Annotated in this window: 54 protein-coding genes; 24 read left to right on the plus strand and 30 right to left on the minus strand. The window is 71.2% G+C overall.

Annotated features, from left to right (window positions below; translation table 11 throughout):
• Positions 1 to 195 precede the first annotated feature (195 nt).
• The 3 genes from xseA to EST92_RS09915 all read left to right on the plus strand — a co-directional run bounded on the left by xseA (position 196) and on the right by EST92_RS09915 (position 2558).
• Positions 196 to 1431: an exodeoxyribonuclease VII large subunit gene (gene xseA / locus EST92_RS09905; protein ID WP_174243972.1), complete on the plus strand. Its 1236-nt coding sequence runs from the start codon at positions 196 to 198 to the stop codon at positions 1429 to 1431.
• Positions 1432 to 1470: 39 nt separating this feature from the next.
• Positions 1471 to 1767: an exodeoxyribonuclease VII small subunit gene (locus tag EST92_RS09910; protein ID WP_129280572.1), complete on the plus strand. Its 297-nt coding sequence runs from the start codon at positions 1471 to 1473 to the stop codon at positions 1765 to 1767.
• Positions 1768 to 1964: 197 nt separating this feature from the next.
• On the plus strand, positions 1965 to 2558 hold the full coding sequence (locus tag EST92_RS09915) for a malonic semialdehyde reductase (protein WP_129280573.1): 594 nt from the start codon (positions 1965 to 1967) through the stop codon (positions 2556 to 2558).
• A gap of 265 nt (positions 2559 to 2823) precedes the next feature.
• Here the strand turns inward: EST92_RS09915 and EST92_RS09920 are convergent, their stop codons facing one another.
• Positions 2824 to 3360 (minus strand): DUF4245 domain-containing protein, encoded by a 537-nt coding sequence (locus EST92_RS09920; RefSeq protein WP_129280609.1) that lies wholly within the window; start codon positions 3358 to 3360, stop codon positions 2824 to 2826.
• Between the two features lie 255 nt (positions 3361 to 3615).
• On the opposite strand from EST92_RS09920, the gene glpX reads away from it, so the two are divergent.
• Positions 3616 to 4647: a class II fructose-bisphosphatase gene (gene glpX / locus EST92_RS09925; RefSeq protein WP_129280574.1), complete on the plus strand. Its 1032-nt coding sequence runs from the start codon at positions 3616 to 3618 to the stop codon at positions 4645 to 4647.
• Positions 4648 to 4772: 125 nt separating this feature from the next.
• Here glpX and EST92_RS09930 read toward each other — a convergent pair whose 3' ends face one another.
• The gene (locus EST92_RS09930) at positions 4773 to 5132 is read right to left on the minus strand and encodes a WhiB family transcriptional regulator (RefSeq protein WP_040898418.1); all 360 of its coding nucleotides are present in this window, start codon (positions 5130 to 5132) and stop codon (positions 4773 to 4775) included.
• Between the two features lie 237 nt (positions 5133 to 5369).
• The gene (locus tag EST92_RS09935) at positions 5370 to 6281 is read right to left on the minus strand and encodes a DUF1707 domain-containing protein (protein ID WP_343283784.1); all 912 of its coding nucleotides are present in this window, start codon (positions 6279 to 6281) and stop codon (positions 5370 to 5372) included.
• Between the two features lie 165 nt (positions 6282 to 6446).
• Between EST92_RS09935 and EST92_RS09940 the strand changes: the two genes are divergently transcribed.
• A complete protein-coding gene (locus tag EST92_RS09940) occupies positions 6447 to 8120 on the plus strand; it encodes a fumarate hydratase (protein ID WP_129280575.1) in 1674 nt (557 codons plus the stop codon).
• An 80-nt stretch (positions 8121 to 8200) separates the two neighbouring features.
• On the opposite strand, the gene EST92_RS31580 is transcribed toward EST92_RS09940, so the two are convergent.
• Together EST92_RS31580 and EST92_RS09950 are read right to left on the minus strand one after the other, a co-directional pair.
• A complete protein-coding gene (locus EST92_RS31580; protein ID WP_129280576.1) occupies positions 8201 to 8392 on the minus strand; it encodes a hypothetical protein in 192 nt (63 codons plus the stop codon).
• Positions 8389 to 8664, minus strand: a complete 276-nt coding sequence (locus EST92_RS09950) for a hypothetical protein (RefSeq protein WP_129280577.1) — start codon at positions 8662 to 8664, stop codon at positions 8389 to 8391. Before EST92_RS09950 ends, EST92_RS31580 begins: the two co-directional genes overlap by 4 nt.
• 160 nt (positions 8665 to 8824) lie before the next feature.
• Here EST92_RS09950 and EST92_RS09955 point away from each other — a divergent pair, with 160 nt between their 5' ends.
• The 7 genes from EST92_RS09955 (at position 8825) to EST92_RS09985 (ending at position 17364) form a co-directional block, all read left to right on the plus strand.
• Positions 8825 to 9676, plus strand: coding sequence for a helix-turn-helix transcriptional regulator (locus EST92_RS09955; RefSeq protein WP_129280578.1), 852 nt, complete (start codon positions 8825 to 8827; stop codon positions 9674 to 9676).
• On the plus strand, positions 9655 to 9870 hold the full coding sequence (locus EST92_RS09960) for a DUF397 domain-containing protein (RefSeq protein ID WP_129280579.1): 216 nt from the start codon (positions 9655 to 9657) through the stop codon (positions 9868 to 9870). The genes EST92_RS09955 and EST92_RS09960 overlap by 22 nt, the downstream gene beginning before the upstream one ends.
• A gap of 52 nt (positions 9871 to 9922) precedes the next feature.
• Complete coding sequence (locus EST92_RS09965; protein WP_129280580.1) at positions 9923 to 11344, plus strand: class II fumarate hydratase; 1422 nt, start codon at positions 9923 to 9925, stop codon at positions 11342 to 11344.
• A 79-nt stretch (positions 11345 to 11423) separates the two neighbouring features.
• On the plus strand, positions 11424 to 12167 hold the full coding sequence (locus EST92_RS09970) for a DUF402 domain-containing protein (RefSeq protein WP_129280581.1): 744 nt from the start codon (positions 11424 to 11426) through the stop codon (positions 12165 to 12167).
• Between the two features lie 210 nt (positions 12168 to 12377).
• Positions 12378 to 13061: a class I SAM-dependent methyltransferase gene (locus EST92_RS09975; RefSeq protein WP_129280582.1), complete on the plus strand. Its 684-nt coding sequence runs from the start codon at positions 12378 to 12380 to the stop codon at positions 13059 to 13061.
• Between the two features lie 525 nt (positions 13062 to 13586).
• Positions 13587 to 15719: a SpoIIE family protein phosphatase gene (locus EST92_RS09980; RefSeq protein ID WP_254068739.1), complete on the plus strand. Its 2133-nt coding sequence runs from the start codon at positions 13587 to 13589 to the stop codon at positions 15717 to 15719.
• Between the two features lie 184 nt (positions 15720 to 15903).
• Positions 15904 to 17364, plus strand: a complete 1461-nt coding sequence (locus EST92_RS09985) for a catalase (RefSeq protein WP_129280584.1) — start codon at positions 15904 to 15906, stop codon at positions 17362 to 17364.
• Positions 17365 to 17431: 67 nt separating this feature from the next.
• Here EST92_RS09985 and EST92_RS09990 read toward each other — a convergent pair whose 3' ends face one another.
• Entirely contained in the window at positions 17432 to 18424 is a 993-nt protein-coding gene (locus EST92_RS09990) for a GntR family transcriptional regulator (protein ID WP_129280585.1), read from the minus strand.
• A 187-nt stretch (positions 18425 to 18611) separates the two neighbouring features.
• On the opposite strand from EST92_RS09990, the gene EST92_RS09995 reads away from it, so the two are divergent.
• Entirely contained in the window at positions 18612 to 19721 is a 1110-nt protein-coding gene (locus EST92_RS09995) for an FAD-dependent monooxygenase (protein ID WP_129280586.1), read from the plus strand.
• Between the two features lie 79 nt (positions 19722 to 19800).
• Here the strand turns inward: EST92_RS09995 and EST92_RS10000 are convergent, their stop codons facing one another.
• The 7 genes from EST92_RS10000 to EST92_RS10030 all read right to left on the minus strand — a co-directional run bounded on the left by EST92_RS10000 (position 19801) and on the right by EST92_RS10030 (position 28471).
• Positions 19801 to 20604 carry a class I SAM-dependent methyltransferase gene (locus EST92_RS10000; RefSeq protein WP_129280587.1) on the minus strand — a complete coding sequence of 268 codons (804 nt, stop codon included), beginning with the start codon at positions 20602 to 20604 and terminating at the stop codon, positions 19801 to 19803.
• Positions 20561 to 22210: an AMP-binding protein gene (locus EST92_RS10005; RefSeq protein ID WP_254068727.1), complete on the minus strand. Its 1650-nt coding sequence runs from the start codon at positions 22208 to 22210 to the stop codon at positions 20561 to 20563. The genes EST92_RS10000 and EST92_RS10005 overlap by 44 nt, the downstream gene beginning before the upstream one ends.
• 23 nt (positions 22211 to 22233) lie before the next feature.
• Entirely contained in the window at positions 22234 to 22494 is a 261-nt protein-coding gene (locus EST92_RS10010) for an acyl carrier protein (protein WP_254068729.1), read from the minus strand.
• A 49-nt stretch (positions 22495 to 22543) separates the two neighbouring features.
• Complete coding sequence (locus EST92_RS10015; protein WP_254068731.1) at positions 22544 to 23746, minus strand: ferritin-like domain-containing protein; 1203 nt, start codon at positions 23744 to 23746, stop codon at positions 22544 to 22546.
• Positions 23747 to 23830: 84 nt separating this feature from the next.
• Complete coding sequence (locus EST92_RS10020; protein WP_129280589.1) at positions 23831 to 25108, minus strand: cytochrome P450; 1278 nt, start codon at positions 25106 to 25108, stop codon at positions 23831 to 23833.
• Positions 25109 to 25131: 23 nt separating this feature from the next.
• On the minus strand, positions 25132 to 25986 hold the full coding sequence (locus EST92_RS10025) for an alpha/beta hydrolase (RefSeq protein WP_129280590.1): 855 nt from the start codon (positions 25984 to 25986) through the stop codon (positions 25132 to 25134).
• 196 nt (positions 25987 to 26182) lie between these two features.
• Positions 26183 to 28471: a transglycosylase domain-containing protein gene (locus EST92_RS10030; RefSeq protein WP_129280591.1), complete on the minus strand. Its 2289-nt coding sequence runs from the start codon at positions 28469 to 28471 to the stop codon at positions 26183 to 26185.
• A 309-nt stretch (positions 28472 to 28780) separates the two neighbouring features.
• On the opposite strand from EST92_RS10030, the gene EST92_RS10035 reads away from it, so the two are divergent.
• The 7 genes from EST92_RS10035 (at position 28781) to EST92_RS10065 (ending at position 36973) form a co-directional block, all read left to right on the plus strand.
• Positions 28781 to 29752, plus strand: coding sequence for an SPFH domain-containing protein (locus tag EST92_RS10035; protein WP_129280592.1), 972 nt, complete (start codon positions 28781 to 28783; stop codon positions 29750 to 29752).
• A gap of 73 nt (positions 29753 to 29825) precedes the next feature.
• The gene (locus tag EST92_RS10040; RefSeq protein ID WP_129280593.1) at positions 29826 to 30089 is read left to right on the plus strand and encodes a hypothetical protein; all 264 of its coding nucleotides are present in this window, start codon (positions 29826 to 29828) and stop codon (positions 30087 to 30089) included.
• Positions 30090 to 30277: 188 nt separating this feature from the next.
• Entirely contained in the window at positions 30278 to 30802 is a 525-nt protein-coding gene (locus EST92_RS10045; protein WP_129280594.1) for a PadR family transcriptional regulator, read from the plus strand.
• The gene (locus EST92_RS10050) at positions 30799 to 31488 is read left to right on the plus strand and encodes an ABC transporter ATP-binding protein (protein ID WP_129280595.1); all 690 of its coding nucleotides are present in this window, start codon (positions 30799 to 30801) and stop codon (positions 31486 to 31488) included. Before EST92_RS10045 ends, EST92_RS10050 begins: the two co-directional genes overlap by 4 nt.
• On the plus strand, positions 31485 to 33902 hold the full coding sequence (locus tag EST92_RS10055) for an FtsX-like permease family protein (protein ID WP_129280596.1): 2418 nt from the start codon (positions 31485 to 31487) through the stop codon (positions 33900 to 33902). The genes EST92_RS10050 and EST92_RS10055 overlap by 4 nt, the downstream gene beginning before the upstream one ends.
• An 8-nt stretch (positions 33903 to 33910) precedes the next feature.
• Positions 33911 to 36316 carry an FtsX-like permease family protein gene (locus EST92_RS10060; RefSeq protein WP_129280597.1) on the plus strand — a complete coding sequence of 802 codons (2406 nt, stop codon included), beginning with the start codon at positions 33911 to 33913 and terminating at the stop codon, positions 36314 to 36316.
• Positions 36317 to 36373: 57 nt separating this feature from the next.
• Positions 36374 to 36973, plus strand: coding sequence for a dihydrofolate reductase family protein (locus tag EST92_RS10065; RefSeq protein WP_129280598.1), 600 nt, complete (start codon positions 36374 to 36376; stop codon positions 36971 to 36973).
• A gap of 10 nt (positions 36974 to 36983) precedes the next feature.
• Here the strand turns inward: EST92_RS10065 and EST92_RS10070 are convergent, their stop codons facing one another.
• Positions 36984 to 37943 (minus strand): hydrogen peroxide-inducible genes activator, encoded by a 960-nt coding sequence (locus EST92_RS10070; protein ID WP_129280599.1) that lies wholly within the window; start codon positions 37941 to 37943, stop codon positions 36984 to 36986.
• Positions 37944 to 38075: 132 nt separating this feature from the next.
• Here EST92_RS10070 and EST92_RS10075 point away from each other — a divergent pair, with 132 nt between their 5' ends.
• Both EST92_RS10075 and EST92_RS10080 read left to right on the plus strand, forming a co-directional pair.
• Entirely contained in the window at positions 38076 to 38630 is a 555-nt protein-coding gene (locus EST92_RS10075) for a peroxiredoxin (protein WP_042148025.1), read from the plus strand.
• A 32-nt stretch (positions 38631 to 38662) separates the two neighbouring features.
• Positions 38663 to 39196, plus strand: coding sequence for an alkyl hydroperoxide reductase (locus EST92_RS10080; protein WP_129244225.1), 534 nt, complete (start codon positions 38663 to 38665; stop codon positions 39194 to 39196).
• A 79-nt stretch (positions 39197 to 39275) separates the two neighbouring features.
• Here EST92_RS10080 and EST92_RS10085 read toward each other — a convergent pair whose 3' ends face one another.
• From EST92_RS10085 to EST92_RS10100, 4 genes are all read right to left on the minus strand, one after another.
• Positions 39276 to 40775 carry an AI-2E family transporter gene (locus tag EST92_RS10085; RefSeq protein WP_129280600.1) on the minus strand — a complete coding sequence of 500 codons (1500 nt, stop codon included), beginning with the start codon at positions 40773 to 40775 and terminating at the stop codon, positions 39276 to 39278.
• Positions 40776 to 40901: 126 nt separating this feature from the next.
• Complete coding sequence (locus tag EST92_RS10090; RefSeq protein WP_129280601.1) at positions 40902 to 41606, minus strand: transglycosylase SLT domain-containing protein; 705 nt, start codon at positions 41604 to 41606, stop codon at positions 40902 to 40904.
• A 404-nt stretch (positions 41607 to 42010) separates the two neighbouring features.
• Positions 42011 to 43333: a PhoH family protein gene (locus EST92_RS10095; protein ID WP_129244221.1), complete on the minus strand. Its 1323-nt coding sequence runs from the start codon at positions 43331 to 43333 to the stop codon at positions 42011 to 42013.
• Between the two features lie 605 nt (positions 43334 to 43938).
• Complete coding sequence (locus EST92_RS10100; protein ID WP_129244364.1) at positions 43939 to 44718, minus strand: isoprenyl transferase; 780 nt, start codon at positions 44716 to 44718, stop codon at positions 43939 to 43941.
• Positions 44719 to 44858: 140 nt separating this feature from the next.
• Here EST92_RS10100 and mgrA point away from each other — a divergent pair, with 140 nt between their 5' ends.
• Positions 44859 to 45890 carry an L-glyceraldehyde 3-phosphate reductase gene (gene mgrA / locus EST92_RS10105; RefSeq protein ID WP_129280602.1) on the plus strand — a complete coding sequence of 344 codons (1032 nt, stop codon included), beginning with the start codon at positions 44859 to 44861 and terminating at the stop codon, positions 45888 to 45890.
• A 251-nt stretch (positions 45891 to 46141) separates the two neighbouring features.
• Here mgrA and EST92_RS10110 read toward each other — a convergent pair whose 3' ends face one another.
• Entirely contained in the window at positions 46142 to 46879 is a 738-nt protein-coding gene (locus EST92_RS10110; protein ID WP_129280603.1) for an A24 family peptidase, read from the minus strand.
• A gap of 98 nt (positions 46880 to 46977) precedes the next feature.
• On the opposite strand from EST92_RS10110, the gene EST92_RS10115 reads away from it, so the two are divergent.
• Positions 46978 to 47331 (plus strand): DUF192 domain-containing protein, encoded by a 354-nt coding sequence (locus tag EST92_RS10115; RefSeq protein WP_129280604.1) that lies wholly within the window; start codon positions 46978 to 46980, stop codon positions 47329 to 47331.
• A 95-nt stretch (positions 47332 to 47426) separates the two neighbouring features.
• Here the strand turns inward: EST92_RS10115 and EST92_RS10120 are convergent, their stop codons facing one another.
• The 11 genes from EST92_RS10120 to cpaB form a co-directional block, all read right to left on the minus strand.
• A complete protein-coding gene (locus EST92_RS10120; RefSeq protein WP_129280605.1) occupies positions 47427 to 48056 on the minus strand; it encodes an OmpA family protein in 630 nt (209 codons plus the stop codon).
• Between the two features lie 10 nt (positions 48057 to 48066).
• Positions 48067 to 48657: a hypothetical protein gene (locus tag EST92_RS10125; RefSeq protein WP_129280606.1), complete on the minus strand. Its 591-nt coding sequence runs from the start codon at positions 48655 to 48657 to the stop codon at positions 48067 to 48069.
• Positions 48658 to 48724: 67 nt separating this feature from the next.
• A complete protein-coding gene (locus tag EST92_RS10130; RefSeq protein ID WP_129280607.1) occupies positions 48725 to 49435 on the minus strand; it encodes a pilus assembly protein TadG-related protein in 711 nt (236 codons plus the stop codon).
• A gap of 20 nt (positions 49436 to 49455) precedes the next feature.
• Positions 49456 to 49620 carry a hypothetical protein gene (locus EST92_RS31585; protein WP_006603411.1) on the minus strand — a complete coding sequence of 55 codons (165 nt, stop codon included), beginning with the start codon at positions 49618 to 49620 and terminating at the stop codon, positions 49456 to 49458.
• A 597-nt stretch (positions 49621 to 50217) separates the two neighbouring features.
• Positions 50218 to 51111 (minus strand): DUF5936 domain-containing protein, encoded by an 894-nt coding sequence (locus tag EST92_RS10135; protein WP_129244208.1) that lies wholly within the window; start codon positions 51109 to 51111, stop codon positions 50218 to 50220.
• An 8-nt stretch (positions 51112 to 51119) separates the two neighbouring features.
• The gene (locus EST92_RS10140; protein ID WP_129280613.1) at positions 51120 to 52058 is read right to left on the minus strand and encodes a type II secretion system F family protein; all 939 of its coding nucleotides are present in this window, start codon (positions 52056 to 52058) and stop codon (positions 51120 to 51122) included.
• Positions 52059 to 52105: 47 nt separating this feature from the next.
• Positions 52106 to 53446: a CpaF family protein gene (locus tag EST92_RS10145; protein WP_129244204.1), complete on the minus strand. Its 1341-nt coding sequence runs from the start codon at positions 53444 to 53446 to the stop codon at positions 52106 to 52108.
• Entirely contained in the window at positions 53443 to 54108 is a 666-nt protein-coding gene (locus EST92_RS10150) for a TadE/TadG family type IV pilus assembly protein (protein WP_343283786.1), read from the minus strand. Before EST92_RS10150 ends, EST92_RS10145 begins: the two co-directional genes overlap by 4 nt.
• Positions 54105 to 54488, minus strand: coding sequence for a TadE/TadG family type IV pilus assembly protein (locus tag EST92_RS32085; protein ID WP_254068733.1), 384 nt, complete (start codon positions 54486 to 54488; stop codon positions 54105 to 54107). Before EST92_RS32085 ends, EST92_RS10150 begins: the two co-directional genes overlap by 4 nt.
• 3 nt (positions 54489 to 54491) lie before the next feature.
• Positions 54492 to 55931: an AAA family ATPase gene (locus EST92_RS10155; RefSeq protein WP_254068735.1), complete on the minus strand. Its 1440-nt coding sequence runs from the start codon at positions 55929 to 55931 to the stop codon at positions 54492 to 54494.
• Between the two features lie 13 nt (positions 55932 to 55944).
• Positions 55945 to 56661: a Flp pilus assembly protein CpaB gene (cpaB, locus tag EST92_RS10160; RefSeq protein WP_129280608.1), complete on the minus strand. Its 717-nt coding sequence runs from the start codon at positions 56659 to 56661 to the stop codon at positions 55945 to 55947.
• Positions 56662 to 56770 lie beyond the last annotated feature (109 nt).

The raw sequence follows: 56770 nt of genomic DNA on the forward strand, positions 1-56770 counted from the left end.
GGGCGGGGGTGAGCGGCGGGGAGGCGAGGCCGGCCACGGCTGAGCGGGCGGGCGCCGGGACGGAGGCGAGGGGCTGCACGGGCACCGGACCTGAGACCGGAGCCGCCGGCCGCCCCCCCCGGCATCCGGTCCGGCGCCCGGCCACGCCCCGCGCGGCCGCCGCCACTGTCAGTGGCCGCCGCTAGTCTCCCTCGTATGGCTGTTTCTACGTCCCCGGAAACGCCGATCCCGGTCGGCGAGGTGTCCCGGCTCATCGGCGGTTGGATCGACCGGCTCGGCGCGGTGTGGGTGGAGGGGCAGATCACCCAGCTCTCGCGGCGGCCCGGCGCGGGCGTGGTCTTCCTGACGCTGCGCGACCCCTCGTACGACATCTCGGTGAGCGTGACGTGCTACCGCCAGGTCTTCGACAAGATCGCCGACGTGGTGAGCGAGGGCGCCCGGGTGGTGGTGCACGCCAAACCGGAGTGGTACGCCCCGCGCGGTCAGCTCTCCCTGCGGGCCGCCGAGATCAAACCGGTCGGAGTGGGTGAACTCCTCGCCCGGCTGGAGCAGTTGAAGAAGTCGCTGGCGGCGGAGGGGCTGTTCGCGGCGGACCGCAAGAAGCCACTGCCGTTCCTTCCGCAGCTGATCGGGCTGGTCTGCGGCCGGGCGAGCGCCGCGGAGCGGGACGTCCTGGAGAACGCCCGGCACCGCTGGCCGGCCGTCCGCTTCGCGGTGCGCAACGTGCCGGTGCAGGGGGTCCGTGCGGTCCCCCAGGTGATCGGCGCGCTCCAGGAGCTGGACGCGCTGCCCGAGGTGGACGTGATCATCGTGGCGCGCGGCGGCGGCAGCGTGGAGGATCTGCTGCCGTTCTCCGACGAGCAGCTCATCCGGGCGGTGGGCGCGGCCGTGACCCCGGTCGTCTCGGCGATCGGGCATGAGCCGGACACCCCACTGCTCGATCTGGTCGCCGATCTGCGCGCCTCGACACCGACGGACGCGGCGAAGAAGGTCGTGCCGGACGTCGGCGAGGAGCTGGCCCGGATCGGGCAGCTGCGGGAGCGGGCCCGGCGCGCGATCGACGGCTTCGTCCAGCGGGAGGAGCGGGGGCTGGCCGCCGCGCTGCAGCGGCCGTGCATACAGCGGCCGCAGCGGATGGTCGAGGACCGCGAGGAGCAGGTCACGGCGCTGCTGGCGCGCGGCCGGCGGACCCTGGGGCATCTGCTGGACCGCGCCGACTCGGAGCTGACGCACACCCTCGCGCGGGTGGTCGCGCTCTCCCCGAAGGCGACGCTGGAACGCGGCTATGCGGTGCTGCAGAAGCCGGACGGGACGGCCGTGCGCAGCCCCGCCGAGGTCGCCGCGGACGAGGAACTGCGGGCCAGGGTGGCCGAGGGCGCATTCCGGGTGCGGGTGGACGGCCCCCCGGACGCCGCCGCACCCCCCGCATAGGACGAAGACGGACTCATACGGACTCTTAGGGTGGGACACATGGCGAAGGCGAAGACGGACGGCGCGGCGGACGCGGAACAGGGCGCGGCGGCCGGCACGGAGACCGGAGTGGAGCCGCTGGACTCCACGCTCGGCTACGAGCAGGCGCGGGACGAACTGATCGAGGTCGTCCGCAGCCTGGAGGCGGGCGGCACGACGCTGGAGGAGTCACTCGCGCTGTGGGAGCGCGGCGAGGCGCTGGCGAAGGTCTGCCGCCGCTGGCTGGACGGCGCCCGGGCCCGCCTGGACGCGGCGCTGGCGGAGTCGTCGGACGAGGCGGAGACGGAACGCGCCTAGGGTCTGCCGTGTGGATCAGACCGGGCTCGCGGGGTCCGGCACGCATGTGAACCAGGTCACAATTACTCAGATTTAGTTGAAACTTAACCTATCTGGATTACGGTAATTTCCGGTAGAACCCTCCAGTGGCCACAGCAACCACACGGTCCGCTGTGTGCCGCTGATCCTTGCCCCCAGCTGACCACGAGGTGCTCTTGATGTCTCTCGCCCTTGACGCCACCGCGCAGGACCTTCTCTTCCGGGAGGCCCAGACCGCCAACACGTTCACGGACGAGCCCGTGACGGACGAGCAGATCCAGGCCATCTACGACCTGGTGAAGTTCGGCCCGACCGCCTTCAACCAGTCGCCGCTGCGGATAACCCTGGTCCGTTCGCAGGAGGCCCGTCAGCGCCTGGTCACGCACGCCATGGGCGCCAACGGCCCGAAGACCCTCAGCGCGCCGCTGACCGCGATCCTCTCCGTGGACCTGGAGTTCCACGAGAAGCTGCCGCAGCTCTTCCCGCACGCCCCGGGCATCAAGGACGCGTTCTTCTCCGAGGCCGCGACCCGCGAGACCGCCGGCACCCAGAACGCCACCCTCCAGGCCGGCTACTTCATCGTGGGCGTCCGCGCCGCCGGCCTGGCCGCCGGCCCGATGACCGGCTTCGACTTCACCGGCATCGACAAGGAGTTCTTCGGTGACGGCAAGCAGAAGTCGTTCCTCGTGATCAACATCGGCAAGCCGGGCACCGACGCCTTCTCCCCGCGCTCGCCGCGGCTCACCTTCGACGAGGCCGTCACCGCCGTCTGAGCCCCGCCACGCCCCCGCAGGGCCCTGCGCAACGAGGAGGCCGCCGCATCCCTTCCGGATGCGGCGGCCTCCTCGTCCACGCGGGCCCACCGGCGGTTTCCCGCCCGTCCGGCCCCTTTTCCAGCCTTTTCGCAGGCGAGCGCCCACGTCGTACGCAGGTCGGCGACTCAGGCCTTTCGCGGACCGGCGCCGGTCAAACCTTTCGCGGACCGGCGCCGTTCAAGCCCTTCGCGGACCGGCGCTCAAGCGGTCCGCAGCCCGGCCCTCAGGTCTTCTTCGCGACCAGCGCGGCGGCCAGATCGGCGAGCCGCCCGTACGGCGCGGTGCCCGTGACGACCGTGGTCACCCCGGGCTCCTGGCGGACCAGCGCCCGGTACTTGTCCCCCTCGTAGCGGTCCCACTTCTTGCTGCCGACGGCCTGCTTGCCCTCGACCTTGGTCGCGCCGAGCGTGACGTCCTTGATGAACTGGCGCGGCGCCGCGTCGCTCTGCTCGATGGACGCGTACTGCTGCTCCGGGTCGAGCATGCCCAGATGCCAGGCGCCGCCGTTGCCGTCCTCGCTCGCCCGGTAGGAAACGGAGGTGGCGCGCCAGGTCTTGGGCAGCCCCTGGGGTGCGGCGACCGGGTACGGCGCCGCCCGCCGGGCGGTGATCAGCTCCACGCGGTAGTCGACGGTCTTGACCGCCGCCTTCTCCGCGTCGGCGCTCTCGTCGTGCGGGATGAAGACGTAGATCACCCCGACGAGAATGCCGATCACTGCCAGTGACAGGACCATGTCCCGCACCGTCTGCCTGCCTCGCATACCTGCCACGCCCCTATCGTCCCCCATCCCCGCGTCGGCTCCGACACACCCCCCGGCAAAGCCCCCCACCTGCGCATTCGCCCCGGATCCCGACTCCCCGGCGGCCGCTCATGCGAAGGGCCCACTGCTCATTTTGGCGCCCGGAAGATACTGTGAGCCTCTGGGGAGACCCCACAGTGCCTCTGGGGAAACCTCCGCACCGCCGCACAGCCACCCTCGTCCTTCACGGCCGTCGCCGTACAGAAAGGTCGCTCGATGACCGAGCATCATCTCCCGTCCCAACTCGAGGTCAGCCCCGAGGCCCCGGACCGCAACCTCGCCCTGGAACTCGTCCGGGTCACCGAGGCCGGTGCCATGGCATCGGGCCGCTGGGTGGGGCGAGGTGACAAGAACGGCGCGGACGGCGCGGCGGTGAAGGCCATGCGCGCCCTGATCCACACCGTGTCGATGAACGGCGTCGTGGTCATCGGGGAGGGCGAGAAGGACAACGCCCCGATGCTCTACAACGGCGAGCGGGTGGGAGACGGGACCGGCCCGGAGTGCGACGTGGCCGTGGACCCGGTGGACGGGACGACGCTGACCGCCAAGGGCATGGCGAACGCCGTGTCCGTGCTGGCGGTGGCCGAGCGCGGCTCGATGTTCGACCCGTCCGCGGTCTTCTACATGGACAAGCTCGCCACGGGCCCGGAGGCCGCCGACTTCGTCGACATCACGGCGCCGGTGGCGGTGAACATCAAGCGGATCGCCAAGGCGAAGAAGTCCGCGGTCGAGGACGTCACCGTGGTCATTCTCGACCGGCCGCGCCACGAGGGCCTGGTCAAGGAGGTCCGGGAGGCCGGGGCCCGGATCAAGTTCATCGCCGACGGCGATGTCGCCGGCGCGATCATGGCGGCCCGCGAGGGCACCGGCGTCGACCTGCTGCTGGGCATCGGCGGTACGCCCGAGGGGATCATCGCGGCCTGTGCGCTGAAGTGTCTGGGCGGCTCCTTCCAGGGCAAGTTGTGGCCCAAGGACGACGAGGAGCGCGAGCGCGCGCTGGCGGCCGGGCACGACCTGGACAAGGTGTTGGAGATCGACGACCTGGTCCGCGGTGACAACGTCTTCTTCGTCGCCACCGGCATCACCGACGGAGAGTTGCTGCGCGGCGTGCGCTACCGCGCCGAGAACGCCTACACCCAGTCCCTGGTGATGCGTTCCAAGTCCGGCACGATCCGGCAGATCGACTCCCAGCACCGGCTGTCCAAGCTGCGTGCGTACAGCTCGGTGGACTTCGAGCGCCCCAGCTGACGGCGCCCCGGCGGCCCTGCCGACCGTCGACCACACACTTCGCCCCCGCCGGAGACTCTCCGGCGGGGGCGAGGTGTCCCATACGCCCTGTGGTGTCTGACGAGCCGAAGCCGATGTCGCGGTGGTCAGCCTGCCGCGGGCAAATGGGCCGCACGCTGGAGTTCGGACTCCCGGCGCCGCCGCCGGGTCAGCACGACCCGGCGCTCGGCCGCGGTCAGCCCGCCCCAGACGCCGTACGGCTCGGGCTGGAGCAGTGCATGCTCCCGGCACTCGACCATCACCGGACACCGGGCGCACACCCGCTTTGCGGCCTCCTCCCTGGCCAGCCGCGCGGCGGTCGGCTCCTTCGACGGAGCGAAGAACAGCCCGGCCTCGTCCCGGCGGCACACCGCCTCCGAATGCCAGGGACCGGCTTCGTCACGATCAGGCACTTGCGGGGGCGGTACGACAGCGGCATCCTGCAGGGTCTGATGCGGTAGCAGCACGGTCCACTCCTGACGACGGCTTCGGCGAGAGAATCACCCTTGCCCGTCTCGCTGCGCACGGCCTTTTTTCGCACCCCGCAGCCGCACGAGAGACGATGCACCAGCCCTACCCGCTGTGCGCACGCTTATGCACACCGTGGCGATCGTGCGACAACAAGAAAACCGCCGCTGACGGCCTGTCCCGCGCGGCCCGTCGACCCATGGCCCGGGGAACGGACTCCGCCCCGGGCCATCCGCTCACTTGCGGAAACGGTCCCGGCGTTCGCGGCGTTCGGAGCGCAGCTGCTCGTGCATGTCCCGGCGCTCCCGGCGCAGGTACTCATGGCGCTCGCGGTGCTCCTCGCGCAGTTGCTCGTGCCGCTCGCGGTGCTCCTCTCGCAGCTGGTGCCGCAGCTCGCGGCGCCCTTCGCGCAGCCGGTCGCGCAGATCGCGTATCCAGGCGCCCCGCTTGGGCCGGGCCTCCACGCTGCCCAGGACGGCATAGCCGTTGACCAGGACCTGCGGGGCGTCGGCGTCCTCCGCGTCGTTGGCCTCGACCTCGAAGCTGCCCAGCACGCCGGAGCCGTTGCTGCGCAGCGTGATGTTCTCCGGCACCCGGATCTCCACACTGCCGAAGATCGACGTGGCATTGATCTGGACCTGCTGCTGCGGGAAGACCGCCTCGGTCAGATCGATCTCGACCGCGCCGAAGAGCGCGAAGGCGTTGATCCGCGCGGGAACCTGCCAGCGGCCCTTGCGGATCGAGGCGCTGAAGATCGCGACGAGGTTCTGGTCCGGGACCGGGGCGCCGCCCCCGTAGGCATCGCCGCCGGGGCCCGGCTGCGGACGGCCGCCGCGCGCCGCGGGCAGATCCCGCAGGACGGGCTCCAGTTCCCCCATGGTCTTGGCGCGGTAGACCGTGTCGATCCGCTCGGCGTGCTCCTCCGGATCCAGCCGGCCCTCCGCGAGGGCCTCGCGGAGGATCTCGGCGACCCGGTCGCGGTCCGCGTCGGACGCGCGGATGTCGCCCTCGGCCACCGCGGCGGGTGCCGGCTTGGTCAGCTTCACCGGCTGCCCGTCCTGCCGCGGGTCCTGCTTCTGAAGCGGTCCGGTCTGAAGCGGTTCGGGCGGGGTGTCAGGGCCCGGTCGTCCCCCGTTGTCTGCATCCACCACCCCAGCGTACCGAAACGCGATAGATCGCGACCAGGGATCTGCCGGAGCTGTGTGTGCCGACTGAGCCTTACCTCACAGCCGTGCCGGGCCGCCAGGGTTCTACGCTGTTCAGGCGCTGCCGTAGACGCCAGCCGGACCTCTCCGAGTAAGGAATGACCTTCGATGCCGGAATTCGCCTACACCGACCTTCTCCCCGTAGGTGAGGACACCACCCCGTACCGCCTCGTCACCTCGGAGGGCGTCAGCACCTTCGAGGCCGACGGCCGGACGTTCCTCAAGGTCGAGCCGGAGGCGCTGCGCAAGCTGGCCGCCGAGGCGATGCACGACATTTCGCACTATCTGCGCCCGGCCCACCTCGCCCAGCTCCGCAAGATCCTGGACGACCCCGAGGCCAGCGCCAACGACCGCTTCGTCGCGCTCGACCTGCTCAAGAACGCCAACATCGCCGCGGCAGGTGTCCTGCCCATGTGCCAGGACACCGGCACCGCGATCGTCATGGGCAAGCGCGGCCAGAACGTGTTGACCGGGGGCGGCGACGAGGCGGCCCTCTCCCGCGGCATCTACGACGCCTACACGCAGTTGAACCTGCGGTACTCGCAGATGGCCCCGCTGACGATGTGGGACGAGAAGAACACCGGCTCCAACCTCCCGGCGCAGATCGAGCTGTACGCGACCGACGGCGGCGCCTACAAGTTCCTCTTCATGGCCAAGGGCGGCGGCAGCGCCAACAAGTCCTTCCTCTTCCAGGAGACCAAGGCGGTCCTCAACGAGGCCTCCATGATGAAGTTCCTGGAGCAGAAGATCCGTTCGCTGGGCACGGCGGCCTGCCCGCCGTACCACCTCGCCATCGTCGTCGGCGGTACGTCGGCCGAGTACGCCCTCAAGACCGCCAAGTACGCCTCCGCGCACTACCTCGACGAGCTGCCCGCCGAGGGCTCCCCCACCGGCCACGGCTTCCGCGACAAGGAGCTGGAGGACAAGGTCTTCGAGCTGACGCAGAAGATCGGCATCGGTGCGCAGTTCGGCGGCAAGTACTTCTGCCACGACGTCCGCGTCGTCCGCCTGCCCCGCCACGGCGCGTCCTGCCCGGTCGCCATCGCGGTGTCCTGCTCCGCGGACCGCCAGGCCGTCGCGAAGATCACCGCTGAGGGCGTCTTCCTGGAGCAGCTGGAGACCGACCCGGCCCGCTTCCTCCCGGAGACGACGGCCGAGGAGCTGACCGAGGGCGCGGGCCCCGACCTCGACGCGGTCGCCATCGACCTCAACCGCCCGATGGACGACGTCCTCGCCGAGCTGACCAAGCACCCGGTCAAGACCCGCCTGTCCCTCACCGGCACCCTGGTCGTCGCCCGCGACATCGCCCACGCGAAGATCAAGGAACGCCTGGACGCCGGCGAGGAGATGCCGGAGTACCTCAAGAACCACCCCGTCTACTACGCCGGCCCGGCCAAGACCCCCGAGGGCTACGCCTCCGGATCCTTCGGCCCGACCACGGCCGGCCGGATGGACGCCTACGTCGAGCAGTTCCAGGCCGCCGGCGGCTCCAAGGTGATGCTGGCCAAGGGCAACCGCTCCCAGCAGGTCACCGACGCCTGCCACGCCCACGGCGGCTTCTACCTCGGCTCCATCGGCGGCCCGGCCGCCCGCCTCGCCCAGGACTGCATCAAGAAGGTCGAGGTCCTGGAGTACGAGGAGCTCGGCATGGAAGCCGTCTGGAAGATCGAGGTCGAGGACTTCCCGGCCTTCATCGTCGTCGACGACAAGGGCAACGACTTCTTCCAGGACCCGGCCCCGGCCCCGACGTTCACCAGCATCCCGGTGCGCTCGGGAAGCTGACGCACCCGCAGGACCCCACAGAGCCCCTGACGTTCCGTCGGGGGCTCTGCTGCCGTTGGCGACCACAGGTCCGCCATGCCTCACCGATGACGAGGACAGGCGCAGGGCGGCCATGCCTGGCTGAGCCCGTACGGGTCGAATCGGTCACCGGCCACCACATGGACCGACACCTGTTCCTCCGTCACCACGCCCTCGCGGGTAGTGCTGTAGACCCGCAGCGTCATCAGCGACTTCCTGGGCGGCGGGCCCGGCGGCGTGGATGCGGCACTCACCAGACCACCTCCGCGGGCTGCGGCCGGCGCTCGTAGGCGGCGTAGTAGGGGCGGACGAGGGGCGTGGCGTCGCCGTCCACCCTTGGTTCGGCGGGCCTGCGGCGGCGTACGCGCCCCGGCAGCGGCGGCGGGTTCCAGGGCCGTACGAGGACCGTACGGACGGCCACCGGGCAGTGGTGCGCCGAGGGGGCGGATGCCCGGTGCCGCCCCGACGCCCGCGGAATGAGTAAAGCCCGCACCCAGGCGAGGCAACGGGCAATAGGCTCCACCATGTTGACGCTCCTTGTGGATCAAGCGTTGGCCATGCCCCGGGGCCGTTGTGGCGGTCGCCGGGGTAATCACCTTCTGTGCCCTCATGGTTGCTCTGTGCTGGCTACGATCGACAGAGGGTTGCTGTCCCAGATCACATTCGGGACAGGGAGGGACAGGCCAATGACCTTCGAAGCGCGAGAACTCACCCCGGACCGCTCCGTACGTGACCTCTTCGGCGCGGAGCTGCGCCGCCACCGAGAGAGGGCAGAGATGTCACTGAGACGTCTTTCAGAGGTGGTGAACTACAGCAAGTCCCAACTCGCCCGCATCGAGGCGGCCGAGTCACTGCCGTACGACGACCTGCCCACGAAGCTGGATGTGTGCTTCGGCACCGGCGAGCTCTTCGCCCGATTGCACACCCTCGCCAAGAAGGAGCCCTTCCCGGGCAAATACCGCCGCGTCATCAGCGAAATCGAGAGCCGGGCCGCGGTCATCGAGGAGTACGCGTGCGCCACCGTCCCGGGCCTTCTCCAGACCCGGGAGCTTGCCGAGGAGTCATTTCGCTTCGGAAACCCCTACGCCCCGGATGCCGAGGTGGAAGACCTGGTGCAGGCCCGAATGGATCGGCAGGCTTTGCTGGAGAGGCCCAAGCCGCCACGCTGCTGGTTCATTCTCGACGAAGCGGTGTTGCGCCGCCCCGTCGGCAAGCGAAAGGTGATGTACCAACAGCTGGCATACCTGATCAAGACGGGGATGAAGCCGCATGTCACCGTCCAGGTACTGCCGTTCGCAGCCGGCGGGCACGCCGAGGCCGGCGGCTCTCTCATGCTCTACACGCTGCCCCACCAGCCTTTGACGGCCTATGAGGAAGGCAGCCACTCCGGCACCATCATCGAAAATCAGAACGACGTGGCAACCCGACGGCAGAACTACGATCTGCTCAGGGCCATGGCCCTCTCGCCCCGCGACTCCGAGGCGATGATCCGAGTGGCAATGGAGGACTGGACGCCATGCGAGCCGCCCCTGACCTGAGTAGTGCCGTCTGGCGCAAGAGCAGCTACAGCAACAACGACGGAGGAGTTTGCGTCGAGGTAGCCGACCACATCCCCGGCCTCGTCCCCGTCCGTGACAGCAAGAATCCGCACGGGCCCGCCCTGCTCGTCCCCGACCAGGCCTGGAGCGCCTTCATAGCGGGCCTGAAGGGCGGCTGCCCCGCAGGCAGGTGACATCGGTCCGGTGCCCGGGAACAGATCGCGGTTCCCGGGCACTGACATAGGTATGAGCGACAACAGCGACGCCGGTGGTGCCGGCGGCTTCAGGACCGAGCACGACTCGATGGGCGAGGTGCGGGTGCCCGCGCACGCCAAGTGGCGGGCGCAGACGCAGCGGGCGGTGGAGAACTTCCCGCTGTCCGGACAGCGGCTGGAGCGGGCGCACATCGAGGCGCTGGCCCGGATCAAGGGCGCGGCCGCCCTGGTCAACGGCGAGCTGGGCGTACTGGACAAGGACATCGCGGCGGCGATCCAGGAGGCGGCGGCGGCCGTCGCCGAGGGGCAGTGGGACGACCACTTCCCCGTCGACGTGTTCCAGACCGGGTCCGGGACGTCGTCGAACATGAACGCCAACGAGGTCATCGCGACGCTGGCGAGCGAGCGGCTGGGCCGGGAGGTGCACCCGAACGACCACGTCAACGCGAGCCAGTCGTCCAACGACGTCTTCCCGTCCTCGATCCACATCGCGGCGACGTCCGCCGTCCTCAACGATCTGATCCCGGCGCTGGAGCATCTGGCGGAGGCGCTGGAGCGCAAGGCGGAGGAGTTCGCCGAGGTCGTGAAGTCGGGACGGACGCATCTGATGGACGCCACGCCGGTGACGCTGGGGCAGGAGTTCGGCGGCTATGCCGCCCAGGTGCGGTACGGCGTCGAGCGGCTGCGGGCCTCGTTGCCGCGGCTGGCGGAACTGCCGCTGGGCGGCACAGCGGTGGGCACCGGGATCAACACTCCGCCCGGCTTCCCGGCGGCGGTGATCGCCGAGGTGGTGCGGGTGACCGGGCTGCCGCTGACCGAGGCGCGCGACCACTTCGAGGCGCAGGGGGCGCGCGACGGGCTCGTGGAGACCAGCGGGCAACTGCGGACGATCGGGGTCGGGCTGACGAAGATCGCGAACGACCTGCGATGGATGGCGTCCGGGCCGCGTACCGGACTGGCGGAGATCGCGTTGCCGGATCTGCAGCCGGGCTCGTCGATCATGCCGGGGAAGGTCAACCCGGTGGTCCCGGAGGCGGTGCTGATGGTCGCGGCGCAGGTCACCGGGAACGACGCGACGGTGGCGGCGGCGGGGGCGGCCGGCAATTTCGAGCTGAACGTGATGCTGCCGGTGATCGCGAAGAATGTGCTGGAGTCGGTGCGACTGCTGGCCAATGTGTCGCGGCTGCTGGCGGACCGGACGATCGACGGCATCACGGCCCACGCCGAACGGGCCCGGGAGTACGCCGAGTCGTCGCCGTCGGTCGTCACCCCGCTCAACAGGTACCTGGGGTACGAGGAGGCCGCCAAGGTCGCCAAGCGGTCCCTGGCCGAGCGGAAGACCATCCGTCAGGTCGTCCTGGAGGGCGGGTATGTCGAGCGGGGGCTGCTGAGCGAGGAGCAGCTGGACGAGGCGCTCGACGTGCTGCGGATGACCCGCCCGCCACAGCCGTAGCGGCAGACGTTACCCGTCCGTCACGCATGGTGCGGCTCATGTCACGGCGGGCGTCATGCGGCGCCTCTAAGATCTGCGCATGACAGCGGACACGGTGGACACGACGGAGGGCGGCACGGCCGGCGGGTGCGGGACGCCCCGGGCGCGGCGGGCGGCGGACGGAGCCCCGGGCGGGCGGCGTTGGGCGCCCGGGGACCACATCCTGTGGCGTTATCGCGACAACGCCGACGCCGGGCGGTTCCACATCTGCCGTCCCATGACCGTCGTCCAGGACACCGAGGACCTGCTGGCGGTGTGGATGGCACCCGGTACCGCGTGCATCAAGCCGGTGCTCGCCGACGGCACTCCGGTGCACCGCGAGCCGCTGTCCACCCGCTACACCAAACCGCGCCGGACCACCCGCGACCAGTGGTTCGGCACCGGCGTGCTGAAGCTGGCCCGGCCCGGCGACCCCTGGTCGGTGTGGCTGTTCTGGGAGCGCGGCTGGCAGTTCAAGAACTGGTACGTCAATCTGGAGGAGCCGCGCCGCCGTTGGTCGGGCGGCGTGGACTCCGAGGACCACTTCCTCGACATCTGTGTCTATCCGGACCGGCACTGGGAGTGGCGGGACGAGGACGAGTTCGCGCAGGCGCAGCGGGACGGGCTGATGACCGACGCCCGTGCCGCCGAGGTCAGGTCGGCGGGCCGGGCCGCGATCGCACAGATCACGGCCTGGCACGGTCCGTTCGCCGACGGCTGGGAGGGCTGGCGGCCCGATCCGTCCTGGCGGGTTCCCGCGCTTCCGCAGGACTGGGACCGCGCGCCGGATCGTTTGCGGTCGTAAGGGAGTGAAGCGGAACGACGGGAGTAAGAGGGCGAACCGTGGAAAGGTGCGCCTATGGGCAAAGCTCTTCCTCGCGGGGCGTGGAGCGGGGCCGAGCCCCCTTGCTGCGCCCCCGGCCGTCAAACGTAGGATCGTCCTCCGCAAGACTGCACAGGCGCAACTCCAGAACTGGAAAACGAACTTGACCGCGGTCGCAGGAGGGGCGAGGTCGTGAGCGCGACTAGCTACGACGGATACGAGGGTCTGAACCGGTTAGCACTGGACCGGGCCGGCCAGGCCGAGGCGTTCGACGCGATCGGCGACCGGTACGACGACGCCTTCCCGCACAAGGAGGGCCAGCTCGCCTCGGGCGCCTGGCTGTCCGAGGCGCTGCCGGCCGGCTCGCGCATCCTGGACCTGGGGTGCGGTACGGGTCTGCCGACCGCCCGTCAGCTCTCGGCGGCCGGGCACCGCGTGGTGGGTATCGATCTCTCCCCCTCGATGGTCACCCTGGCCCGCGAGCACGTCCCGGGCGCCGAATTCCACCGGCTGGACATCGCCGATCTGCGCGGCGGCCGACTCGGTTGCCCCGGCTCTTTCGACGGTGTCGTCGCTTATTTCTCGCTTCTGATGCTGCCCCGTGCGGAAATCCCTTACGCACTGGGCCTGCTGCATGATCTGCTACGTCCCGAGGGGCTGCTGGCCCTGTCGATGGTCGAGGCGGATGTGGACGACTTCACGATTCCGTTCCTGGGCAACTCGATCCGGGTATCGGGTTACCTGCGGGACGACCTGCGCCGGGTCGTGCGCGACGCGGGTTTCGACGTCGTCGGGGAGGACGCCTACGCATACGCCCCGGCGAGTACGGACGTACCACCCGAGATCCAGCTCTTTCTGCACCTGCGACGTGCCTGAGACGCAGCGCGTCGGGCGTGGCCGCCCCAGCGGCACGCCCGGCACCGCGGCGCGTTTGGCGCACAGCCCCGGACGGATGGAATCCCACGCGTGACGGAGCACCCCACCTCCCACGAATCGCGGCAGTCGGCCCCGACCGCCGCGCCCTCGCTGTCCCCTGCCCGCGGGCAGGCCCAGGCGGCGCCGCTCGGCGCGGTCCCGGACCCGCGCAGCGCCCTGCAGCAGCCGGCCGCACCGGGGTTCGCCCCGGTGCCCGGCAGCGGGTTCGCGGTGCGCGGCGGTGACGACATAGGCCTCGCCGGTGCCGCCGTCACGGCTTCGGCGGGCGCGCCGGGCGGCCGCTTCGATGACGAACCGGCCGCCGACCACGGCGCGGCACGGCGGGACCCGTCGGCGGACGCGGACGGCGCCGCCGGCCACACCGGCGGGCGTGCCGGCGAGCACAACCGCGACGGCGAGGCCGTCGCACCGGACGCCTCGCTCCGGGACGGGGAGGCGTATGGCGACGCGTACGGGGAGGTGCCCATGTCGGCGAGCGGACGGCCGGGCGGCGCGGCGGACGGGGGCCGGGAGGCGACCCGTGCCGGGCAGCGGGTGGCGCGGGGCGCGACGGGCCGCGCCGAGGCGCCCGGGCCGGGCGAGGAGCCGCAGCACGAGCCGCATCCGCGGCACGGCGGCGAGCGCATCGGGCGGCCGCGTGAGGGCGGCGGTCCGGGCGGCGGGCGGTCGTGGCCGCGCGGCGGCGAGCCGGGCGGGACGGTGCCGGAGCAGTCGCCGCCGCACGAGGGGCGGTCGGCGGTCCCGGATGCCCCGCACGCCGGGGTGTCGCGGGCGGCGGCCGGGGAGACCGCCGGGGCCCAGGCGCCCGGACCGGCGGGACCGCCGCCGGCCCGCTCGGCGCATCCGGGCGAGAGCGGTGAGGTGGCGGCGGCCCGGCAGGCGGGCGGGGACCGGCTGCGGTTCATCGGGGCGGCGACCCGGCGGATCGCCCGCGGCATAGACCTCGACGAGATCGTGCTCGGCCTGTGCCGGGCGACGGTCCCGACGTTCGCCGACGCGATCCTCGTCTATCTGCGGGACCCGCTGCCGGTCGGTGACGAACGCCCGACCGGCCCGGTGGTGCTGCGGCTGCGCCGCACCGACCGGATCCCGGAGGAGCCGGACACCAACGGCGGCCGGCTGCCGATGTTGCCGGCCCAGCCCGATCTGGGCCCGGCGATGGGCGGCAGCGCGGCGGAGCTGGCCGAGGTGCAGCCCGGCGGGCCGCTGGCCGAGGTGCTGCGGGGCGTACGGCCGCTGTTCGGCGAGGCCCAGGCGGCGCGGACGGCGCTGCCGGAGCTGCTGGGTCCGGATCCGCGGCTGCCCGGCGGTCACCGGGTGATCCTGGCGCCGCTGCGCGGCCGCCGCCGGGTGATCGGTGCGGCGGTGTTCCTGCGCCGCCCGGACCGCCCGGCGTTCGAGCCGGACGATCTGCTGGTGGCGGCGCAGCTGGCGACGCACACCGCGCTGGGCGTGGACAAGGCGGTGCTCTACGGCCGGGAGGCCTACATCGCCGACGCGCTGCAGCGCACGATGCTGCCGGACTCGCTGCCGCAGCCGACCGGGGTCCGGCTGGCCAGCCGCTATCTGCCGGCCGCCGAGACGGCCCGGGTGGGCGGTGACTGGTACGACGCGATCCCGCTGCCGGGCAGCCGGGTGGCGCTGGTCGTCGGCGACGTCATGGGGCACTCGATGACCTCGGCCGCGATCATGGGCCAGCTGCGCACCACCGCGCAGACCCTGGCCGGTCTGGATCTGCCGCCGCAGGAGGTGCTGCACCACCTCGACGAGCAGGCCCAGCGGCTGGGCACGGACCGGATGGCGACCTGCATGTACGCGGTCTACGACCCGGTCGCGCACCGGATCACCATCGCCAACGCGGGCCATCCGCCGCCGGTGATGCTGCACCGCGGCGGGCGCGCCGAGGTGCTGCGGGTGCCGTCGGGTGCGCCCATCGGCGTCGGCGGGGTGGACTTCGAGGCGGTGGAGCTGGACGCCCCGGCGGGCGCCACGCTCGTCCTCTATACGGACGGTCTGGTCGAGTCGCGGATCCGGGACGTGTGGACCGGTATCGAGCAGCTGCGGGAGCGGCTGGCGGAGACGGCCCGGCTGACGGGCCCCAACCCGCCGCCGCTGGAGCCGATGTGCGACGAGGTGCTGGACATGCTGGGCCCCGGCGACCGCGATGACGACATCGCGCTGCTGGCGGCCCGGTTCGACGGGATCGCGCCGAGCGACGTCGCGTACTGGTATCTGGACCCGAAGGCGCAGACGGCCGGGCAGGCGCGTCGGCTGGCCCGCAGGGCGCTGGCGCGCTGGGGCCTGGACGAGCTGACCGACCAGCTGGAGCTGCTGGTCAGCGAGGTGGTGACCAATGCGGTGCGGTATGCGGAGCGTCCGATCACGCTGCGGTTGCTACGAACGGACGTACTGCGCTGCGAGGTCGGCGACGACGTCCCCCAGCTGCCGCGGCTGCGCCAGGCCCGGCCGTCGGACGAGGGCGGGCGGGGCCTCTACCTCGTCAATCGGATGGCGCGGCGCTGGGGTGCGACGCGTCTGAGCATGGGAAAGGTCGTCTGGTTCGAGCTGAGCATGCCGCCGGGGGTGCAGCGGCGCTGACGCCGCGCGGGCGCCCGGCCCGTGTCCCACATGTTGGACCCCGTCTGAGATCGGACGGGGTCCAACTCTTGCCGACATGCCGTCGGGGGAGTTGACTGCTTGGGTGGGCTTAAGGGGCCAACTTCCCCAATTCGGGACCGACCGACCCTCTACTCCCACTCGTCGAGCCAGGAGGCGCTGCTCCATGACCAGCACGCACCACGTCCCGCACACGACGAACAACGCCGGAATTCCGGTCGAGAGCGACGAGCATTCGCTGACCGTGGGTCCGGACGGCCCCATCCTGCTGCAGGACCACTACCTGATCGAGAAGATGGCCCAGTTCAACCGCGAACGGGTCCCCGAGCGGGTGGTACACGCCAAGGGGAGCGGCGCGTACGGCTCCTTCCAGGTCACCAACGACGTCAGCCAGTTCACCAAGGCGGATCTCTTCCAGCCGGGCAAGACGACCGACATGCTGGCCCGCTTCTCGACCGTCGCGGGCGAGCAGGGCTCCCCCGACACCTGGCGCGACCCCCGCGGCTTCGCCCTGAAGTTCTACACCGAGTACGGCAACTACGACCTGGTCGGCAACAACACCCCGATCTTCTTCGTCCGTGACACGATCAAGTTCCAGGACTTCATCCGCTCCCAGAAGCGTCAGCCCGGCAGCGGTCTGCGCGACCACGACATGCAGTGGGACTTCTGGACGCTGTCGCCGGAGTCGGCCCACATGGTCACCTGGCTGATGGGCGACCGCGGCATCCCCAAGACCTACCGCCACATGAACGGCTACGGCTCCCACACGTATATGTGGATCAATGCCGGCGGCGAAAAGTTCTGGATCAAGTACCACTTCAAGACGGACCAGGGCATCGACTTCCTCACCCAGGAGGACGCGGACCGGCTCGCCGGTGAGGACGCCGACTTCCACCGCCGCGACCTCTACCGCGCCATCGACACCGGCGACGCACCGTCGTGGACGCTGTATGTCCAGGTGATGCCGTTCGACGACGCGCCGGACTACCGCTTCAACCCGTTCGACCTGACCAAGGTGTGGCCGCACGGCGACTACCCGCTGATCGAGGTCGGGCGGATGACGCTGAACAAGAACCCGGAAGATTACTTCATCCACATCGAGCAGGCGGCCTTCGAGCCGTCCAACATGGTGCCGGGCATCGGCCCCTCCCCCGACAAGATGCTGCTGGGCCGGCTGTTCTCCTACCCGGACACCCACCGGTACCGCATCGGCCCGAACTATCTGCAGCTGCCGCCCAACCGGCCGCACGTCCCCGTCCACTCCTACGCCAAGGACGGCCCGATGCGGTTCGACCCGGCCCGGGTGGCCCGGCCGTACGCACCCAACTCCTATGGCGGGCCGGCGGCGGACACCGAGCAGTACGGGGACCCGGCGGGCTGGCAGACGGCCGGCGAGATGGTGCGCGAGGCCACCCGGCCGCGGCGCGACGACGACGACTTCGTCCAGCCCGGGACGATGGTCCGCCAGGTCCTCGACGACGCGGCCCGCGACCGGCTGGTGCACAACATCGCCGGGCACCTCGCCGAGGACGTCACCAAGCCGGTGCTGGAGCGTGCGTTCCAGTACTGGCGCAACGTCGACAAGCACCTCGGCGACCGGATCGTCAAGAAGTTCAACGGCGGCTGAGGCACCGCACCACCCAGGGCCCGTGGAGGGCGGGGCAGGCGCCCGGAGCGTGGGGGCTCCGGGCGCCTCACCGTGTCCGGGGCGCGGCGGGCGGGGCGGGAGTCCCCGCCGGGTCGGCGCGGTGCGCGTCGATGAGGACGGCCAGCCCGTCCAGCAGCGAGGTGAGCCCGATCTCGAACAGCTCGTCCAGGCGCAGGTCGTAACCGCCCTCCCCGAGCGCCTCGATGACCCGGGTGAACGTCGGATGGTCCCGGGACGCGGTGAGCGCCGCGAGCGCAGGGGCCTGGGCGTCCAGCCACTGGTCCGACGAGAGTCCGGTGGCGCTCTCGGCCTGGGCCTCCCGTTCCAGCTGGACGGCGAGGCCCTGCACATGGCTGTAGAGGAGCACGTTCTGGTTGAGCATGGCCGCCGGGCCGAGGCCATGGCCGTCGAGGGCGCTCAGCATCCATTCGGAGTAGGCCATCAGGTGGGGCAGCAGCAATGGCCGGGTGAGCGGGCCGAGCTGGGCCAGCCAGGGGTGTGCGCGGTGGACGGCCCAGAGCGCCCGGGCCCCTGCTTCCAGCCGGGCCCGCCAGTGGCCGGAGGCGTCGGCCGGGAGGGCGGCCTCGGCGAAAACCGCGTCGGCCATCAGCAGGACCAGGTCGTCCTTGCCGGTCACATAGCGGTAGGGGGACATCGTGGCGGCGCCCAGGCGCGCCGCGACCGCCCGCATGGACAGCGCGGCCAGCCCTTCCGCGTCGGCGATGCCGATGGCGGTGCGCACGATGCGCTCCCGGGTCAGCTCGCGCTCCGCGGCGGGGGCCGGGCGGGGGTGCCGGGCCCCGGCGGCGCCGCGGGACGGGGCCGCCACCACGGTCCCCACGCGGGCCCGGGGCTGCACCAGCCCCTCCTGGCGCAGCGCGGTCAGCGCCTTCGTGGCGGTGGCCAGGGCCACGTTCCACTCCTTCGCGAGCTGACGCGTCGAGGGAATCCGGTCGCCGGGGGCGAGTTCGCCGTCGGTGATCTTGCGCCGCACCTCGGCGACGATCCGCAGATAGGGCGGGACGGAGGGTTCAGCCACGGCGCTCTCCTTTGACCTGTACTAGGACAGAGGCTACCAGCGAAGACCCTGCCCTAGCGCCCTCCTGTACTAGTACAAGGGCCTCTGAGCTGCGAAAATATCCCACGGAAAACGCTTGGCGATGCTGCGCGTACGGCGTACATTCAGAGCTCCACACCACACGCGTACACCGTACGAAGGGGCTGTCGTGAAGACCGTACTCATCTCCGGCGCGAGCGTCGCCGGGCTCACCCTCGCCCACTGGCTGCGCCGCCGCGGCTTCGCGCCGACCGTCGTCGAGCGGGCCCCCGGTGTGCGCCCCGGCGGCCAGGCGATCGACGTCCGCGGGGTGGCGCTCGACGTCCTCGACCGGATGGACCTGCTGGCCCCGGCCCGGGAGGCGCGCACCCGGCTGCGCGGGATGTCGATGCTCGACGGCGACGGCAACGAACTCTGGCGCAGCACCGAGAGGACACTCAGCGGCGGCCGGCTCGACAGCGGGGACATCGAGCTGCTGCGCGAGGACCTCACCCAGCTGCTGTACGGGCGGGCCCGCGACGGCGTGGAGTACCTCTTCGACGACTCCGTCACCGCCCTGGTCCAGGAGCCGCACGGCGTCCGCGTCGACTTCGAGCGCGGCCGGAGCCGGCCGTTCGACCTCGTGGTGGGGGCGGACGGGCTGCGCTCGACGGTGCGGCGGCTGGCCTTCGGCGCCGAGGGCCCGTTCTTCCGTCCGCTCGGCGGGTACGTGGCCGTCTTCAGCACCGAGAACTTCCTGGACCTGGACGACTGGCAGGTCTGGCTGCAGGGCGGCGGCGCCAGCACGTGCGTCTACCCGGTGCGCCACAACACCGAGTTGCGGGTCACCCTCGGCTTCACCGCGGAGCCCCTCGCGCTCGACCACCGCGACACCGAGCGGCAGAAGGCGGAGCTCGCCGCGCGGATGTCCGCGCTGGGCGGCGACACCCCGCGGCTGCTGAAGGCGATGTGGCAGGCGTCCGACTTCTCCTTCGACGCGATGGCCCAGATACACCTGGACCGCTGGTCGGACGGCCGGGTGGGGCTCGTCGGCGACGCGGGCTACTGCCCGTCCCCGCTGTCCGGGCAGGGCACCAGCCTGGCTCTGGTGGGCGCCTACGTCCTGGCCGACGAGCTCGGTCGGGCAGCGGGCGACCACCGCACCGCGCTGCGCCGCTACGAGGAGCGGCTGCGCCCGTTCGTCGGCCTCAACCAGGCGCTCGCCACGGAGAATCCGGGCCAGGGCGCCGCCGAGGAGTCCCTTGAGCGGGCCAAGAACGCCTTCCGCCTCGACGGGTGACGAAAAGGGGCGCCCGGCGATCCGGACGCCCCTTCGTTCCGCTTACCCCGCCGGCCCGTCCAGGCCCGGACGACAGGCCCTAGTTCACCGACGGAGCGTCGGGCACCTGAGCCCAGATCCCGATCGTGCCCATGCCGGCGCACCACTCACCGGGCCGACCGGCCATGCGCTGCCACTCCTCGAACCGAGGGGCTGCGATCGCCAACGGGTTGGCGCTGCCGTTCAACAGCTGGAACGTGATGCGCAGCCACTCCATCCCGGGTGAACCGCTCTCATGGAGGGGGACGTCGCAGTCGACCACGATGTTCTCAAGACCGTGCGCACGGTACAGCTCCGGCAATTGCCGCCCCCAGCGCGCCGCGAACCCGTTGGACTCCGCGGACGTCATGGCGGCTGCCATCACGTCCCTGTGCAGCTGTGGGCCCAGAGCTGCGGACGCGAACCAGTCCGCCTCTTCCAGGAACAGGTAGCCGCCGGGAGCTACCGCGTCGATCAGCTTTTTGAGGACGTCTTCACGTTCACGGATGTGCCCCAGCACCAGACGCGTGTGCACCAGATCGAAGGCCGCCCGTGGCAACGGATCGGTGCGAAGGTCCGATTGGACAACGTCGATGGCGTCGGACCCGACGTCCACCAGTTCGCTCACGTCCAGCTCGGTCGCGGTCACGTGCCCGTTCGGCCCGACCTGTTCGCTCAGCCACCGCGCGATCGAGCCGCCACCGGCCCCGGCGTCCAAACAGGACCATCCCGTTCGGACGCCTATACGGTTGAGCCGACTGATACTCGTGTCGTCGTACGTCAGCTCCATCACGGCCACCCGACGACTCGCGTCGGGCAGGTCACTTCTGAAGAAGTATTCGGCTGCGCCTGTCTGCGACACCACGCTCGTCCACCTCCACCCCACTTCGCCGAAGTATCTTCCCGCTCGATGTCCGAGGGATCTTTCCACGACCGACGAACGTGATGTCGGTGGCCGTGATGCCGAGTTCGGCAGAGAGCGCGGAACGTATGCGAGCGGACATGCTGTCCTGAGCCGCCGGCGCCCGCTCGTGGGATTCGACGATCAAGCCCAGCCCGCTGCTGTCGTGCCCCTCGGCCTGATGAGCCAGCACACCGTGCACACGAGGGCCGACGGCGTCCCGGACCACCGATTCGATGTCACTCGCGTAGTGGTTCGCCCCGAAGACGATGACCGTCTCCTTGCTGCGCCCGACGATGTAGAGCTCTTCCTCGTGCCGGACCCCGAGGTCACCCGTGGCGACCCAGCCGCCTGGACGAGCCACCTGCCGGGTCGCTTCGGGATGACGCTCGTAGCCGGCCGTGACCGAAGCGCCGCGGACCTGGATCTCACCCACGAGACCATCTCCGAGCGGTTCGGCCTGTGCACCGACGAGCCGGACCTCCATCCCGGCAACCGGTCGGCCCACCGACACCAGTTCCCGGCAGGCGCCCGGGGTGCCCGTCACTGCTTCGCAGCGCCCTCGGCCCAGCGCCTCACGGGACACCCGGAGCGTCTTCGTGGGCCGGCCGAGCGGCGGGAACGTGACCGCCAACGTGGCCTCGGCGAGCCCGTACGCCGGCAGGAATACGGTCTCCGCAAGACCGGCCCGGGCGAAGCGCCGGATGAACGCCCGCTGCAACCGCTCGTCCACTGGTTCCGCACCGTTCACCGCGATCCGCCAGGCCGACAGGTCCAGGTCGCCCACGGCCTCGGGTCCGGTGCGCTGCAGCGCGTACCGGTACCCAGAATCCGGCGCCATGGTGAAAGTGGCGCGGACCCGGGTGATCGTGCGCAGCCAGTTCACGGGATCACGGAGAAACTCCTCCGGCGGCTGCAGATGGATGTCGACATCGTGCAGGGCCGGCGTGAGGAAGGAACCGATCAGGCCCATGTCGTGAAAGAGCGGCAGCCAGTTGCACCCGATATCCGCGTCCGTCAGGCGGGTGCCCGACGCGATGGCGTGCACCCCGGCGGCCACGTTGCCGTGGCTGAGTACCACCCCCCGCGGATCGCTGCTCGTCCCCGACGTGTACTGGACCAAGGCTTCATCCGAGTCCGCCCGATCCACGAACGTCGCCTTCTCCGCCATGAGGCCTCGCACGTCGACCACCGCGGCCGGGCCGGACGCCGTCGGCCTCGCCCGAGTCAGCACCGGGGCGATCGACTCGCTGGTCAGGACGAGTCGCACGCGTGACTGACGCAGCGCCGTCGTGGTACGGCGGAGGTAGGTTCGCGGCGAACTGAAGGGAGCGGGTGCGGGCAGCGGCACCGCCACGGCTCCGGCAGCCAGCACGCCGAAGAAGGCCCTGACGAACTCCACGGACGTGGGCAGCACCACCGCCACGCGATCGCCGGGCACCACACCGCGGGCCAGCAGACCGGTCGCGACCCTCCCCGCCTGCTGGTACAGGTCGCGGAAGCTGAGCGCGGCGACTTCCCGACCTCGGCGCACTATGTGTACACCATGACCGGAGCGGCGCCCGGCCACTCTTCCGAGACCCTCGACAAGGCTCACGACGAGACGGCCGAGTCGGCCTCGACGGTCACGATCTGGTCGATCACGGCGGCGAACTCCCGCACCGTCCGCACCTCGAAGACGACGTGGTCCTCGACCTCGATATCGAAGTGCTCCTCGACGTCAAGGACGATCTGCAGCGCATGTATCGAGTCGAACCGGGGCAGCGAGCGCAGATCGACGTCCACCGCCACCTCCTCGTCGGATATCCCCAGACGATGCGCAACGAAGTGCCGAACCGAATTCTCCGTGTCCACCTCGTGAATTCCTTTCCTGAACGGGCAGGCGGGAATGTGACGCCAGGGCCTAGGACCGGCGAGCCATGCTGCGCAGCTTCGCCTTGATGTCGCGCGGCGTCTCCAGCGAGTCGTCGTCGACCATGAGCCTGATGATCGACATCGCGGTGGCGTCGGCGGCGTCCACAGCGTCGCGCTGAATGGTCTCGATCCTTCTGATGCCGTCGGTGGACGTCGAATGTGGATAGAACACGCCGGCCGGGTGCTTGATTCCGTTGCGCCGGTCGGCCAACCAGATGTACGCCATGCGCAGCGCGGCAACCTGATTCGCCGCATTCCCGTCACAGAGCTCTCGCATGAACACCGAGAATGCCCGGCAGTGCCGCGCCTCGTCCCTGCCCAGCAGTTTCCAGATTCTCCTGATGACGGGTTCGGGGACCTGCGCGGACAGTGCCTTGTAGAGTGCCGACGCGCGGGCCTCGGAGATCACGTTCATCATGAGGGTCGCGGCGCGGACATCGCCCTGCGGATACGGCTCTCGCTTGTAAAGGGCGTGCTTGGAGCGCACTTTGACGCCGATGCGATCGAGATACCGTGCCTGGACGAGCGAGTGCCTGGCTTCCTCGGCGCCCCACATCAACACCCACGAAGAGAAGCTGGCCTCGTCCTGCCACTCGCGCAGGAAGTTGTGGGCCCCGGGCAGGGTCCCGAATTCGATGACCGCCGCTTCGGTCAGGAAATCCACGTCACGCTCGCTCAGCATGGTGCGGTCGATCGTGCCGAGATCGACCTCGTTCCAGTCCCACCTCGTGGTCTCGAACCAGTCGAATATCTTGTTGAATGTCATGTCGAGGTAGAAGTGGGTGTACAACTCGTCCCTCATCAAGGCGCGGTGAGCGCGCATGGCCAGTTCGGCCGACTGGCCGATACCCTCCTCGCCCACGGCCGAAGGCGGGACGGCATCCTCGACGTCCCAGGTCTCGAACCAGCCCGGGACGGGGCCACCGGCACCCGGATCGACCACATACGCCCTGGTCCGGTCGAACCTGCCGACGGACCTCAGATCGCGAACCGCCGACAGCGCCGACGCCTCCGCGCCGACGTACACCACGCCGAGGTCGGCCTGCGGATCCAACTCGTGCAGGTACCGCTCCCAGTCCGCTCGCTCCGGCCGGTCCACGGTGATCCTGCCGAACCTCGGCAAGACCATCTCCTCGGCGGTCGAGGCATCCGGGGAAAGCCCCAACAACGCTATGCGGGTATCACCACTCACGGCGATCCTTTCCGGGCACGTCGACAGGGTGCGCACGTGGATCGGGCACACCTGTCGGGGGAAGGGAACGGGACATGCGGGCCATCACCTTGACGCCGGATCCGGCGCCGCCGCCGGGCCGAGCAGCACGGGAAGACATTCGAGGCTGTTGCTGACGAACGACGGGACGGGGGTCGGATTCCACTGCTGCTCCGGGGTCGCCAGGGATGCGTGCGGGAAACGGCTGAAGAACCCTGCCAGCGCGGTCTCCAACTGCAGGCGTGCGAGGTGGACCCCGACGCAGAAATGGGGACCGTGACCGAATCCGAGATGCCCGGCCTGTCGCCGCCGGATATCGAACTCGCCGGCGTCGGGGCCGTGCTGGGCGGGATCCCGGCCGGCTGATCCGAAGGAGGACAGAATGGCCTCGCCCTTCTTGATCACTGTTCCGCCGATCTCGATGTCTTCGAGCGGGTAGCGCATCGGGAACTGGTTGACCGCGCCGTTCCAGCGCATCGTCTCCTCGACCACCGCGCTCCACGGCCACTGCCCGGACCGCACCAGAGCAAGCTGCTCAGGATGGGTGAGCAGAGCATGGGAGGCGTTCACGATGACGTTGATGATGCTCTGGTGCCCTGCGAAGAACATCAAAAGCACCGTGCCGACGAGTTCTTCCTCGCTCAATCGATCGTCATCGCTCAGGGTCGCCTCGATCAGCGAGCTGATCAGATCGTTCTGCGGCGCAGCACGCCGTTCCGCAATGATGTCGTGCAGGAGATCATTGATGTGTCCGTCGATCTCCACCACCTGTTCCGGTGAATTGTTGGTGCGTGTCTGCACACCGGTGAGCACGTGCAGCGTGCGCCTCTTCCGCTTCGGGATGCCGAGCAGGTCCGATATCACGGTGGTCGGAATCGGGTAGGCGAACAGGGAACGCAGGTCCACCGGCCGGTCCGCCGGCCGACCGGCCAGCCGATCGAGCAGCGAGGCCACGAGTGCCTCCACGTGAGGGCGCATGGCCTCGACACGCGCGGGCGTCAGCGCCTGATCCACCAAGCCACGTAATCGGCGGTGTTTCGCACCGTGCGAGTTGATCACGCTGTTGGTGGCGACGAAGCCGATCAGCGGCCAGCCGTCCGGCACTTCGCCGCGCGCCATCGCGCCCCAATGCTCTATTCCCTTGGCCACTCGGGGGTCGGTCAGCACCTTCCGGAGGTCGTCGTGGTGGGGAATCGCCCAAGCCTGTACCCCACCGGGTAACTCCACCCGCACTGCCCGGCCCGCTGCCCGCAGGCGCGCGTTTTCGGCGTGCTGGTCGGTGCCCTTGACATCCAGGACGAACGGGCACGGTGGCTGGTGGGTTGATGCGGTGTCAGCGTCCACGGCGCTCCTGTTCCGGCATCGCGTCACGGTGCGGCGCTCGCATCATCCGAGGAAGCAGCGCCGAGGAATTGACGGACAATGGCAGCGAATTCTTCTGGATTTTGAAAGAGAAACGCGTGGCCGGCGTCCTGGAAGACCCGCATGACCGCATTCGGTAGGTGTGCGGCCAGGAGTCGCCCCTTCTCGGGATCGACCATGACGTCGAGTGCTCCGTGCGCCACCAGCGTGGGCTGTGTCATCCGCGCGAGTTCGGTCAGGGCTCCCGGATCCGGAAGCCCCCACGCCGTTGCCGCCGCGATCTGCGCCTGCCAGGCCGACCGGCTGACGCTCCGATCCGGGTCCGGCCGGTGCTGACCGAGCCGGCGGATGAAGTCGACTCCCTTCTCGCGACCGGCAGGATTCGCCGGAAAGAAAAGGAACAGGAGGTCTTTGGGGCCGAGCACCTCCTTGGTGGCGGAGGTGTGGGCCCGTCCGCCGAGTGCGAGATCCCCGCCGGTGCCGCGTGGTGCCGTGCCGGCCAGGATCACGCGCCGTACCAGGTGGGGGTGGTGGAGCGCCACTTCTTGGGCGACGTAACCACCGATGGAGAATCCGAGCAGATCCACCTCGGTGAGCTGAAGGGCCCGTATGAAAGCGTGGATGTGCCGCGCCATCTCTTCCACGGTGTGCGGGGTTGTGCCGCCGGAAAGTCCGATACCCGCGTTGTCCACCAGGAGAACCGGCCGTTCGGCCGCGATCTCGCTGATCAACAGCGGGTCCCACATATCGAGGTTGGCGCGGAAATGGGAAAGCAGCAATAACGGAGTCTGCGGACCGTCACCAAAGCGCCGATAGGCGTAGCAGACTCCGTTGGAAGCTTCAACGAAGTGATTCCGCATCAATCTCCCTTCTCGATACAGGCGTATCGACGGGAAATTCCATGAGTACCCCACCGCTGTCTACTCGATCAGGGTAGCGACCGCGTGCAAGGTCAACAAGACCGTGACATCGGTGTGCGGGGAAAGTGTCCGAAGAGCAGCCGCCGGACACCGACGAGCGTCCGTCGTTGTTCCGGCAGCTGCCCTTTCACCACACCTAGTTGAAGCCCGGCATGCTGTTGACCTTGTTCCCGCCCGTGCCGTCGGTGGTGCCGCCCGCGGTGTCGCCGCCCGCGTCACCGCCCTGCGTCCCGCCGTTCGGCGGGTCCGCACTGGTGCCGCCGGTCGGGGTGGACGGGTCGTCCGAGGGGCGTCCGCTCGGCGGGGTGCTGGGCGGTGTGCTCGGCTTCGACGGGGTGGGCGAGGGCGACTTGCTCGGCTTCTCGCTCGGCGACGCGCTGGGCGAGGGGGTGTCGCTCGGCGTCGGCGTGGGCGTCGGCGGCACCCCGGCGCCGAGGGTCGCGTCCAGGTCGAAGTCCGGGCCGGGGTTGCCGTTCAGCGCGGCCTCGGTGTAGTCCGCCCACACCCGGGCCGGGTAGCCGCCGCCGTTGACCCGGCCGCCGCCTCCGGTGCCCTTGAGGGTGACCTGGGCGCCGCCCTTGGGCGACTCGCCGAACATGCCGACCGCGGTGACCAGCTTGGGCGTGTAGCCCACGAACCAGGCCGACTTGTTGTCGTCGGAGGTGCCGGTCTTGCCGGCCGCGCTGTAGGCGGTGTTCTTCACGGCCTGCGAGGCGGTGCCGTCGTTGACCACGCCGGTCAGCACGGAGGTGAGGGTGTCGGCGGTCTTCCGCGAGAGGACCTGGTCGCCGATCGGCTTCTTGAGCGGGAGCTTGACCTCGGCACCGTTGACGCTGTGCGTGGCCTCGGTGACCAGCGTCGGGGTGACCTTCTTGCCGTGGTTGTCGAGGGTGGCGTAGGCACCGGCCATCTGGAGCGGGCTGGCGCCCATGGTGCCCAGCGTCATGGCCGGCTTGACGTCCATCCTGGAGCCGTCCATGCCCAAGCTGACCGCGGTCTGCTTGACCTTGTCCAGGCCGACGTCGGCGCCCATCTGCGCGAAGACCGCGTTGACGGAGTTGTTGGTCGCCGTCTGGACGGAGATGTTGCCGTACTGCGCCTCGTCCTCGTTGGGCGGGGCGAAGGGGATGTCACCGCCGACGACCGGACGGCGGTTGTGGCCGTCGTAGACCGTGTTGGGGGTGATCGGCACGCCGTTCGTGGTGGTCGCGTTGTTCTCCATCGCGGAGGCGAGGATCAGCGGCTTGAACGTCGACGCCGGCTGGTAGTCGGCGCGCGTGGCGTTGTTGGTGTAGTGCTTCGGGTAGCCCGCGCCGCCGTACATCGCGACGATGTGGCCGGTCTTGGGGTCCACCGAGGTGGCGCCGAGCTGGGCGTCCGCGTCGACCTTGCGGGTCTTGGGGTCGAGGTCGTCGGTGAGCTTGCGCTGGACGGCCTTCTCCAGGTCCTTCTGCTTCTTGCGGTCGATGCCGAGGGTGACCGTCCAGCCGCCGGCCTCGAACTGCTTCTCGTCCACGCCCTGGGCGAAGAGTTCCTTCTTGGCCTCGGTCACGAGGTAGCTGGACTGACCCGTCAGACCCGGCAGCGGCTTGGGGTCCTTGGGTATCTCGAACTTCTGCTTGGCGCGCTCCTGCGGCGAGAGCCAGTGCATCTCGACCATGTTGTTGAGGGTGTACGCCCAGCGCTCCTGGACCCGCTTCTTGCCGGCCGGGCTCGCCAGGGTCCAGTCGTACTGGTTCGGCGCCTGGAGCAGCGAGGCGAGGTAGGCGCCCTCCGAGACGGTGAGCTTCTCGACGTCCTTGCGGAAGTACGCCTGGGCGGCGGCCTGGATGCCGTAGGCGCCGCGGCCGTAGTAGCTGGTGTTGATGTAGCCGGCGAGGATCTTGTCCTTGCCCAGCTTGTTGTCCACCTTGAGCGAGATGACGATCTCCTGGAGCTTGCGGCTGACCGTCTGCTCCTGGCTCAGGTAGTAGTTCTTGACGTACTGCTGGGTGATCGTCGAGCCACCCTGCTTGCCCTGTCCCCGCAGCGTGTTGAAGATGCCGCGCAGGGTGCCCTTCAGGTCGACGCCGGAGTCCTGGTAGAAGGTCTTGTTCTCGGCGGCGACGAAGCTGCGCTGCACGTCCTTGGGTATTCGGTTGAGCGCGACGTTCTCACGGTTGAGGCGGCCGACGCGGGCCATCACCTTGCCGTCGGAGTACTTGTAGACGTTGCTCTGGAGCTTGGCGTCCGCGTTGCCGTCGGTCGGCACGTCCACGTACAGGTACAGCCCGACGAAGCCGAGGATGCCCAGCAGGCACGCCCCGAGGAACGCTCCGAGGATCTTCTTCCAGGTGAAGAGGCGGCGTATGCCGGACTTCTTCTCCGTACGTTTGGCCCGGCGGGCGCTCCCCTGTCGCGCCCGTCTCGCTTCCGCTCGGCCCATCGCTTCAGCAACTCCAGTCGTTCCGCCCCCAGCTAATCCAGCTGTCGAAGCTAACACCGCATCTGTCAACAAATACTCATCGATCATGGCTATTCCTGACGTGACAAACAGCACCCGCAAAGGACGGAACCTCAGGGTGGGTGTTCTGCGTCGTCGCTCTCTCACCTGGGATCTTGCGGGTGACCTGGCTCCGCACCTCCCCTGGACGCCCGCCTCAGCGCGCGCTAAAGTGCTATCACTTTGCTAGAACTGTGACATCGTCCAATGCGGCAGACATCACGTGCCGCACCTGGAGAAACGGGGATTCTCATGTCCGAACACACCACGGCCGGCCAGACCGCCGACCCCGACGGCGAGCTCGCCGTCGACGCTCCCGAGATGCCCCGCCCGCAGGTCCGCGAGGTCACGGCGCACAGCATCCCGGGCGGCGTCGCCCTGTTGCTGACCGTCCTCGGGGTCGCGCTGGGCATCGCCGTGATCTCCGTCGGCGGGATACTCGGCTCCGGCGGCAACGACACCGCCGCCGCGCCGACGGTCATCGCCGGCGTCCTGCTGCTGTTCGGCTCGCTCTTCTGCATGACCGGCGTGAAGATGGTCGCGCCCGGCGAGGTCCGGGTCCTCCAGCTCTTCGGGCGGTACGCCGGCACCATCCGCACCGACGGACTGCGCTGGGTCAACCCGCTGACCACCGCCCGGCGGATCTCCACCCGGGTGCGCAACCACGAGACCGCGGTCCTGAAGGTCAACGATGCGTACGGCAACCCGATCGAGCTGGCCTCGATCATCGTCTGGCACGTCGAGGACACCGCCCAGGCGCTCTTCGAGGTCGACGACTTCCTGGAGTTCGTCGCCACCCAGGCCGAGGCGGCCGTGCGGCACATCGCGATCGAGTACCCCTATGACGCGCACGACGAGGACGCCCTGTCGCTGCGCGGCAACGCCGAGGAGATCACCGAGAAGCTCGCCCTCGAACTGACCGCCCGGGTCCAGGCCGCCGGCGTACGGATCATCGAGGCCCGCTTCAGCCACCTCGCCTACGCCCCCGAGATCGCCTCCGCGATGCTTCAGCGGCAGCAGGCCGGCGCGGTGGTCGCGGCCCGGCAGCAGATCGTCGAAGGTGCGGTGGGCATGGTCGAGCAGGCGCTGGACCGGATCAGTCAGCAGGGCATCGTCGAGCTGGACGAGGAGCGGAAGGCGGCCATGGTGAGCAATCTGATGGTGGTGCTGTGCGGTGACCGGGCCGCCCAGCCGGTCCTGAACACGGGCTCCCTGTACCAGTGAGCGAGTTGCTCGGCGCGCACGCCGTACGGTGCCCGCCGGGCGCCGGCGAGGCCGAGCGAAACGAGGCTTGGGCATGAGCACCCCCACCCCCGAGGAGTCCGGCGCGGGGAGCGAGCCGGCTCCCCGCGCGAGGCCGCAGCAGCGCAAGCAGGTGCTGCTGCGGCTGGACCCACTGATCCATGACGCGCTGACGCGCTGGGCCGGCGACGAACTGCGCAGCGCCAACGCGCAGATCGAGTTCCTGCTGCGCAAGGCGCTGTCGGACGCGGGGCGGCTGCCCCGGGGAGCGGGGGCGATCCCGCGGCGGGGGCGCCCGCCCAAGGAGGCGGGGGACTGAGCGGCGCCGGTCCGCCGGTGACGACGCCGTGACGACGCCGGAGCAGCGCCGCGTGAGCGCCGCCGGTCCGCCGGCCCGCCGGTGACGACGCCGGAGCGGCGGGGCGAGGGCCGGCGGACGCGGGCCCGGCCGTCCCCTATACAACGCACGTATACACCCGCGACACACCTCCGAGTAAGGTGGTCGGCATGTCAATCGGTCATACGCTGCTGGGTCTCCTGGAGTCCGGCCCCCGCCACGGCTACGACCTCAAGCGAGCCTTCGACGCGCACTTCGGCCAGGACCGCCCGCTCCACTACGGGCAGGTCTACTCCACGATGTCGCGGCTGCTGAAGAACGGCCTGGTCGAGGTGGACGCGGTGGAGGCCGGCGCGGGCCCGGAGCGCAAGCGGTACGCGATCACGGACGCCGGGATCACCGATGTCGCCCAGTGGCTGGCCCGCCCGGAGAAGCCCGAGCCCTACCTCCAGTCGACGCTCTTCACCAAGGTCGTCCTGGCGCTGCTGACCGGGCGCGACGCCGCCGAACTCCTGGACACCCAGCGCGCCGAGCACCTGCGGCTGATGCGCGGACTGACCGAGCGCAAGCGCACCGGCGACCTCGCCGACCAGCTGATCTGCGACCATGCGCTGTTCCACCTCGAAGCCGATCTGCGCTGGCTGGAGCTGACCGCCGCCCGGCTGGACAAGCTCGCCGAAGCGGTCCGCGTATGACGCCCGAGGGCTCCCTCCTCGCGGCGGAGGGGCTGTACAAGACCTACGGGGCCACGCCGGCACTCGACGGCGTGGAGTTCTCCGTCCACCCCGGCGAGGTCGTCGCCGTCATGGGCCCCTCCGGCTCGGGCAAGTCGACCCTGCTGCACTGTCTCGCCGGGATCGTCCGCCCGGACGCCGGCACCGTCCGCTACGGCCCGCACGAGCTGACCGCGCTCAGCGACGCCCGGCGCAGCGCCCTGCGCCGCACCGACTTCGGCTTCGTCTTCCAATTCGGCCAGCTGGTACCGGAGTTGACCGGCCTGGAGAACGTCGCGCTGCCGCTGCGGCTGAACGGCACCCGGCGCAAGGAGGCCGAGCGGCAGGCCCGCGAGTGGCTGGAGCGGCTGGAGGTGGACGGGGCGGCGGCCCAGCGGCCCGGTGAGATATCCGGCGGCCAGGGCCAGCGGATCGCGGTCGCCCGCGCGCTCGTCACCGGCCCGCGGGTCATCTTCGCGGACGAGCCCACCGGCGCCCTGGACTCGCTCAACGGCGAACGCGTCCTCGGCCTGCTGACCGGCGCCGCCCGGGACACCAACGCCGCGGTCGTCCTGGTCACCCACGAGGCCCGGGTCGCCGCCTACTCCGACCGGGAGATCGTGGTCCGCGACGGCACGGTGAAGGACATCCTGGCGGGTTTGCGGTGAGCCTGCCGCGCCCGCGCGCCACCGCAGCCGGCGGGCGCACCGGCAACCGTGACCGCCCCGCACCCACCGCGCCCGGCGCACCGCACCCCGGCCCCGCCGCCTGGGCCCGCGACCTCGCGCTGGGGATACGGTTCGCGGCCGGCAGCGGCCGCGAGGGCTGGATCCGTACGGCACTGACGGCCACCGGTGTCGCCCTGGGCGTCGCCGTCCTGCTGCTCGGGGCTTCCGTGCCGGGCGTGCTCGACACCCTGCACGGCCGGGAGAAGGCCCGCGAGAACCTGGGCCAGGCCCACCCGCCGCGCGCCGCCGACGACACCCTGCGCTACGCCTCGGCGGACACCGTCTTCCACGGCACCCCGATCCGCGGCCGGCTGGTGCGCCCGGACGGCGCGCATCCCCCCGTACCGCCCGGCGTCGACCGGCTCCCCGGCCCCGGCCGGATGCTGGTCTCCCCGGCGCTGAAGAAGCTGCTGGACTCCCCCCGGGCCGGCCTGCTGCGCCGGCGGCTGGACTACCGGGTGGCCGGCACCATCGGCGACGCCGGCCTGCTCGGCCCCGGCGAACTCACCTACGTCGCCCGGCCCGTCACCCTCGCCGCGGCCGACGGCTACCGCATCGACCACTTCGGCAAGGACTGGAACCCGCCGCCGATGCGGGCGCCCACCGTGCTCCTGGTGATCATGACGTGTGTGGCGCTGCTGACGCCGGTGATGGTCTTCATCGGCACCTCCGTACGGTTCGGCAACGAGCGCCGGGAACGCCGGCTGGCCGCGATCCGGCTGGTCGGCGCCGATGTCCGCACCACCCGCCGGATCGCCGCCGGTGAGGTGCTGTTCGGTTCGCTGCTGGGGCTGGTGGCGGGCGGGGCGCTGTTCCTCGCCGGGCGGCAGCTCGCCCCGGTGGTCACGCTGTGGGACATCAACGTCTTCCCCTCGGACGTGGCGCCCGGTCCGCTCGCCGCGGCGCTGATCGCCGTGCTGGTGCCGGCGGCGGCGGTCCTGGTGACGCTGTTCGCCCAGCGCGGCGTCACCGTCGAGCCGCTGGGCCTCGTCCGCCACCGCCCGCCGGTGCGCCGCCGGCTGTGGTGGCGGGTGGCGCTGCCCGCCGTGGGCGCCCTGGTGCTGGTGCCGCTGAGCCGGGAACGGCCGTGGACCGACACCCCGTTGCACACCCTCGGCCTCGCGACCGGGGCGATGCTGCTGCTGTTGGGGGTCACCACGCTGCTGCCCTGGCTGGTGCAGGCGGTGGTCGGCCGGCTGCACCGCGGCCCGGTCTCCTGGCAACTCGCCATTCGCCGCCTCCAGTTGAGCAGCGGCTCGGCCACCCGCGCGGTCAGCGGGATCACCGTCGCGGTGGCCGGCGCCATCGCGATCCACATGCTGATGACCGGGATGCAGGCCGGCTACACCCGGGCGTACGCGGAGTCCGGCAAGGAGCCGCGGCTCAGCCTGTGGGCCAACGCCAGGGACTGGCCGCAGACCCAGCGGGCGCTCACCGCGCTGCGCGCCACCCCGGGGGTGACCGCGGCCCGCGGCACGGTCGACGCCCTGGTCGGCCCGCTGCCCCACCCGCCCGGGCGCCCGGAGGACGCCGCCCGCACGACGGTCACCGTCGCCAGCTGCGCCGAACTGCGCACCCTGGCCCGGCTGGGCTCCTGCCACGACGGCTCCGTGTTCACCACCACCAGCCGCGAGGGCGCCGTCGCCCCCGGTGCGACCCTCGACCTGAGCCCGCCGAGGGACGCGTACGAGGCGGTGCGGCCGCACCCCTGGACGGTCCCCCGCACCGCCCGTACTGTCCCGCTGCTCGCGCACCGGCCCAGCCCCGACCGCGTCGTCCACGACCTGCTGGTCACCCCGTCCGCGCTCGACGTCGACAAGCTCAACGACCCCACCACGGAGTTCCAGGTCGTCTTCGACCGCTCCACCCCGGACGCGGTGGAGCACATCCGCAACACCGCCGCCCGCATCGACCCGACGATGAACGAGGTCTCCGCGGTCGACAATCCGCATGACGCGCAGTACGCCAGCATCCTCGACGGGCTGTTCGCGGGCGCCGTCGTGACGCTGCTGCTGATCGGCTCGGGCCTGATCATCTCCACCGTCGAGCAGCTCCACGAGCGCCGCCGGCTGTTGTCCGCCCTCGATGCCCACGGCACCCGCCGGGCCACCCTGGGCTGGTCGGTGCTGTGGCAGACCGCCGTGCCGGTCGTGCTCGGGCTGGGCCTGGCGCTGGGCACCGGGCTGGCGCTGGGCGCGCTGGTGCTGACGATGATCGACAGCGCGGTGATGGTGAACTGGCCGGTGGTGGCCGGGATCACCGGCATCGGCGGCGCGGTGATCCTCTTCGTGACGGCGTTGAGCCTGCCACCGCTGTGGCGGATGATGCGCCCCGACGGGCTCCGGACGGAGTGAGCCGCGCGATGTCCGGCCGGTCCCGTCCGGCGCCCGACCGGCGCCACGCCGCCCGCCGTTGGTGTGCCGACCTCGCCATGGGCGCCCGGTTCGCCGTCACCGGCGGCCGCGAGGGCTGGATCCGTACGGCCCTGACCGCGCTCGGCGTCGGCCTGGGCGTCGCCGTACTGCTGGTGGCGGCCTCCGTCCCGCACCTGCTGAACGGCGCGCAGGAGCGGCACCGGGCGCGGTCCGTCGTCCCTGCCGCGCAAGGGGCCGGCCCCTCGGACCGGTCGCTGCTGACCGCGCCGGCCGACACCGCCTTCCGCGATCTGCCGGTGCCGGGCCGGATCGTCATGGCCGAAGGACCGCATGCGCCGGTCCCGCCGGGCCTGTCGCGGCTGCCGGGCCCCGGTGAACTGGCCGTCTCCCCCGCCCTCGGGGACCTGCTCCGCTCGCCCGCGGGCAGGCTGCTCAAGGACCGCTTCCCCCACCTGCGGATCACCGCCACGATCCGCGACGAGGGCCTCACCCACCCCGGCGAACTCCTCTTCTACCAGGGCAGTGACGCCCTGCGGAGGCCCGGCTTCGGGGTCGAGCGGATCACCGCGTTCGGCGACCACGGGGAGCCGTTCCGGCCCGGTGCGCCGACGGTGCTGCTCCTGCTGGTGAGCTGTGTCGCGCTGCTCGTCCCCGTCGCCGTGTTCCTCGCGACCGCGGTGCGGTTCGGCGGGGAGCGCCGCGACCGGCGGCTCGCCGCGCTGCGGCTGGTGGGCGCCGGCCGGGCCACGACCCGGCGGATCGCCGCGGGCGAGGCGCTGGCCGGTGCGCTGTTCGGGCTGCTCACCGGCGCCGCCGTCTTCCTGGCCGGCCGGGTCCCGCTCGCCGGGATCTCCCTGTTCGGCCTCGGCGTCTTCCCCTCCGACGTGGTCCCCGACGCGCGGGTGACCGCCCTCGTGGTGCCGGCCGTGCCGCTGTGCGCGGTCGGCAGCGCGCTGTTCACCATGCGCCGGGTCACCGTGGAGCCGCTGGGCGTCACCCGCGCCGCCCGCCCGCCGCGCCGCCGGCTGTGGTGGCGCCTGCTGCTGCCGGCCGCCGGGGTGGCGCTGCTGCTGCCGCGGGCGATCGGCGTGCCGGGTTCCGGCGATGCCGCGAGCGTCCGGTTGATCCTCGGCACGGCACTGTTGCTGCTGGGGGTGGCGGCCGTGCTGCCCTGGCTGCTGGACGCCGTGGTGGCCCGGCTGAACGGCACGGCAGGCGGCAGCCAGTCGTGGCATCTTGCGGTGCGGCGGCTCCAGTTGAGCAGCACCGCGGCCACCCGCTCGGTCAGCGGGATCACCGTGGCGGTGGCCGGTACGATCGCCGTGCAGATGCTGCTGACCGGCTCCTTGAGCCTGCCCGACGCGGGGCAGACCACCACCACCGCCGCCTGGACCGAGGTGGACGCCTACGACGGCGCGGTGCCCACCGCCCGTGCCGGGCAGATGTCCGCCCTGCTGCGCGCCGCCCCGGGCGTCCGTACGGCGCACGCGCTGGTCGCCGGCCATGCCGCCCCCGCCCGCCGGCAACCGGCCCCCGACCCTGCGGCCGCCGGCGAGGGCGAGGACCCCGAGCCGTATCCGGTGACCGTCGCCGACTGTGCCACCCTGCGCCAACTGGCCCCGGTCGGCGCCTGTTCCGCCGGGGACGTCTTCCTCGTCGCGGGTCCGGACGGCGCCGCCCCCCGCCCCGGCGAACGGCTGGTGCTCAACCCGGTCGGCAGCCGCGCCGACCACCGGGTGCCCGCCCGCTGGACCGTCCCGCGCACCGCCCGCCGCGCCGCGGCCGGGACCGAGCGCCCGGTGCCCGGCCGCGACGGCCGCGGTCTGCTCGCCACCCCCGAGGCGCTGCCCCCCGCGCTGCTGCCGCGCGCCGACCTCACCTGCCTGCTGCGACTCGATCCGCACACCCCCGACGCGATCGAACACGTCCGCAACGCGGCCGCCCGGATCACCCCGCGGGCCGTCGTGTTCCGCTCCGGCCCGCCCGGCCCCGACGCAGCCGCCGCCCTGGTCAGCAGTGGCCTGACCGTCTGCGCCACCGCCGTGCTGCTGCTGATCGGCTGCGGACTGCTGCTCACCGTCCTGGAGCAACTCCGCGAACGCGCCCGCCTGTTGTCCGCCCTGGACGCCCTCGGCACCCCGCGCGCCCTGCTGGGCCGCTCGGTGCTGTGGCAGACGGCCGTTCCGGTGGTCATGGGCCTGACCCTGGCGGTCGGCTGGGGGCTGGCCCTCGGCACGCTACTGGTCCGCATGGCCGGCCGCCCGCCGCGGCCCGACTGGTGGAGCATCCTCGCCCTCACCGGCACCGCGGCCGCCGTCGTCCTGGGCGTCACCGCGCTCTGTCTGCCGTTGCTGTGGCGCCTGATGCGGCCGGATGGGCTGCGTACGGAGTGAAACTGCGAGATCATTTCGCCACCGCAGTGCCAACCAACTGCCCCAGGGGGACACTTCATGCGCAGGCTCGTCTACTGCATCGCGTCCACACTCGACGGCTTCATCGCCGGGCCCGACGGTGCGGACCCCACCGGCCCGGACGGCTTCTGGCAGGTCCCCGAGGACTACCTGGGGCACCTGGCCACCGAGCTCCCGGAGATCCTGCCCGTCCACGCCCGGTCGGCGCTCGGCATCACCGCGGACAACATCCGCTTCGACACCGTCCTGGAGGGCCGGCGCACCTATGAGATCGGCCTCAAGGCCGGCCTCACCGACGCCTACCCCCATCTGCGGCACCTCGTCTTCTCCCGGACCATGACGCAGCGCCCCGACCCGGCGGTGGAGCTGGTGGCCGACGACCCGGTGGCGACGGTCCGCGCGCTCAAGGCCGCGCCCGGCAAGGACATCTGGCTGCTGGGCGGCAGCGAACTCGCCGGTGCGCTCTACCCGGAGATCGACCAGCTGCTCCTCAAGCTGAGCCCGCTGACCCTGGGGCACGGCATCCCGCTCTTCTCCCCCGGCACCGCCTTCGACCCGCGTACCTGGGAGCTGACCGAGCACACCCTCCTGCAGAGCGGCGCGGCCTTCCTGACGTACACCCGTCCCGCGGCGGCATGACGCGCGGGGCTCAGTCCGTGGCGATCCGCACCGGCAGGCCGCGCAGGGCGCCCCGCAGGGCGCGGGCGAACTCCTCGAACTCGTCCTGGCGTGCCGCGCCGGTCCGCATGGCCAGCGCGATGGTCCGCGACGGCGCCGGGTCCGCGAAGTACCCGGTGGTGAGCTGGTCGTTGCGGTCGGTCTCGACCCGGAGCGCGGTGCGCGGCAGCAGGGTCACCCCGAGGCCGCCGGCCACCAGCTGCACCAGGGTGGACAGGCCCGCCGCACTGGTCGTCACGGGGGTGTTCTCGTCCCGTCCGGCCTCCCGGCAGATGTCCAGGGCCTGATCGCGCAGGCAGTGGCCCTCGTCGAGCAGCAGCAGATCCAGCTCCTTCAGGGCCTGGCGCGGGATGTCGCCGCGGCCGCCGAGCCAGTGCTCCTTGGGGGCCACCAGGACGAAGTCCTCGTCGAACAGTGGGAGTTCGGTGACCTGGGGCACCCCGAGGGGCACGGCGAGCAGCAGCAGGTCGAGCCGCCCCTGGGCCAGGCCCTCCAGGAGGGAGGCGGTCTGCTCCTCGTGCACCTGGAGGTCCAGCGCGGGATAGGCGTCATGGACCAGCCGCAGCACGGCCGGCAGCAGATACGGTGCGACGGTCGGGATGACGCCGAGCCGCAGCACCCCCGTGAACGGCGCGCGGGCCGCCTCCGCCTCCTCCAGCAGATCCCCGACGGCCTCCAGGACCACACGGGCCCGCGCGGCCACCCGCTCCCCCGCGGGCGACAACAGCACCCTGCGCGTCGTACGCTCCAGCAGCTGCACGCCGAGGGTCTCCTCCAACGCGGAGACCGCCCCGGACAGCGCGGGCTGGCTCATCCCGATCTCGGCCGCCGCCTCGCGGAAATGCAGATGCTCGGCCACCGCCGCGAACGCCCGCAGCTGGGCCAGGCTGGGCTGGCGGGGCCGCCCGCCCTGACTCGCCGGCGAAGCCACTGATAACCACCTCCGATCAACATCAACCAGTCTAGCTATTTCACTGATCAATGCCTCCTGTGGCACTGTGAGACCCGTCCAAGCCTCAAGGAAAGCCCCCAAAAGGGACTTTCTGCGCAACAAGGAGAGTACGTGCTCACTGTCGGTGACAAGTTCCCCGAGTTCGACCTGACCGCCTGCGTCTCGCTGGAGAAGGGCCAGGAGTTCGAGCAGATCAACCACAAGACCTACGAGGGCAAGTGGAAGATCGTCTTTGCGTGGCCCAAGGACTTCACCTTCGTGTGCCCCACCGAGATCGCCGCGTTCGGCAAGCTGAACGACGAGTTCGCCGACCGTGACGCCCAGGTCCTCGGCTTCTCCGGCGACTCCGAGTTCGTGCACCACGCCTGGCGCAAGGACCACCCGGACCTGACCGACCTGCCCTTCCCGATGCTCGCCGACTCCAAGCACGAGCTCATGCGCGACCTGGGCATCGAGGGCGAGGACGGCTTCGCGCAGCGCGCCGTCTTCATCGTCGACCAGAACAACGAGATCCAGTTCACCATGGTGACCGCCGGCTCCGTGGGCCGTAACCCCAAGGAGGTCCTGCGGGTCCTCGACGCCCTGCAGACCGACGAGCTGTGCCCCTGCAACTGGTCCAAGGGCGACGACACCCTCGACCCGGTCGCGCTGCTCTCGGGCGAGTGACTCTCCACCAGCGAACTGGAGGCTGATCCGACATGGCTCTCGACGAGCTGAAGTCCGCCGTACCGGACTACGCCAAGGACCTCAAGCTGAACCTCGGTTCGGTCATCGGCAACAGCGACCTGCCGCAGCAGCAGCTGTGGGGCACCGTCCTGGCCTGCGCGATCGCCTCGCGCTCGCCGAAGGTGCTGCGCGAGCTGGAGCCGGAGGCCAAGGCCAACCTCTCCGCCGAGGCGTACACCGCCGCCAAGTCGGCGGCCGCCATCATGGCGATGAACAACGTCTTCTACCGGACCCGGCACCTGCTGTCGGACCCGGAGTACGGCACCCTGCGGGCCGGGCTGCGGATGAACGTCATCGGCAACCCGGGCGTGGACAAGGTCGACTTCGAGCTGTGGTCGCTGGCCGTCTCGGCCATCAACGGCTGCGGCATGTGCCTGGACTCGCACGAGCAGGTGCTCCGTAAGGCCGGGGTGGACCGCGAGACGATCCAGGAGGCCGTGAAGATCGCGTCCGTCCTGCAGGCCGTCGGCGCCACCCTGGACGCCGAGGCCGCGCTCGCCGAGTAACTCCGCCGCGCGCGACACACGCAGCACGGAACCCCGCAGACGTCAGGTCTGCGGGGTTCCGTGCTGCGCGCGCGGCGGGCTACTCCCGCCCCTCCGGGGACGGTTGCGGCGCCGGGGGCGGGGTCGGTGCGAGGGCGAGCGCCGTGGCACCGCGCGGAGCCACCGACATCCGCAGCGCCTGCTCCCTGGAGTAGGAACGGAGGTAGCCGACCGCCGTATTGATGACCGCCACCAGCGGGACCGCGACGACCGCACCGCCGATGCCCGCGATCAGCCCGCCCGCGGCGACCGAGAGGATCACCGCGAGCGGGTGGACCCGCACCGCCCGGCCCAGGATGAACGGCTGGAGGACATGGCCCTCGATCTGCTGCACGGCCAGCACGACCGCCAGCACCATCAGCGCGGTGAACACCCCGTTGGCCACCAGGGCGATCACACACGCCAGCGCCCCCGAGACCACCGCACCGACCAGCGGGATGAACGCGAACAGGAAGATGAAGACGGCGAGCGGAACGGCCAGCGGCACATTGAGGAAATACAGCCCGATGCCGATGAAAATGGCGTCGATCAGGGCGACCACGACCGTGCCGCGCACATAGGCGGTCAGCGTCCGCCAGGCCCGCGGCCCGGCGCCCGCCACGCCCTCCCGGGCCGCGCTCGGGACCAGCTTGAGCAGCCAGTTCCAGATCCGGCGGCCGTCATAGAGCAGGAAGAGCGTGGTGAACATCGCCAGCAGGATGCCGGTGAAGACCTCCAGGACGACGGTGACGCCCTCCAGGCCGACCGAGGTGATCGCCTCGGTGTTGGCGCCGATCGCGTCCTGGAGGTTCTTGGCGATGTGGTTGATCTGAGACTCGGTCACATGGAACGGGCTCTTCAGCAGCCAGCCCTTGAGCTCGGTGATGCCCTCCTGGATGCGGCTGGACACCGAGTCGATGTTGTCCTGGACCTGCCAGACCACGAACCATCCGACCAGGCCCATCACGACGAACCCGCCGATGAAGGTCAGCGCGGTGGCCGGCCCGCGCGGCAGCCCGCGCCGGCGCAGCCACCCCACCGTGGGCTGCAGCAGTGCGGTGATCAGCGTCGCCGCGATGAAGGCCAGCACGACCAGTTCGATGGTGGTGATGACCCGGGCGAGCACCCAGAGCGTGGCGGCCAGCACCAGCAGCCGCCAGCCCGCCTCGGCGGCGACCCGTACGCCCCACGGCACCGCGTCGACCGGATCGGGGCGCGCCGCGACGGCCGGGGCATAGGCGGGCGGCGGGGGAACGGTGTCCGGCGGTGCGGGCGGGTCGGCGGACGGCGCGAGCTCGGCCGCGGGGTGCGGCACCCCGTCCGTCGCTTCCGGCAGCTGGGTACGGGGAACGGTGAGCGTGCCCAGCGCGCCCTCGCGCGCCGGACCTCCGTCTGCCGGGCCGTCGGCCGCAGGGGCGTCCGCGTGCCCGGCACGCCTCAGCTCTTCCGGGTCGTCGGCAACCGCCGCGGCTTCGGCAAGCCGGCGCTGCTGCTCCAGCCGCTGCGAGAGCCGCGTCAGACCGGCGCCGAGGCCACCGACCCACTGAGGCAATCTGGACATGTGCCTTCCTCTTCCCCTCCCGCACGCCACACCTTGACGGGCACGACGTTACCCGTGCCGGACGCACGAAACCCCCGACGCTGCCGCGTTCGGGGGTTTCGGAGGTGCGGAGGTGGGCCGGCCGGTCTAGTACCAGCTGTTGGCCTGCCAGAACGACCAGGCGCCACAGGGGCTGCCGTAGCGGTCGTTCATGTAGTTCAGGCCCCACTTGATCTGGGTGGCCGGGTTCGTCTGCCAGTCGGAGCCGGCCGACGACATCTTGGAGCCGGGCAGCGCCTGGACCAGACCGTAGGCGCCCGAGCCGGCGTTGGTGGCCTTGTAGTTCCAGCCGGACTCGTGGTCCACGATGTTGCTGAAGCACTGGAACTGGTCGCCGGCCATCATCTGGCGCGCGATGGCCTGCGTCTCGGCAATGGTGTACGAGCTCTTGCCGACCAGGTCGCCCAGGTCCCCGCGGGAGGAGGAGCGGGACGCGGCCAGCTCCTTCTTCTTGCGGGCGTCGGCGTCCTTCTTGGCCTTCGCCTCGTCCGCGGCGTCCTTCTTGCTCTTCGCGGTCTCAGCGGCGGCCTTGCGAGCCGACTCCTGCGCAGACTTGAGGGCTGCCGCATCCGCCTGGGTGGACTGGTCGTCCGCCTGCTGCGTCAGGGAAGCCGTCTGCACCTGTGCCTGAGCGCCTGCGGGGATGTCGGCGATCGTCGCGTCGGCAGCGGCCGCCTCGGTGTTGCCGACCGAGGGCGCCTCGTTGCCTGCAGCGACGCCGACCACGGCGCCGACGGTGGTGACCGCGGTGGCGGATGCCACGGCGAATCCCCGGACCGAGATCCGGCTCACACGTTTTCCTTCCAGCGTCGCCCGCATAGGTGACCTCGCGGACGCAATCGTGCCCCTGGCGCTGGTCTCCCCTTGTTCCGGACCCGGTTGAGCGGGTGGGACCGGCTGGTCACGGGAGGCACTGGCCCGGTACGTCCCCCTCGGGGTCCGCGTGGTGCTCGGGCGGCATACGGCGACGCGCTATGAAGTTCGATCGTTCTACACCGCTGGGGGTGTTGGGTGCCGTATGCGGGGCCTGACAGGACCCAGACTCTGCCCGAACGGCACGCCGGGAATCAATTCCCCGCTGGGTGTGAAAGCTCACACCCCGTTTACCGTCAAGTATTTTCGGATAACCGTGCACAGCGCGGCGCCGCCCGGCTAAGCTCCTTCGCTTCGCCGGGCGGCGCCCTGTTCACAACGGGTCAGATCCTGCCGTCCTCCAGCATTTCGGTCACCAGCGCCGCGATCGGCGAGCGCTCCGAGCGGTTCAGCGTGACGTGGGCGAACAGCGGATGCCCCTTCAGCTTCTCCACCACGGCCACCACGCCGTCGTACCGCCCGACCCGGAGGTTGTCGCGCTGGGCGACGTCATGGGTCAGCACCACCCGGGAGTTGGCGCCGATACGGGACAGAACCGTCAAAAGGACGTTCCGTTCCAGTGACTGGGCCTCGTCCACGATGACGAACGCGTCGTGCAGCGACCGCCCCCGGATGTGGGTCAGCGGCAGCACCTCCAACATGCCGCGCCCCACCACCTCTTCGATGACGTCCTTGGTGGTCACCGCGGACAGGGTGTCGAAGACGGCCTGGGCCCAGGGGCTCATCTTCTCCGCCTCGCTGCCCGGCAGATAGCCCAGCTCCTGCCCGCCGACGGCGTACAGCGGGCGGAACACCATCACCTTGCGGTGCTGCCGACGCTCCAATACGGCCTCCAGGCCCGCACACAGCGCCAGCGCCGACTTGCCCGTACCGGCCCGCCCGCCCATCGAGACGATCCCGACGTCCGGGTCGAGCAGCAGGTCCAGCGCGATCCGCTGCTCGGCGCTGCGGCCGTGGATGCCGAAGGCCTCCCGGTCGCCCCGTACCAGCCGGATCCCGCCGTCGGAGGTGACCCGCCCGAGCGCCTTGCCGCGCTCGGACTGCAGCACAAGTCCGGTATGCACCGGCAGTTCGGACACTTCCGGCACCTGGGCGGTCTCGGCGGCGAACAGCTCGTCGACCTGTTCCGCGGACAGGGTCAGTTCGGCCATCCCCGTCCAGCCGGAGTCGGTGATCGCCAGCTCGGCACGGTACTCCTCGGCCAGCAGCCCGACCGAGGACGCCTTGATGCGCAGCGGCAGATCCTTGGAGACGACCGTGACGTCGTACCCCTCGGCCTGGAGATTGCGCGCCACCGCGAGGATCCGCGAGTCGTTGTCGCCGAGCCGGAAGCCCGCGGGCAGGATCCCCGGGTCGGAGTGGTTCAGCTCGACCCGGAGCGTCCCACCCAGGTCCCCGATGGGGATGGGCGCGTCCAGCCTCCCGAACTGCACCCGGTACTCGTCCAGCAGACGCAGCGCCTGCCGCGCGAAGTAGCCGAGCTCCGGATGGTGTCTCTTGGCCTCCAGTTCCGTGACCACGACGACCGGCAGCACGACCTCGTGCTCGTCGAAGCGGGACATGGCGCCTGGATCCGCCAGCAGGACACTGGTGTCGAGGACATAGGTGCGCCGGTCGTTGTCACGGCGCTGTTTGCTGTTCACCACGGTGGGAGGAACCCCCTCGGATGAGGTCGGGGTGCGACGGCGTCGCGGGGCGGTGTGCTCCTGGGACGACCGCGCCGCCAGCTACCGCTGGACGGCGTCCCCAGGACCCCCGGCCATCTCGTGACCGGACCGGGCTCGGACCACCTTGCGCGGGCCGAGCGCCGGCCCTCCGCGTCGACCGTGCGGTGCGCACGGACCTCCGTGATGTGCAAAGGGCCTCCCGGGCGGACGACTCCATGCCGTCCACTGAGATGCGACGCCCGATGGCTTGTTCCGGACGCCGATCTGGAAGGGATATTCCCTCGAACGCCCGGAGCCATGCCACGGCATATGACGCACGGCCGGTGAACCTTTGGTGACACCTGCCCACCGGGGCGGCCGGCGCACGAACGGGGCCACGTCAGGGGAATGCCGTGTCAGAAGGGGCCCCGCCGGGGGTTCGTGGGACCGGCGGGGCGGGGGACGTCCTACGGATATAGCGGGACGTAAGGGTCATACGGGACGAAAGTGAGAGAGGACTCGAACGGCCCAGTCCGCGCTCCCGTCAGTCAGGCACCGGAACGGCGCACCCAGGGCTTTCCCGGCCCTGACCCGTCGGACCGGCCCTAGAAGCCGTAGCGGCGGTGCCGGGCCGCGTAGTCGCGCAGCGCGCGCAGGAAGTCGACCTTCCGGAACGCCGGCCAGAAGACTTCGCAGAAGTAGTACTCCGAATGGGCGCTCTGCCACAGCATGAAGCCCGACAGCCGCTGCTCACCGCTGGTGCGGATGACCAGGTCCGGGTCGGGCTGGCCGCGGGTGTAGAGGTGCTCGGAGATCAGGTCGATGTCGACGATCTCGGCGAGCTGCTCGAAGGAGGTGCCACGCGCGGCGTGTTCCAGCAGCAGGGAGCGCACCGCGTCGGCGATCTCCTGCCGGCCGCCGTAGCCGACCGCGACGTTCACCAGCACGCCCTTGTTGTCCGCGGTGGCCTGCTCGGACTCCTTGAGCACCCGCTGGGTGGCGGTGGGCAGCAGATCGCGGTTGCCGACGTGGTGCACCCGCCAGCGGCCGTCGGCGGCCAGCCCACGGACGGTGTTCTCGATGATGCCCAGCAGCGGCTTCAGCTCGGCCTCGGGCCGGTCGAGATTGTCCGTCGACAGCAGCCAGAGCGTGACGACCTCGACATCGGTCTCCTCGCACCAGCCGAGCAGCTCACTGATCTTGTCCGCGCCCGCCTGGTGGCCCTGCTCGGTGGTCCGGCCGTCGGCCCGCGCCCAGCGCCGGTTGCCGTCCAGAATGACGCCGATGTGCTTGGGCACCTGGGTGTGATCCAGGCGACCCTCCACCCTGCGCGCATACAACCGATAGACCAGTTTGCGCAGTGCGGGCGGATAAGGGATGCGCATCCCGGAAGATCGCAGCATGTGTGGTCCAACCCCTCCGTACCAATGGCGGTCACCCCCGTCGCCTCAAGGGAGCAACTTTACTTCTCGGCTGTCTCGGCAGCCCAATCAGGTGGTCACAAGTACGTGATAGGGAGATGAGCATGACTGGCACCAACTATCACGCGGCGGAATCCCGCTACGACTCGATGAACTACCGTCGAACGGGTCGCAGCGGACTCAAACTCCCCGCTATCTCCCTTGGACTCTGGCACAACTTCGGTGACGACCGCACCCTGAGCTCCCAGCGCGCCATCCTGCGCCGCGCCTTCGACCTGGGCGTCACCCACTTCGACCTGGCCAACAACTACGGTCCGCCGCCCGGGTCCGCCGAGCTGAACTTCGGGAAGATCTTCGCGCAGGACTTCCGCCACTACCGCGACGAGATGATTCTCTCGACGAAGGCCGGATATCTGATGCATCCGGGTCCCTACGGCGAATGGGGTTCGCGGAAATATCTCCTCTCGTCGCTGGATGCGTCGCTGCGGCGGATGGGCGTCGATTACGTCGATATCTTCTACTCGCACCGCTTCGATCCCGAGACTCCGCTGGAAGAGACGATGGGTGCGCTGGCGTCCGCCGTCCAGCAGGGCAAGGCGCTCTATGCCGGTATCTCCTCGTACAACGCCGAGCAGACCCGTGAGGCGGCCGGAATCCTGCGCTCCATGGGCGTACCGCCGCTGATCCACCAGCCCTCGTACTCGATGATCAACCGTTGGACCGAGGACGACCTGCTGCTGGACACCCTCGAAGCCGAGGGCATGGGCTGCATCTCCTTTGCGCCACTGGCGCAGGGCCTGCTGACGGACACCTATCTGCACGGCATCCCCGAGGGCTCGCGCGCCTCCCAGGGCAAGTCCCTGGACCCGGGCCTGCTCTCCGACGACGTGGTCCGCCGGCTCCGCGGCCTGAACGACATCGCCGCCCGCCGCGGCCAGTCGCTGGCCCAGCTCGCCCTGGGCTGGGTGCTGCGCGACGAGCGGATGACCTCCGCGCTGATCGGTGCCAGCAGCGTCGCCCAGCTGGAGGCCAATATCGCGGCCCTGAACGCCCCCCGGATCACGGACGCCGAGCTGGCCGAGATCGACGAATTCGCCAGGACGACGGACGGCGTGAACATCTGGGCCCGGCGGTAGTGACCCCTCGGCCCGTGCACCACGGGCTCCGCACGCCGCCTGCCTGCTGCGGCCTGCCCGGGCAACAAAAAGCGGGCCGGTCCGTGGGGGGGATACGGACCGGCCCGAGGGGGGGGTTCCACCATAACCCCGCGGGCGGGGTGCTGTGTGCACCGGCGCGCGCCGCGGCGTGGCTCGCGGGTGTGCAGGCGTACGGACCCGGTCCTCCCGTGCGCGGGTGCCGGCGGCGCTCCGGCGCGGGTGCGGCGCGGTCAGGCGGCGGTCGCGGCGGCCCCCAGGAGCAGGCCGCAGAACGCACCGAAGATCATGAAAGGTCCGAGCGGCACGGCCGTGTCCCGCGCGCCGCGCCGGAAGAGCAGCAGCCCGGCGCCGTAGAGCGCCCCGCTCAGCACCCCGGCCGCACCGCCGGCGACCAGGGTGCGCCAGCCGTACCACCCAAGGGCGACGCCCAGCCCGACCGCCAGCTTGACGTCCCCCAGCCCGATCCCCCGGGGATTGACGGCATAGAGCAGGAGGTAGCAGGCACCGAGCAGCAGACCGCCCAGCAGCGCCCGCCGCCAGGCCCCGGTCTCCCCCGTGAGCCGGGCCGCGAGCCCCAGCGCCCCCGCGCCCACCACGGCCAGCGGCAGCGTCAGCACGTCCGGGAGGCGCCGCACCCGTCGGTCGACGGCGGTCAGCAGCACCGCGAGCGGTGCCATCAGCAGCCAGGCGACGAGTTCCGGCCGTGGTCCGGTGGCCGCCGCCAGGGCCGCACACGCCAGCGCGGTGACCGTCGCCGTCGGCAGTACGCCCGGCCCGTACGCCCCGCAGTCCCGGCAGTGCCCGCGCCCCAGCCAGCCCCGGGCCGGCCCCGTGATCGCGTGCCCCCCGGGACAGACCGCACGCCACTCCTCCTCGGGCTCGACGGCCATCCGGTGGGCCGGCCGCGGGAGGAGCAGCCCGGCCGCGGCCCCGTAGGCGGCGGCGAGAACGATCAACATCAGTGCCACGGGCCGACCTTAGGGCGTGTCCGACCCTGCCCCCTCGGACAGGCCCCCGGTCCTCGCGGGCCGAACCCCGGGGCGTGCGAACTGATAGAACGCTGTGCATGGCGCGCTGGAAGAACGGTCCGGGAATGCTGGTGGGCGCACAGGGGGGCGTTCCGGTGGAGATCGCGGCCTCCTACCGCGCCCGTGCCCGCGGTCTGCTGGGCCGCGACGGCATCGAGGGGGCGCTGCTGCTCACCCCGGCGAGCGGGGTGCACACCTTCCGGATGCGGTTTGCGATCGATGTCGCCTATCTGAGCCGGGACTTCACCGTGCTGGCCGTCCGCACCATGCGCCCGGGCCGGCTGGGCCGCCCCCGGCTCCGCGCGCGGCACGTCCTGGAGGCGGAGGCCGGTGCGATGGCGCGCTGGGGCCTGCGGCCCGGACTCCGGCTCGGCGTCGAGCCCGCCGGCTGAGCGCGCCGGAGCGGGCACCGCAGCCGGGCGCCGCCGTGCACCGGCGGCCCGGAGCCCAGGGCTTTCCCGGCCCTGCCCCCTCGGGCCGGCCCCCGTCATGACGCGCGCGGGAAGCTGACCTCGACCCGGCGGTTCTTCTTGCGGCCTTCCTCGGTGGTGTTGTCGGCGATGGGGTACTGCTCGCCGTAGCCGCGGATCTGGAAGCCGACGGACGGGCCGAGGTCCTTGGCCAACTCCTCCTGCACCGCCGTGGCGCGCCGCTTGGACAGCACCAGGCCGTGGCTCGCCGAGCCGAGATTGTCGGTGAAGCCGAACACCCGCAGGCTGGTGGCGTGCTGCTTCTTGATCTCCGCGGCGATGGTTTCGATCCGGGACACCGCGTCCGAGGACAGGTCGGCGCTGTCCTTGTCGAAGAGGACCTCGGCCTGGAGCGCGAAAGTCACGTTGTCGTTGGTGTCCTGGCGGCGCTCGGAGCCGTCGTCGCTCTCGACGATGGACTTGATGTTGAGGACCTTGGACGGGGCGAGCTTGGCGCCCTGGACCATCCGCAGATCGGGGTCGCTGGGGTCGATGTGCACGGGCGGAGCGGAGTCCTCGGTCACACCCGGCGGGTCGGCCTGGGCGGCGGGCGCGGTCAGCGGCGTGACCAGCAGCAGCGCGACGGCGGCTGCGGTGACGGCGCCGCGCGGCGCCCGGCGGCGTCGGGGCATCTGGGTCGCGGTCATCGGTGCCCGCTCAGTCCGTGATCTGCACACTGGCGGGCGGCATGGTCGGCAACTGGAAGTCGACCTCGGTGACCTTGGCGGGAGGCGCCGGGAACTGCGCGAAGATCGGGCGGCTGGCGCCCGGCATCAGACCGCTGAGGCCGGTGGTGCACAGGCATTCGCCGTTGGTGTCACGCAGCACCAGATACCGTTTCTTGCCCGCCTTGTCGACGAGGGTGGCCCCGGAGATCGAGGAGCGGGAGCGCAGCTCGGTCTCGTTGGAGCGCCAGTTGATGGCGTTGAAGGGGCGGTTGCCGTGATTGGCGACCGTGCCGTTGACGGTGACGAAGCCGCCGGAGTCCCGGACCACGGAGTGCAGCGTGACCACCACGCCGTCCGGCCCCTTCATCTCACCGATCACCTTGGCGGAGTCGGCGGCCGGGCTGCCGGGGCCGCCGTCCTTGGGGGCGGAGCTGCGGGCCGGCGGCTTGTTGCCGTCCTCCGCCTTCGCACCGCCGCCGTCGCCGCCACCACCGCAGCCGGCCACGACGAGAGCCAGGCCGACAGCGCCGGCCAGGACGACCGCTCCTCTGGCGGCCTTCGTGGTGCGCCGAATGCTCATGGATGCGATTCCTTTGATCGTCGTCTGGTCGTTTCGTGGCTCGGTGGTCACGTGCGGGTGCGGCCGGTCAATGGGCGAGGCGTACGGAGAAGAGGTCGGCGGCTTCCGGGAGGTCCTTGAGGTGGTCGGGGTCGAGGGCCCAGCGCTTGCCGTCGCAGAGCAGTTCGACGGGGGCGTGCCCGGGGCCGTCCTTGCCCTTGCCGCCCTTGTCGTCCGTGCCCCCTTCGTCGTCCGTGCCGCCTCCGCCTCCCGGACCGCCGCCGTCGTCCGCGGGCGTGGCGAGGGTGCAGCGGGGGCCGACGACGGACGTCGCCCTGGACTGCGCATGGGTGCTGCGGGTCATCGGAATGACCGAATTCCCCACGGCCTTGCGGGTGGTGACCGTGACGGCGAACGAGGTGGGCCAGGAGTCCGGGACACAGCCGGGGCCGGAGAGGTCGGCGCCGTTGCGTCCGGCGAACCAGTCCGCGCTCTCGCAGGCGGCCGGGGAGGGGGCGCCGCGCCCGTTCAGCAGGTCCTTCCAGGCGGCCGGGTCGGTCGCGTAACTCCCGTCGCGCAGGCCGTCGAGCAGGCTCTTGGTCAGCAGGTCACGGTATTTCTGACCGGCGGCGAGCGCGGCCGCGTCGGCGGCGGTCTGCGCACCGTTGCGGCTGGCCGCCGCCTGTCCGACGGCGAAGAAGGCGAGCGCGAGAAAGAGCAGGCCCCCGACCACGACGATGTAGACGGGAAAGGCCTGCCCGGCGTCGCGCCGGCCGCGGCGGGTGAGGGGGGCCCTCACGGCGGTGGCGCCGGCGCGGCTTAAATACCGACGACGTCGGAAATCTTGTTGGCGATGGCGTTCGCGATCTGGCTGCCGAAGTCCGTGGTCGACAGGACCAGGACGATCGCGACCACCACCGCGATGATGCCGAGGTACTCGATCGAGGTCTGTCCCCGGTCGTTCCCCAAAAACCGCTTCGCCATCGTGTTCCCCTCCATGGGCGGCCGGACCGCTCTGGTCCGGCTGGTCTGCCCCCGTGGTGCCGGCGCGTTCGGGCACGCGCGTGACACCAGAAAAGTACGCCGGATCCGCGTTCCCGGAACAGGGCTTCCGTACCCCGTCCTCGCTCGGGGATGCGGCGGGCGGATCCAACGGCACATTTTGGCCACTCGATTGCACCCCGTCCACCCCCGTTCCCCCTCCGGGACACCGCCCGTTGCCCTGCCCATGTGGGCTGCCCATGTGGACCGTACGGCCCGATCGCACCATAGTGCGCGCGCAACCGTAAGCCCACCCACTGTGACACAACTCGTTGCTGGTGCGAAGGAGTTGAAGAGAAGCGAGGCGGGAACCACACTCATCCGGCCGGGCGCGGGGCCCGGCGGCGGCCCAGCCGCCCCGGAGTGCGCCCCGGCGCAGGACGGCGCACACCAGCGGCGCGGCGAGTCGGGCGGCCGGCGCCGCCCACGCGGAGATGTGCATCCGCAAGGACGGCCCGATGGAGCGGCAGTCGCGGAAGGCGTCACGGGAGAGGAGGGCCGCGCCGAGGAGCGCCGACGGGGCCCGGGCCCGGCCCGCGGTCACTTGCCCACCAGTGAGCCGAAGTTGGTGCCCGAGCCCAGGAAGAAGCCCGCGATGAGCAGGATCATCGTGGCCGGGACCATGAAGGTGGTGACGACCATGGTGGCCTTGGGGACCGCGCGGGCGGCCCGGCGCCGGGCGTTCTGGGCGTCGGTGCGGCGCATGTCGTTGGCGATCTGGATCAGGGTGTCGACGATCGGCGAGCCCAGCTCCTCGCCCTGCTGGAGCGCGGTGACGAACTGGGCGACCTGTTCGGAGTCGTTGCGTTTGCGCAGTTCCTCGAAGGCCGCACGCCGGCTGACGCCCATGTCCATCTGGCGCAGCGTGATCCTGAGTTCATCGGCCCACGGGCCTTCGTAGCGCTCGGCGACCCGGTCCAGGGCCTGACGGAAGCTCAGGCCGGCGCTGACCACGACGGCCAGCACGTCCAGAAAGTCCGGAAGAGTGCGTTCGATGGTGTCCCGGCGCTGCCGGATCGCGGACCAGATGCCGACCTCGGTCCAGAAGAGACCGAAGAGCACCATCAGGATCCCGAGCAGCGGCTGACCGCGCAGGAACATCACCAGCGCGCCGAAGAAGCCGAGGGCCCCGTAGACGGCGCGGCGGGCCGCATAGCGGTCGACGGTCAGCCCGCCCGGATTGCCCGCCAGATCGATCCGGCGGCGGATCCGGGCGGTGCGCCGGTCGCCCATCAGCCGCAGCACCAGGGGTGCCCAGCGCATCCCGGCGCGGTCCACCGCCGACCCGACGACCGTGGTGCGGGTGGCGCCGACCTCCAGGGACAGCGCCAGGTCGGGCGGCAGCCGGGCCTCCCGGCGGTAGAGCGCGACACCGCAGCAGACACCCACGACGGAGAGGGCGAAGGCGAGGCCCAGCAGGATTCCGATTCCCATGGCGATACCTAGACGTCGATCTTGGAGAGGCGGCGGATGAAGAAGAACCCGAGGCCGTAGAGGGCGAAGGCCACCACGACCGCGAGCTGGCCGAGGAAGGAGGAGGTCATCCGGTCGATGGCACCGGGCGCGATCCGGTTCATCAGCAGCAGGGTGCCGATGCCGAGCAGCGGCACGACGTAGGCGGTGACCACGACCTGGGAGAGCTGGGTGCGGACCTCACGGCGGGTCTCCTTGCGCTCCTCCAGGGTCGTGGTGAGGTTGCGCAGCGAGCCGACGACGGTGCCGCCGGCCCGGTTGGAGAGCACCAGGGTGGTGACCAGGACGACGAGTTCGCGGGAGGGGAGGCGTTCGGCCAGCTCGCCGAGGGCCTCGTCGATGGAGTGGCCGACGGCGAGCTTGTCGGAGACCTTGGCCAGCTCCTCGCCGGCCGGCGCCTCCAGCTCCTCGGCGGCCATGCCCAGCGCCGTACGCAGCGCCAGCCCGGCCTGGGTGGCGTTGGCGAGGATCCGGGAGAGTTCGGGCAGCTGGTTGATGAACTTCTCGATGCGCTTCTGCCGCTGCCAGTTGAGGAAGGCGAAGGCCGCCCAGACGGCGACCAGGGCGGCGATCGGGCCGAAGAAGGGGGCGAGGGTGGCCTGCGCGACCACCCAGAGGACGGCCACCGCGCCGAGCATGGCGACGAAGAACTCGCCGGGGGTGACGTCCAGGCCGGTGGCGGCCAGCCGCAGTTCGAGGCGGCGGCCGAAGCGGGTGGCGCGCAGGGTGCGGTCGACGGACGGGAAGCGGCGGCGGCGTCCGCCCGTCGGCAGCGCCCGCTCGTCGGCGAGCCGGTCGACGACGGCCTGCCGCTGGGCGCGCCCGGCCGCGTACGTCCGGACGCCGGCGATCGCCAGCAGCCCGCACAGCAGCGTGGCCCCGATGGCGAGCAGGGCGAGGGGGTTCATGGAGGCCGCGGTCGGCCCCCCGGCGGCAGTGGTCGGGGCCCAGCCGGTCATGAGGTGGCCTTCCGGGTGGCGAGTTGGTCGTCGGTGGCCGCCACGCCGAAGGCGGGCGGGGTGGGTTCGCTCGCCATGAAGAGGCGCTCGGCGACCCGGCGCGGCAGCGGGAAGTAGCGGAACCGCCCGTGCACGATGCGGTCCGCGCCCATCGGTTCGGCGTCGAAGCGGCAGACCGACGCGATCCGGTAGTCCTCGTGGCCGCGGGAGTCGAGCAGGGCGATCTCGCTGATCCGGCGGGAGCCGTCGGCGTGCCGGGAGAGCTGGACGATGCAGTCGACGGCGCTGTTGATCTGGTCCCGCAGCGCCTCGAAGGGGATCTTGACGTCCGACATGGAGGCCAGGGTCTGCAGCCGCATCAGGGCGTCCTCGGCGCTGTTGGCGTGGACGGTGGCGAGCGAGCCGTCGTGGCCGGTGGACATCGCCTGGAGCATGTCGAGGGTCTCGCCGCCGCGCACCTCGCCGACGATGATGCGGTCGGGGCGCATCCGCAGGGAGTTGCGGACCAGGTCGCGGATGGTGATCCGGCCTTTGCCCTCCACGTTGGGCGGCCGGGACTCCAGGCGGATCACATGCGACTGCTGGAGCTGGAGTTCGGCGGCGTCCTCGACGGTGATGATCCGCTCGCCGTCGGGGATCAGGCCGGAGAGGGCGTTGAGGAGCGTGGTCTTCCCCGCGCCCGTGGCCCCGGAGACCACCACGTTGAACTTGGCCCGCACCAGCCCCGCCAGCAGCATCAGCATCTGCTCGTCGAGCGTGCCCATGCCGATGAGTTCGGCGAGGGTGTAGGCGCGGGGGAAGCGGCGGATGGTGAGGGTGGCGCCGTTCAGGGCGAGCGGCGGGATGATGACGTTGACGCGTTCGCCGGACGGCAGCCGGGCGTCGACCATCGGATTCGACTCGTCGACCCGGCGGTTGACGGTCGAGACGATGCGCTCGATGGTCTGCATCAGCTGCTCGTGCGAGGCGAAGCGGACGGGCAGCAGCTCGACCCGGCCGGAGCGCTCGACGTAGACCTGGTCCGGGCCGTTGACCATGATCTCGGTGATCGAGGCGTCTTCGAGGAGCGGCTCCAGCACCCCGAGGCCGAGCGCCTCGTCGACCACCCGGCGGATGAGCTGGGCGCGTTCGGCGGTGGAGAGCACCGGGCCCTCGCGGCTGATGATGTGGCCCAGTACGCGCTCCAGCCGCGAGCGGCGCTCGGCCGCGGCCAGCGAGGACATCTCGGCGAGGTCGATCTCCTCCAGCAGCTTGGCGCGGTAGAGGGCCACCATATGGCTGTCCTCGCGCGCCTCACCGGCCGGTTCGGGTGCGACGATCCGGGCTTTCAGGCTCATCGCGGGGCTGCTCCTTCGTACGTGCGCGGGGCGGCGCAGGGCCCTGTCGTCACATTCCCGTCGTTCGCCCGAAGGGCGGGCCCCGCGGCGTCTGGTGCGTGCGATCGCAAGGCGGAGGGTCGCCCCGATACTGGGCGTATCGGGGCGAGCCCGACAACGCGGCGAGCGTGCGTGCCAGACGCCGCGGGGCAGGCGGGAATGTGACGACAGGGCCCGAGGCCGAGGGCGCCGGGTTCCTGCGGGCGGGGCATGGTGGCGCTGCGGCGGGCGGTGCCGAAGTCGTCGACGCCGGGGATGATCGAGGGGATGGTGACCCGCACCGTCGCGCGGACCGCACCGCCGCCGTCGCCGCCCACGGTGATCGCCGCCTTGACCCAGTCGCTCATCGCGGCCCGGCCGGCGGCCTGCGGGTCGGCCGGGTGGTCGGCCTCGTCCATCGAGGCGGTACGGGCCGCGGCACGGGCCCCCGTACCGGCCTGCTGGACGACGAACGCCGCCAGCCCGAGCTGGACCACGGCCAGCCCGACGACCAGCAGGATCGGCAGGAAGCCGAGGAATTCGAGGGAGACCTGGCCCCGGTCGCGGCCGGGACCACGGAGCCGGGCGAGACCCCGGAGCCGGGCCGGGCCACGGAGCCGGGCGGGCAGACGTACGGCGCTCACCCGGGGACCTCCTGCGCGGCGCCGGCCGAGCCCTCGGCCGGCCACGGGAAGGTGCCCGCGCCGGGGAAGAGCACCGGGACCGTGAGGTGGACCGTCGCCTTCCACACGCCTGCCTCGGCGCCGCAGGAGATGCTGGCACCGCCCCGCCAGGAGCTGGGCAGTTCGTGCTCGGCGGCGGCACGGCAGGCGCCGTCGCCACCGCCCTCGGTGGCGGTGCCGGCCCGCGCGCCCCGGTCGGCGGAGTGGGCGGCGAGCGTGTACGCGTAGCCGACCAGCACCAGCTGCCACAGCAGCGCGAGGACCAGCAGGATCAGCGGGAGCATGCCGAGGAATTCCACGGAGACCTGCCCCCGGTCGTCGCCGCCCAGCGGGCGCCGCACCGCTCAGCCCTCCTCGTACGGACCGGCCGGGTCGAACGGCCCCGTACCGCCCGTCGCCGCGGGACCGCGGCGGCCGGCGAACCGGCCGCCGGACCCCGAGCCGGTCCCCGAAGCCGGCCCTGATGCCGGACCCGGAACGGTCCCGGGACCGGAAGCCGCCCCCGGCGCTATGGCCTTGCGCTTGCGCCCGGTCAGCGTCGGACGCGCCCGGTGGCTGCCGCGGCCCTGCCGGGCGGCCGGCGACTCGACCAACGCGAGTTCGGCGGCCAGGGCGCACAGCGCCTGCTTGACCGTCGACCGGTTGTCGAGGTCCTGCATCCGGCCCGCGTCCACACAGGGCTGGAGCTCCTTGAAGGCGGCCGGTACATGGGTCCGGGCGACCTGGGTGCCGGTGGCCTTGGCGACCAGCGGCGGCTGGATCTCGGTGTTGCGGGTGAGGCGGTTGACCACGGTCGTGGTGTCCTCCGCCTTGCGGATCTGTAGCCGGTCCCACAGCCGCACCAGGCGCTTGGCGGCCCGTACGGCCACCACGTCCGGGGTGGTCACCAGCAGCGCCGTCTCGGCGAGTTCGACGGCCGCGGCATTCGCGGACTGCATCTGGGAGCCGCAGTCGACCAGCACGACCTCGTAGCGGGAGCGCAGCGCGCCGAGGATCTGCCGGGCCGCCCGGTCGTCGACCTCCTCGCCGCGCTCGCCCTCCTCGGGCGCCAGCAGCAGTCCCAGACCGGTGTGGTGGTCGTGCACCGCGTCCTGGAGGACCCGTACGGAGATGTCCTGGATGCCGGCCAGGTCGACGACCGAGCGGCGGAACTGCACGTCCAGGTAGGAGGCCACATCGCCGGACTGCAGATCCAGGTCCACCAGCGCGACGCTGCGGCCCGCGGACCGGGCGGCCAGGGCGAGTTGCACGGCGGTGACGGTGGTGCCGACCCCGCCCTTGGCCCCCGTCACGGTCACCAGCGTGCCGGCCGGCCCGGGCGCCGCCTCCGCGCCGCCCCCCAGGTGCACCCGTACGCCGGCCGCCCACTGGGCGGCAGCCTGCACCCGGGCGGCCAGCTCCTCGTAGCCGAGCGGCAGTCCGACGACACCACGGGCCCCGGCGTCCATCGCCGCGGAGAACAGCGCCGGCCCGGCGTCCGCGGTGATCAGCACCACGCCGACGGCGGGAAAGCGCAGCGCCACCTCCCGGATCAGCTCCAGCGCCGGCGCCGGGCCGATCCGCTCGTGGACGACCACGACCTCGGGGAGCGCCTCGACGGCCGACGGCCCGCCGGCGGACGGTGTCCCCTCCCCCTGGGCGGCGGCCCGGGCCAGCGCGTCGAGGAGCGCGGCGGAGTCGGCGACCGCGGGCGCGGGCTCGGCGTCCGGCAGCTGGTGGAGCAGCGAGGAGACCGCTCGTGCGGCGTCCGGGTCGCCGATGGCCGAAAGGATGCGGATGGTCACCAGGGGCTCCGGGTCACTTGTCGCCGTCGAGGGTGTACGTGCGCTGGCCGGGCGGGATGGCGGTCTCGCTGCCGGGGGCGAGCAGCGCGAGCCGCACATGGGTGGCGAAGGACTCGGCGTAGGCGACCCGTTGGGCGTCCCGGGTGTCGAGCGCGAAGGTGATCGGGACCGCCTCGCCGGCCTGCCGGCCCGCGGTGGTGTCGCCCGGGTCCTTGCTCTCCAGGGGCGTCAGCTTGCCGACGTCGATGACCTGGGCGCCGGCCACGATGACCTTGGAGACCGGCTTGTCCTCGGGGCGCTTGCCCTCGAAGGTGGCGTAGATGTTCACCCGCGCCCCCGGATTGATCTTGCCGGCCACTCCGGTCGCGGCGTCGATCATGATGGCGATCTCCTGCTGCCCGGCCTGCAGCGCGGGCCGCTCGACGATCATGTCGTCCTGCAGCAGCGACCCCTTCTTCAGCGGGGTCACGGCAATCTTGCCGCTGACCTCGTCCAGGTCGGTCACGGCGGTGGGCGGCAGCCATCGCTGCGGCATCGTCACCTTTTCGAACTGCCCAGGATCCAGCGCTTTATAGGCGGCGACATCCGTCTTCAGCCGGTACGCCGTCTTCTCGGGACCGACCTTGGACTCGACGTTCTTGATCACCGACAGCACGCCGATGAACGCGCCGATCGCACAGAGAACCGACAGGAGCAGCAGGATCGCTCCGCGGCGCTGGCGTGAGTTCATGGGGGAGGAACCTCGATCGGGGACGGGGAGCAGGGGCGGGCAACCGGCGAAGTGTATAGCCCAGTTGGTGGACGGCCGCGGCCTGGGCGCGGTCGGCGGTGATGACGAC

This window comes from Streptomyces sp. TM32 (genome assembly GCF_004122755.1).
Classification (GTDB): domain Bacteria; phylum Actinomycetota; class Actinomycetes; order Streptomycetales; family Streptomycetaceae; genus Streptomyces; species Streptomyces sioyaensis.

Bases quoted from the DNA above. Each gene is read 5' to 3' on its own strand.
- xseA (WP_174243972.1), top strand. From the start codon at position 196: ATGGCTGTTTCTACGTCCCCGGAAACGCCGATCCCGGTCGGCGAGGTG.
- EST92_RS09910 (WP_129280572.1), top strand. From the start codon at position 1,471: ATGGCGAAGGCGAAGACGGACGGCGCGGCGGACGCGGAACAGGGCGCG.
- EST92_RS09915 (WP_129280573.1), top strand. From the start codon at position 1,965: ATGTCTCTCGCCCTTGACGCCACCGCGCAGGACCTTCTCTTCCGGGAG.
- EST92_RS09920 (WP_129280609.1), bottom strand. From the start codon at position 3,360: ATGCGAGGCAGGCAGACGGTGCGGGACATGGTCCTGTCACTGGCAGTG.
- glpX (WP_129280574.1), top strand. From the start codon at position 3,616: ATGACCGAGCATCATCTCCCGTCCCAACTCGAGGTCAGCCCCGAGGCC.
- EST92_RS09940 (WP_129280575.1), top strand. From the start codon at position 6,447: ATGCCGGAATTCGCCTACACCGACCTTCTCCCCGTAGGTGAGGACACC.
- EST92_RS09950 (WP_129280577.1), bottom strand. From the start codon at position 8,664: ATGGTGGAGCCTATTGCCCGTTGCCTCGCCTGGGTGCGGGCTTTACTC.
- EST92_RS09955 (WP_129280578.1), top strand. From the start codon at position 8,825: ATGACCTTCGAAGCGCGAGAACTCACCCCGGACCGCTCCGTACGTGAC.
- EST92_RS09960 (WP_129280579.1), top strand. From the start codon at position 9,655: ATGCGAGCCGCCCCTGACCTGAGTAGTGCCGTCTGGCGCAAGAGCAGC.
- EST92_RS09965 (WP_129280580.1), top strand. From the start codon at position 9,923: ATGAGCGACAACAGCGACGCCGGTGGTGCCGGCGGCTTCAGGACCGAG.
- EST92_RS09970 (WP_129280581.1), top strand. From the start codon at position 11,424: ATGACAGCGGACACGGTGGACACGACGGAGGGCGGCACGGCCGGCGGG.
- EST92_RS09980 (WP_254068739.1), top strand. From the start codon at position 13,587: ATGTCGGCGAGCGGACGGCCGGGCGGCGCGGCGGACGGGGGCCGGGAG.
- EST92_RS09985 (WP_129280584.1), top strand. From the start codon at position 15,904: ATGACCAGCACGCACCACGTCCCGCACACGACGAACAACGCCGGAATT.
- EST92_RS10025 (WP_129280590.1), bottom strand. From the start codon at position 25,986: ATGCGGAATCACTTCGTTGAAGCTTCCAACGGAGTCTGCTACGCCTAT.
- EST92_RS10030 (WP_129280591.1), bottom strand. From the start codon at position 28,471: ATGGGCCGAGCGGAAGCGAGACGGGCGCGACAGGGGAGCGCCCGCCGG.
- EST92_RS10035 (WP_129280592.1), top strand. From the start codon at position 28,781: ATGTCCGAACACACCACGGCCGGCCAGACCGCCGACCCCGACGGCGAG.
- EST92_RS10040 (WP_129280593.1), top strand. From the start codon at position 29,826: ATGAGCACCCCCACCCCCGAGGAGTCCGGCGCGGGGAGCGAGCCGGCT.
- EST92_RS10045 (WP_129280594.1), top strand. From the start codon at position 30,278: ATGTCAATCGGTCATACGCTGCTGGGTCTCCTGGAGTCCGGCCCCCGC.
- EST92_RS10050 (WP_129280595.1), top strand. From the start codon at position 30,799: ATGACGCCCGAGGGCTCCCTCCTCGCGGCGGAGGGGCTGTACAAGACC.
- EST92_RS10060 (WP_129280597.1), top strand. From the start codon at position 33,911: ATGTCCGGCCGGTCCCGTCCGGCGCCCGACCGGCGCCACGCCGCCCGC.
- EST92_RS10065 (WP_129280598.1), top strand. From the start codon at position 36,374: ATGCGCAGGCTCGTCTACTGCATCGCGTCCACACTCGACGGCTTCATC.
- EST92_RS10080 (WP_129244225.1), top strand. From the start codon at position 38,663: ATGGCTCTCGACGAGCTGAAGTCCGCCGTACCGGACTACGCCAAGGAC.
- EST92_RS10085 (WP_129280600.1), bottom strand. From the start codon at position 40,775: ATGTCCAGATTGCCTCAGTGGGTCGGTGGCCTCGGCGCCGGTCTGACG.
- EST92_RS10100 (WP_129244364.1), bottom strand. From the start codon at position 44,718: ATGCGCATCCCTTATCCGCCCGCACTGCGCAAACTGGTCTATCGGTTG.
- mgrA (WP_129280602.1), top strand. From the start codon at position 44,859: ATGACTGGCACCAACTATCACGCGGCGGAATCCCGCTACGACTCGATG.
- EST92_RS10115 (WP_129280604.1), top strand. From the start codon at position 46,978: ATGGCGCGCTGGAAGAACGGTCCGGGAATGCTGGTGGGCGCACAGGGG.
- EST92_RS10120 (WP_129280605.1), bottom strand. From the start codon at position 48,056: ATGACCGCGACCCAGATGCCCCGACGCCGCCGGGCGCCGCGCGGCGCC.
- EST92_RS10125 (WP_129280606.1), bottom strand. From the start codon at position 48,657: ATGAGCATTCGGCGCACCACGAAGGCCGCCAGAGGAGCGGTCGTCCTG.
- EST92_RS31585 (WP_006603411.1), bottom strand. From the start codon at position 49,620: ATGGCGAAGCGGTTTTTGGGGAACGACCGGGGACAGACCTCGATCGAG.
- EST92_RS10135 (WP_129244208.1), bottom strand. From the start codon at position 51,111: ATGGGAATCGGAATCCTGCTGGGCCTCGCCTTCGCCCTCTCCGTCGTG.
- EST92_RS10140 (WP_129280613.1), bottom strand. From the start codon at position 52,058: ATGAACCCCCTCGCCCTGCTCGCCATCGGGGCCACGCTGCTGTGCGGG.
- EST92_RS10145 (WP_129244204.1), bottom strand. From the start codon at position 53,446: ATGAGCCTGAAAGCCCGGATCGTCGCACCCGAACCGGCCGGTGAGGCG.
- cpaB (WP_129280608.1), bottom strand. From the start codon at position 56,661: ATGAACTCACGCCAGCGCCGCGGAGCGATCCTGCTGCTCCTGTCGGTT.